The organism is Chryseobacterium sp. ON_d1, from assembly GCF_006829085.1.
GTDB lineage: Bacteria > Bacteroidota > Bacteroidia > Flavobacteriales > Weeksellaceae > Chryseobacterium.
Map to the genome: position 1 here is coordinate 14,232 of NZ_BJTC01000012.1, position 57,671 is coordinate 71,902.

At 37.7% G+C, this 57,671-nt stretch carries 44 protein-coding genes and 1 tRNA gene (1 of these 45 only partly in view); 12 read left to right on the forward strand and 33 right to left on the reverse strand.

Going from position 1 to position 57,671, the window contains the following annotated elements:
- Positions 1-52 precede the first annotated feature (52 nt).
- The 13 genes from CRS_RS18300 to lpxB form a co-directional block, all read right to left on the reverse strand.
- Positions 53-4,729: a GEVED domain-containing protein gene (locus CRS_RS18300; protein WP_142725417.1), complete on the reverse strand. Its 4,677-nt coding sequence runs from the start codon at positions 4,727-4,729 to the stop codon at positions 53-55.
- A gap of 222 nt (positions 4,730-4,951) precedes the next feature.
- A complete protein-coding gene (locus CRS_RS18305) occupies positions 4,952-9,382 on the reverse strand; it encodes a GEVED domain-containing protein (RefSeq protein WP_142725418.1) in 4,431 nt (1,476 codons plus the stop codon).
- Positions 9,383-9,548: 166 nt separating this feature from the next.
- Entirely contained in the window at positions 9,549-12,566 is a 3,018-nt protein-coding gene (locus tag CRS_RS18310) for a reprolysin-like metallopeptidase (RefSeq protein ID WP_142725419.1), read from the reverse strand.
- Between the two features lie 180 nt (positions 12,567-12,746).
- Positions 12,747-13,412 (reverse strand): DUF6048 family protein, encoded by a 666-nt coding sequence (locus CRS_RS18315; protein WP_142725420.1) that lies wholly within the window; start codon positions 13,410-13,412, stop codon positions 12,747-12,749.
- Positions 13,378-13,854, reverse strand: coding sequence for a DUF6452 family protein (locus tag CRS_RS18320; protein ID WP_142725421.1), 477 nt, complete (start codon positions 13,852-13,854; stop codon positions 13,378-13,380). The genes CRS_RS18315 and CRS_RS18320 overlap by 35 nt, the downstream gene beginning before the upstream one ends.
- Positions 13,855-13,885: 31 nt before the next feature.
- Entirely contained in the window at positions 13,886-15,298 is a 1,413-nt protein-coding gene (rlmD, locus tag CRS_RS18325) for a 23S rRNA (uracil(1939)-C(5))-methyltransferase RlmD (protein ID WP_142725422.1), read from the reverse strand.
- Between the two features lie 108 nt (positions 15,299-15,406).
- Positions 15,407-16,948, reverse strand: a complete 1,542-nt coding sequence (locus CRS_RS18330) for a TlpA disulfide reductase family protein (protein ID WP_142725423.1) — start codon at positions 16,946-16,948, stop codon at positions 15,407-15,409.
- A 297-nt stretch (positions 16,949-17,245) separates the two neighbouring features.
- Positions 17,246-18,013 (reverse strand): succinate dehydrogenase/fumarate reductase iron-sulfur subunit, encoded by a 768-nt coding sequence (locus CRS_RS18335; RefSeq protein WP_142725424.1) that lies wholly within the window; start codon positions 18,011-18,013, stop codon positions 17,246-17,248.
- A 24-nt stretch (positions 18,014-18,037) separates the two neighbouring features.
- Positions 18,038-20,050, reverse strand: coding sequence for a fumarate reductase/succinate dehydrogenase flavoprotein subunit (locus CRS_RS18340; protein ID WP_142725425.1), 2,013 nt, complete (start codon positions 20,048-20,050; stop codon positions 18,038-18,040).
- Positions 20,051-20,065: 15 nt separating this feature from the next.
- Entirely contained in the window at positions 20,066-20,728 is a 663-nt protein-coding gene (locus tag CRS_RS18345) for a succinate dehydrogenase cytochrome b subunit (RefSeq protein WP_089689576.1), read from the reverse strand.
- A gap of 144 nt (positions 20,729-20,872) precedes the next feature.
- Entirely contained in the window at positions 20,873-22,645 is a 1,773-nt protein-coding gene (locus tag CRS_RS18350; RefSeq protein WP_228451293.1) for a ComEC/Rec2 family competence protein, read from the reverse strand.
- 142 nt (positions 22,646-22,787) lie between these two features.
- The gene (locus tag CRS_RS18355) at positions 22,788-23,879 is read right to left on the reverse strand and encodes a glycoside hydrolase family 99 protein (RefSeq protein WP_142725427.1); all 1,092 of its coding nucleotides are present in this window, start codon (positions 23,877-23,879) and stop codon (positions 22,788-22,790) included.
- 41 nt (positions 23,880-23,920) lie between these two features.
- Entirely contained in the window at positions 23,921-25,024 is a 1,104-nt protein-coding gene (gene lpxB / locus CRS_RS18360) for a lipid-A-disaccharide synthase (RefSeq protein ID WP_142725428.1), read from the reverse strand.
- 78 nt (positions 25,025-25,102) lie between these two features.
- On the opposite strand from lpxB, the gene CRS_RS18365 reads away from it, so the two are divergent.
- Together CRS_RS18365 and CRS_RS18370 are read left to right on the forward strand one after the other, a co-directional pair.
- Positions 25,103-25,612: a DUF2480 family protein gene (locus tag CRS_RS18365; RefSeq protein ID WP_142725429.1), complete on the forward strand. Its 510-nt coding sequence runs from the start codon at positions 25,103-25,105 to the stop codon at positions 25,610-25,612.
- Between the two features lie 108 nt (positions 25,613-25,720).
- A complete protein-coding gene (locus CRS_RS18370; protein ID WP_142725430.1) occupies positions 25,721-26,377 on the forward strand; it encodes a DUF937 domain-containing protein in 657 nt (218 codons plus the stop codon).
- Positions 26,378-26,433: 56 nt separating this feature from the next.
- Here the strand turns inward: CRS_RS18370 and CRS_RS18375 are convergent, their stop codons facing one another.
- Together CRS_RS18375 and CRS_RS18380 are read right to left on the reverse strand one after the other, a co-directional pair.
- Entirely contained in the window at positions 26,434-26,553 is a 120-nt protein-coding gene (locus CRS_RS18375) for a 30S ribosomal protein THX (RefSeq protein WP_142725431.1), read from the reverse strand.
- Positions 26,554-26,781: 228 nt separating this feature from the next.
- Positions 26,782-28,176, reverse strand: a complete 1,395-nt coding sequence (locus CRS_RS18380; protein WP_142725432.1) for an MATE family efflux transporter — start codon at positions 28,174-28,176, stop codon at positions 26,782-26,784.
- Positions 28,177-28,288: 112 nt separating this feature from the next.
- On the opposite strand from CRS_RS18380, the gene CRS_RS18385 reads away from it, so the two are divergent.
- The 4 genes from CRS_RS18385 (at position 28,289) to CRS_RS18400 (ending at position 33,071) form a co-directional block, all read left to right on the forward strand.
- Positions 28,289-28,651 (forward strand): ankyrin repeat domain-containing protein, encoded by a 363-nt coding sequence (locus tag CRS_RS18385; RefSeq protein ID WP_142725433.1) that lies wholly within the window; start codon positions 28,289-28,291, stop codon positions 28,649-28,651.
- A gap of 137 nt (positions 28,652-28,788) precedes the next feature.
- Complete coding sequence (gene aspS, locus CRS_RS18390) at positions 28,789-30,543, forward strand: aspartate--tRNA ligase (RefSeq protein ID WP_142725434.1); 1,755 nt, start codon at positions 28,789-28,791, stop codon at positions 30,541-30,543.
- Positions 30,544-30,949: 406 nt separating this feature from the next.
- Positions 30,950-32,281: a M12 family metallopeptidase gene (locus tag CRS_RS18395; RefSeq protein WP_142725435.1), complete on the forward strand. Its 1,332-nt coding sequence runs from the start codon at positions 30,950-30,952 to the stop codon at positions 32,279-32,281.
- 193 nt (positions 32,282-32,474) lie between these two features.
- A complete protein-coding gene (locus CRS_RS18400) occupies positions 32,475-33,071 on the forward strand; it encodes a hypothetical protein (RefSeq protein WP_142725436.1) in 597 nt (198 codons plus the stop codon).
- Between the two features lie 47 nt (positions 33,072-33,118).
- On the opposite strand, the gene CRS_RS18405 is transcribed toward CRS_RS18400, so the two are convergent.
- Both CRS_RS18405 and CRS_RS18410 read right to left on the reverse strand, forming a co-directional pair.
- Positions 33,119-34,390 carry an adenylosuccinate synthase gene (locus CRS_RS18405; protein WP_142725437.1) on the reverse strand — a complete coding sequence of 424 codons (1,272 nt, stop codon included), beginning with the start codon at positions 34,388-34,390 and terminating at the stop codon, positions 33,119-33,121.
- 161 nt (positions 34,391-34,551) lie between these two features.
- Positions 34,552-35,121, reverse strand: a complete 570-nt coding sequence (locus tag CRS_RS18410; RefSeq protein ID WP_142725438.1) for a Crp/Fnr family transcriptional regulator — start codon at positions 35,119-35,121, stop codon at positions 34,552-34,554.
- A gap of 144 nt (positions 35,122-35,265) precedes the next feature.
- On the opposite strand from CRS_RS18410, the gene CRS_RS18415 reads away from it, so the two are divergent.
- From CRS_RS18415 to CRS_RS18430, 4 genes are all read left to right on the forward strand, one after another.
- Positions 35,266-36,051 (forward strand): Ku protein, encoded by a 786-nt coding sequence (locus CRS_RS18415; protein ID WP_142725439.1) that lies wholly within the window; start codon positions 35,266-35,268, stop codon positions 36,049-36,051.
- Entirely contained in the window at positions 36,051-36,656 is a 606-nt protein-coding gene (locus tag CRS_RS18420) for a DNA polymerase ligase N-terminal domain-containing protein (protein ID WP_142725440.1), read from the forward strand. The genes CRS_RS18415 and CRS_RS18420 overlap by 1 nt, the downstream gene beginning before the upstream one ends.
- A gap of 71 nt (positions 36,657-36,727) precedes the next feature.
- Positions 36,728-38,599 (forward strand): DNA ligase D, encoded by a 1,872-nt coding sequence (ligD, locus tag CRS_RS18425; RefSeq protein ID WP_142725441.1) that lies wholly within the window; start codon positions 36,728-36,730, stop codon positions 38,597-38,599.
- A 29-nt stretch (positions 38,600-38,628) separates the two neighbouring features.
- On the forward strand, positions 38,629-39,162 hold the full coding sequence (locus CRS_RS18430) for a hypothetical protein (protein WP_142725442.1): 534 nt from the start codon (positions 38,629-38,631) through the stop codon (positions 39,160-39,162).
- A 71-nt stretch (positions 39,163-39,233) separates the two neighbouring features.
- Here the strand turns inward: CRS_RS18430 and CRS_RS18435 are convergent, their stop codons facing one another.
- The 5 genes from CRS_RS18435 to CRS_RS18455 form a co-directional block, all read right to left on the reverse strand.
- On the reverse strand, positions 39,234-40,079 hold the full coding sequence (locus CRS_RS18435; RefSeq protein ID WP_142725443.1) for a mechanosensitive ion channel family protein: 846 nt from the start codon (positions 40,077-40,079) through the stop codon (positions 39,234-39,236).
- A 273-nt stretch (positions 40,080-40,352) separates the two neighbouring features.
- Positions 40,353-41,087, reverse strand: a complete 735-nt coding sequence (locus CRS_RS18440) for an SDR family NAD(P)-dependent oxidoreductase (protein WP_142725444.1) — start codon at positions 41,085-41,087, stop codon at positions 40,353-40,355.
- Positions 41,088-41,254: 167 nt separating this feature from the next.
- Positions 41,255-41,614 (reverse strand): preprotein translocase subunit YajC, encoded by a 360-nt coding sequence (yajC, locus tag CRS_RS18445; RefSeq protein ID WP_002976292.1) that lies wholly within the window; start codon positions 41,612-41,614, stop codon positions 41,255-41,257.
- 10 nt (positions 41,615-41,624) lie between these two features.
- Positions 41,625-42,131 carry a DUF1573 domain-containing protein gene (locus CRS_RS18450; RefSeq protein WP_142725445.1) on the reverse strand — a complete coding sequence of 169 codons (507 nt, stop codon included), beginning with the start codon at positions 42,129-42,131 and terminating at the stop codon, positions 41,625-41,627.
- Between the two features lies 1 nt (position 42,132).
- Positions 42,133-43,038, reverse strand: a complete 906-nt coding sequence (locus tag CRS_RS18455) for a transcription antitermination protein NusB (RefSeq protein WP_002976290.1) — start codon at positions 43,036-43,038, stop codon at positions 42,133-42,135.
- A 91-nt stretch (positions 43,039-43,129) separates the two neighbouring features.
- On the opposite strand from CRS_RS18455, the gene CRS_RS18460 reads away from it, so the two are divergent.
- Positions 43,130-44,791, forward strand: a complete 1,662-nt coding sequence (locus CRS_RS18460; protein ID WP_142725446.1) for an ABC transporter ATP-binding protein — start codon at positions 43,130-43,132, stop codon at positions 44,789-44,791.
- 99 nt (positions 44,792-44,890) lie between these two features.
- On the forward strand, positions 44,891-45,226 hold the full coding sequence (locus CRS_RS18465; RefSeq protein ID WP_002976288.1) for a DUF3276 family protein: 336 nt from the start codon (positions 44,891-44,893) through the stop codon (positions 45,224-45,226).
- A 113-nt stretch (positions 45,227-45,339) separates the two neighbouring features.
- On the opposite strand, the gene CRS_RS18470 is transcribed toward CRS_RS18465, so the two are convergent.
- The 11 genes from CRS_RS18470 to CRS_RS18520 all read right to left on the reverse strand — a co-directional run.
- Positions 45,340-50,388 (reverse strand): DUF4132 domain-containing protein, encoded by a 5,049-nt coding sequence (locus CRS_RS18470; protein WP_142725447.1) that lies wholly within the window; start codon positions 50,386-50,388, stop codon positions 45,340-45,342.
- Between the two features lie 30 nt (positions 50,389-50,418).
- Entirely contained in the window at positions 50,419-50,853 is a 435-nt protein-coding gene (locus CRS_RS18475; protein ID WP_142725448.1) for a hypothetical protein, read from the reverse strand.
- 335 nt (positions 50,854-51,188) lie between these two features.
- Positions 51,189-51,265: transfer RNA gene (locus CRS_RS18480), tRNA-His, on the reverse strand.
- Between the two features lie 37 nt (positions 51,266-51,302).
- Entirely contained in the window at positions 51,303-52,022 is a 720-nt protein-coding gene (gene bshB1 / locus CRS_RS18485) for a bacillithiol biosynthesis deacetylase BshB1 (protein ID WP_142725449.1), read from the reverse strand.
- An 82-nt stretch (positions 52,023-52,104) separates the two neighbouring features.
- Entirely contained in the window at positions 52,105-53,757 is a 1,653-nt protein-coding gene (locus CRS_RS18490; RefSeq protein ID WP_142725450.1) for a hypothetical protein, read from the reverse strand.
- Between the two features lie 91 nt (positions 53,758-53,848).
- Positions 53,849-54,721 (reverse strand): PstS family phosphate ABC transporter substrate-binding protein, encoded by an 873-nt coding sequence (locus CRS_RS18495; protein ID WP_142725451.1) that lies wholly within the window; start codon positions 54,719-54,721, stop codon positions 53,849-53,851.
- Entirely contained in the window at positions 54,711-54,908 is a 198-nt protein-coding gene (locus CRS_RS18500) for a DUF308 domain-containing protein (RefSeq protein ID WP_172617109.1), read from the reverse strand. Before CRS_RS18500 ends, CRS_RS18495 begins: the two co-directional genes overlap by 11 nt.
- Positions 54,909-54,983: 75 nt before the next feature.
- Positions 54,984-55,826 (reverse strand): energy transducer TonB, encoded by an 843-nt coding sequence (locus tag CRS_RS18505; RefSeq protein WP_142725452.1) that lies wholly within the window; start codon positions 55,824-55,826, stop codon positions 54,984-54,986.
- 29 nt (positions 55,827-55,855) lie between these two features.
- Positions 55,856-56,425 carry a biopolymer transporter ExbD gene (locus CRS_RS18510; protein ID WP_142725453.1) on the reverse strand — a complete coding sequence of 190 codons (570 nt, stop codon included), beginning with the start codon at positions 56,423-56,425 and terminating at the stop codon, positions 55,856-55,858.
- Positions 56,426-56,436: 11 nt separating this feature from the next.
- Positions 56,437-57,045, reverse strand: coding sequence for a biopolymer transporter ExbD (locus tag CRS_RS18515; RefSeq protein ID WP_142725454.1), 609 nt, complete (start codon positions 57,043-57,045; stop codon positions 56,437-56,439).
- Between the two features lie 61 nt (positions 57,046-57,106).
- A protein-coding gene (locus CRS_RS18520) for a MotA/TolQ/ExbB proton channel family protein (protein WP_002976280.1) crosses the window boundary here: on the reverse strand, positions 57,107-57,671 show its 3' portion. 299 nt of this gene lie beyond the right edge of the window; only the last 565 of its 864 coding nucleotides appear in the window; its start codon lies beyond the right edge, outside the window; the stop codon is at positions 57,107-57,109.

Here is a 57,671-nt window from a genome sequence, read left to right on the forward strand (position 1 = left end):
AAAAAATAAGCCTCCATTCCTGGAGGCTTATTCTATCTGAAATTTAGGTTATCTATTCTTTGATAAATTTCTTCTGAACCGTTTTACCGTTATCATCGATATCTATCACATAAACTCCGTTGATCAGTCTGCTGACATTGATCTGGTTGTTTAACAGGATGCCATCTGCAATTACCTGTCCTGCCGCATTGTAGATCTTATACTTAGCTCTCTTGCTAACGTTTTTGACAAACAATACTGAGCTGACAGGGTTTGGATAAATCATAACACTTGTCTGATCTATAGGATTCGCTACGACAGGTTTAGAGATTCTTACCGTGTAGTCCTCCACTTCTCCGTTATTGAAGTCGGTACAGTTTACCGGGATACCATCTCGGGACATTGCCACTCTCATCACTACATACTTATAGTCTGTCATGCTTACAAATGCATCAGATGGTACATTGAACTTACCGGATACAGGGCTGTTTGAATTAGGTGAAGATGTGAATACCCTTTCGTTGATATCAAACTCACCATTTCTGTTAAAGTCAATCCATACCGCAATTCCTTCGTTGTATGTTGTTCCCGTCCATTTCTTCTCAATGATGATCTCATTATCTGTTGATCCCTGGATCATTTCAATGAAAGTCTTAGGTACTCCTGTATAATCTGTATACGTAGATGCTCCGGATTCATTCTCCATCGTTTTCTTACCTGTAGGCTTCACAGTAACTTTGGAAATATACTCTCCCGTAGAATTTCCAGCCTTCATCTTACAGTAGATTACAGTAGGGGTTGTAAAATAGTATGGAGGTGTATAATTTCCTGGAGTACCGTTACAGATATTCACTACCTGCATTTCATACTTCGTCAATTCTGTAAGACCTGTCAGTACAAGATTGTTAACCAATGACGGTACTTCTGTCCAGCTCGGAATACCCACTTTTCTATAACGAAGAACATATGTTGCTCCCGGGAAAGGATCCCACTTAACTTCCGCTGATGTTGGAAGCAGTTGGGTAATGGTCAATCCAGGTGGAGGAATCTGGCAAATTCTTTCCGTTGTAAATACTTTAGGGTTTGAATATGGATTCAGTGTTGATTCTCCGTTACACTGATTAGCGATCTGTACTTCATACGTAGTATATGGCTCTAAAGCAGTAGCACTTCCTAATACATAAGTATTTGCTGGTGGCGCAGGTAAACTGATGATATTCCATGTTGTAGTACCTACTTTTCTCCATCTCATGGTATAAGTAGAGCTTGCCGCTAATGGAGCCCACGTAATCAATGCTGTTGTTGGAGTGATATTACTTATGGTTACATTAGGAGGAGTCGGATCACATCTTGTTGTGAAGGTCTTGATCGGGGTAGCCGTTCCCACAACATCTCCACATATTGAAGCTACTTCTACTTCATAAGTAGTAGCAGGCGTTAAGTTACTGATAACTAAAGGAAGGTTTCCTAGAAGCGTGGAGGCATACACCAGTGTCCAGGTAGTTGTTCCCTGAACACGGTATCTCACCACATAGCTTACTCCAGGGCCGGTAATGGTAACAGTAGCGGTTGTATGGGTTGTGGTAAATGTCGGAGCATTAGGGGTTGCATTGCTACAAGGTCTTATTCTTACCCTGTAATCTTCAACTTCTCCATCTATCGCATTCTGACACATTACAGGGGCACTCGTACGTCTCAATACTACGCGCATTGTTGTAGTCAGTGGTCCTGTATAAGCGGTAGAAGGAACTGCAAATGTCGCAGTAACCGGGGTTGTTGTATTGGCTGGTGAAATTAAAATTCGCTCAGCATCGGTAAACTGACCGTTTCTGTCAAAGTCGATCCACGCTGTTACAGCATCATTGCCCGTAGCTCCGGTCCAGCCTTTTGCTACAGAGATTTTATTGTTCTGAGAATTCACATCTAAAGTAATAAGAGTCTCAGGACTTGTATAGCTGGTATAGTTGGTCTGTACTGATGTATTATTCATCGGTGGAACCCCAAGGTTCGAAGAGGTAACAGTTACATTCGAAATATGGTCATTGGTTCCTGTTCCTATCATCTGACAGTAAGATAACGGTGGCGTTGTAAAGGTTACTGATCCTGAATAAGATCCTGTAGATCCATTACAGGTGGTAGAAACCTGAACTTCATACTGGGTCTGCTCTGTAAGACCGGTAATCCCGTAGAAGTTCTGACCTGCAGTAACTGTAGCCGTTTGCCAGACACCTCCAAGTGTTCTCCATCTGATGTTATAAGTAGCACCTGCAGTAGCAACCCATGATACGGTTGCTGTAGTGGCAGTAAGGTTATTCACCGTAATATTTGTCGGAGGTGCTGTTGTACAGGTTTGAGGATCTACAAATTTCACTGCATAATCTTCCACTTCTCCCTGAAAAAATGTTCCACAAGGGTTGTTGGTACTACTTGTACTCATCACAATACGCATACGGGTTGGCTGAGTTCCTGTATATACATTACCGCTGGCAGCAGTAGGCACTGCAAAAGTAGATGTTACAGGAGTAGCTGTGCTTGCTGTAGTATTAAGAATTCTCTCACTTGTTTCAAATACCCCGTTTCTGTTAAAGTCTACCCACGCTGAAACTCCATAAGAACTGCTGGAGCCTGGCCAGTATTTGTTAACAGAAATTTTATTATTTGCTGATCCTCTTTCAAAAATAACAACTCTTGTTGCGTCTGCTGTATAATCTTTATAGCCATCCGAATCTGAATTACTTACCATAATAGGTGTATTCGTAGGAGTCACCGTAACGTTATTAATATATCCGCTGGTAGATGTATTACCAGTAGGATTAGCTGTACAATAAGTAAGAGCCGGAGTTGTAAATGTCACACTTGGTGAGAACGCCCCTGTAGTCCCTCCGCAAATAGTAGCCATCTGAACTTCGTATTGAGTCTGATCTGCCAAGTTAGTAAGCAGCTGGTTACTGGTAAGTGGAGTCGTGATATTAATTGTTGTCCACGTCACATCTGTCACCTTTTTATATCGTAATGTATAAGTTGCTCCAATAGCAGGAATCCAGTTTACAAGAGCTGTACTTGCAGTAAGGTTTGAAACTGTAATATTACCCGGAGGCGCAGCTGAACACGGCTGTAAAGCAATAACACTTAACGTAAAGTCCACGTAGTTACCATAAGCAGCAGGTCCGCATGAATTAAGGTTGCCTAACCATGATGTTGCCATCCTTACTCTGTAATTCCCAGGAGCCTGCCCTGCAGCTATTGGAATAGTTCCTGTAGCTGTCGCAGTATAACTGGTAGTAGCAATGATCGTTTCACCGGGACCGTTAAAGTTCATATCGTTATTCCAGTCAACCCAGATATAATAGTAATAAGTACTGCTTCCTGCAGCTGCTAAATTTACTGTTACAGAGGTACTGGGAATAGCAGAAAATATGGTTGCTGAGTTATTCACATATGCTGTGTAACTGTTTGCTGAATAATTCAAATTTGAGATACCTCCTGTTGTTGTAATATTATTCAGGTAATATGTTGTACTTGAAGTACCTCCTGTAGGCACACAATATCCTGTATAGAAAGAAAGAGGTCCTTTCCATGCACTTTGATCAGTTGCACTACACCTTGCTCTTACCCAGGCATAATACGTCGTATTAGGACTTAATGGAGAAAGTGTAGTTGTTGTCGTTGTTCCAGAAACATTTTGTGATGGTACAGTTGCCCCTGTGGGAGCAGTGTTACTCGTGCTGTAATAAATATCATATCCTCCTGCCGGTACATATGAAAAAGCAGTCCAGTTCAATACTGCACTGGTTGGCGTTACCGTACCAACAGAAAGAGTTCCGCTTGCAGGCATAGGCGGGCATGTAGGAGGTGTCGTGAAACTTATTGGCCCTGACCATGTACTTTGGTCCGTAGCACTACATTTTGCCCTTACCCAGGCATAATACGTTGTGTTTGGCACTAATGGAGAAAGTGTTGCAGTCGTGCCGGAAGGAACATTTTGTGATGGAGGTGTTGCAGCAGTTGGTGCAGTGTTACTTGTACTGTAATAAATATCGTATCCCCCTGCCGGTACATATGAAAAAGCAGTCCAGTTTAATACTGCACTGGTGGTATTTACCGTTCCCATAGATAAAGTTCCTCCTGGAGGCATTGATAAACATGTAGGTGGTGCACCAAAAGTTAATTGTACATTAGGTCTGTTGGCAGTCACATTACCATTACCTGTCGGAGCTGAGCCATCAGCCTCGAAATACATATGGCTTGCAGCAGCATTGCTATATTTAAAGCCTGCTCCAGCAGTTCCGGATCCCCCTCCGGATCCTCCATAATTGGTTTCTACTAAAACCATAAGATTATCAGTTCCATTATAACTGTAAGGAAGCTGTAATTGAAGGGTATTCCAACCAACCGCAAGGCTGGTTACGTTCGCACTATATACCAGAGTAGCTCCGGTAGTTACTGTATTCCAGGTTTGAGCCGTGATGGCTGTAGTAGTGGAAGGTACAGATTTTAAATAAACCTTAACCGGGAAAGTAATATTCATGGTGGCAGTAGCTTCCCATCCTACGGATAAGATGCTTCCTCCTCCCGGAGTGTTTATTTCTGCAGCAGTATAGAGCGATGCAGACCTTTGATACCCATAATAGGGAGTCAAAGGATATCTTTGTGTACTGGTTCCTGTTCCGATAGTGACCGTTTGAGCATGTAATGATAGCCCAAAGATCAACCCAAGAAACAGAATTAAAGAGGTAAAGAGTTTCTTCATAATGTTTTGGTTAGAATTCTATGTTAATCTTACAAAATTAATCATATTTTTATCAATAACCAATTAGATTACTCAAATCATTAACATATATAAACAAAAAGATTATCAAATTTAAAAAACCCAATAATATAAAGAAAAAATAAGCATAGACCTTCATACAGATCTTCGCAAAAAAATAAGCCTCCATTCCTGGAGGCTTATTCTATCTGAAATTTAGGTTATCTATTCTTTGATAAATTTCTTCTGAACCGTTTTACCGTTATCATCGATATCTATCACATAAACTCCGTTGATCAGTCTGCTGACATTGATCTGGTTGTTTAACAGGATGCCATCTGCAATTACCTGTCCTGCCGCATTGTAGATCTTATACTTAGCTCTCTTGCTAACGTTTTTGACAAACAATACTGAGCTGACAGGGTTTGGATAAATCATAACACTTGTCTGATCTATAGGATTCGCTACGACAGGTTTAGAGATTCTTACCGTGTAGTCCTCCACTTCTCCGTTATTGAAGTCGGTACAGTTTACCGGGATACCATCTCGGGACATTGCCACTCTCATCACTACATACTTATAGTCCGTCATGCTTACAAATGCATCGGATGGTACATTGAACTTACCGGATACAGGGCTGTTTGAATTAGGTGAAGATGTGAATACCCTTTCGTTGATATCAAACTCACCGTTTCTGTTGAAGTCAATCCATACCGCAATTCCTTCGTTGTATGTTGTTCCCGTCCATTTCTTCTCAATGATGATCTCATTATCTGTTGATCCCTGGATCATTTCAATGAAAGTCTTAGGTACTCCTGTATAATCTGTATACGTAGATGCTCCGGATTCATTCTCCATCGTTTTCTTACCTGTAGGCTTCACAGTAACTTTGGAAATATACTCTCCCGTAGAATTTCCAGCCTTCATCTTACAGTAGATTACAGTAGGGGTTGTAAAATAGTATGGAGGTGTATAATTTCCTGGAGTACCGTTACAGATATTCACTACCTGCATTTCATACTTCGTCAATTCTGTAAGACCTGTCAGTACAAGATTGTTAACCAATGACGGTACTTCTGTCCAGCTCGGAATACCCACTTTTCTATAACGAAGAACATATGTTGCTCCCGGGAAAGGATCCCACTTAACTTCCGCTGATGTTGGAAGCAGTTGGGTAATGGTCAATCCAGGTGGAGGAATCTGGCAAATTCTTTCCGTTGTAAATACTTTAGGGTTTGAATATGGATTCAGTGTTGATTCTCCGTTACACTGATTAGCGATCTGTACTTCATACGTAGTATATGGCTCTAAAGCAGTAGCACTTCCTAATACATAAGTATTTGCTGGTGGCGCAGGTAAACTGATGATATTCCATGTTGTAGTACCTACTTTTCTCCATCTCATGGTATAAGTAGAGCTTGCCGCTAATGGAGCCCACGTAATCAATGCTGTTGTTGGAGTGATATTACTTATGGTTACATTAGGAGGAGTCGGATCACATCTTGTTGTGAAGGTCTTGATCGGGGTAGCCGTTCCCACAACATCTCCACATATTGAAGCTACTTCTACTTCATAAGTAGTAGCAGGCGTTAAGTTACTGATAACTAAAGGAAGGTTTCCTAGAAGCGTGGAGGCATACACCTGCGTCCAGGTAGTTGTTCCCTGAACACGGTATCTTACCACATAGCTTACTCCAGGACCGGTAATGGTAACAGTAGCGGTTGTATGGGTTGTGGTAAATGTCGGAGCATTAGGGGTTGCATTGCTACAAGGTCTTATTCTTACCCTGTAATCTTCAACTTCTCCATCTATCGCATTCTGACACATTACAGGGGCACTCGTACGTCTCAATACTACGCGCATTGTTGTAGTCAGTGGTCCTGTATAAGCGGTAGAAGGAACTGCAAATGTCGCAGTAACCGGGGTTGTTGTATTGGCTGGTGAAATTAAAATTCGCTCAGCATCGGTAAACTGACCGTTTCTGTCAAAGTCGATCCACGCTGTTACAGCATCATTCCCGGTAGCTCCGGTCCAGCCTTTTGCTACAGAGATTTTATTGTTCTGAGAATTCACATCTAAAGTAATAAGAGTCTCAGGACTTGTATAGCTGGTATAGTTGGTCTGTACTGATGTATTATTCATCGGGGGAACCCCAAGGTTCGAAGAGGTAACGGTTACATTCGAAATATGGTCATTGGTTCCTGTTCCTGTCATCTGACAGTAAGATAACGGTGGAGTTGTAAAGGTTACTGATCCTGAATAAGATCCTGTAGATCCATTACAGGTGGTAGAAACCTGAACTTCATAATTAGTCTGTTCTGTAAGACCGGTAATCCCGTAGAAGTTCTGACCTGCAGTAACTGTAGCCGTCTGCCAGACACCTCCAGGAGTAGTTCTCCATCTGATATTATAGGTAGCTCCTGCCGTAGCAACCCATGATACAGTTGCAGTTGTTGCACCAATATTGTTTACTGTAATATTTGTCGGAGGTGCTGTTGTACAGGTTTGAGGATCTACAAATTTCACTGCATAATCTTCCACTTCTCCCTGAGAAAATGTTCCACAAGGATTAGCATTATCAAAATATCTCATCACTACACGCATGCGGGTAGGAAGGGTTCCTGTATAAACATTACCACTGGCAACAGTAGGCACTGCAAAAGTAGATGTTACAGGAGTGGTTGTATTATAAGTGGTATTAAGAATTCTCTCACTTGTTTCAAATACCCCGTTTCTGTTAAAGTCTACCCACGCTGAAACTCCATAAGATGTAGGAGAGCCCGGCCAGTATTTGTTAACAGAAATTTTATTATTTGCTGAACCTCTTTCAAAAATAACAACTCTTGTTGCGTCTGTTGTATAATCCTTATAATTATCAGATACGGAATTACTTACCATAATAGGTGTATTCGTAGGAGTCACCGTAACGTTATTAATATATCCGCTTGTTGCCGTGTTACTGGTAGGACCCGCTGTACAATAAGTAAGAGCCGGAGTTGTAAATGTCACACTTGGTGAGAACGCACCTGTAGTCCCTCCGCAAACAGTCGCTACCTGAACTTCATAGGTAGTCTGTTCCAGTAATCCAGAAAGTAACTGGTTACTTATTAAAGGAGTATTTACAGTAATCTGCTGCCATGCTCCGGAAGGAGAAACTCTGTATCTTACTATATAAGTAGCTCCTGTAGTTGATGTCCATGTAACATTAGCTGAAGAAGGAGTTACATTATTTACGATAATATTTGAAGGTGGATCTGTAGTACATGGTGATAAATCTATAAGTTTTACCGCATAATCTTCTGTTTCACCATAAGAATAGGTTCCACAGGCATTAATAGGGCTGTATTCATTCAATACAACACGCATTCTTGTAGTCAGATTTCCTGTGTAAGCACCACCCGCTGCGGTAGGCACTGTAAATGTAGCTGTTACAGGAGTTGTTGTATTACTTGGTGAAGTAAGAACTCTTTCACTGGCTTCAAAAATACCATTACGGTTAAAGTCAATCCAAACTCCTGTCAAGAAACTGTATTGATAATCCGGCCATGTTTTTGAAACAGAAACAGTAGCAGTACCACCTCTTACCAAAGTAACCAATCGTGTAGGGTCTGTACTATAATCTGTATAACCACTTTGAGCAGAGTTGCTGACCATAGAAGGTGCCCCCTGACCATTCACAGCCACCTGGCTGATATAACCATCAATGAAAGTACTTGTAGCTCCTGAAGCACAGTAACTCAATGCCGGAGTTGTAAAGTTTACACTAGCAGAGAATGCTCCCTGAGTACCTCCGCAGACGGTAGCAACCTGAACTTCATACTGGGTCTGCTCTGTTAGCCCCGAAATGGTAGCACTTCCTGAAAGAGGAGTAGTAACGTTAATCTGCTGCCATGTACCTGACGGTAAACTTCTGTATCTTACTACATAAGTAGAACCTATAGCTGTATACCAGTTAACAACAGCTGACACTGTGGTTATGTTGCTCACACTGATATTCGTTGGTGGTGCAGTAGTACACGGAGTTAACTGATGGCTTACCAGCTGTACTCTAGGAATATCAGAATACCTGCCTGATGCTGAAGGAGGAGAAGCAGGATTTGGGTTTGTTGTATCTTCATAATAAAGAATACCTCTATTAGCCCCTGCATTATAAGTTCCCCAAGCTGTACCTGGAGAAGATGAATACCCCGGTGTTTTCTCATTGACAGCAATCACGAGATTGTCTGTTCCGTTCCAGATAAATGGAGTATTAAGCTGAAGAGTAACCCAGTTTCCATTCGTTATGGTAGGTAAATCTCCTGCAAATACCTGAGTTAAGGAACCTAAGGGAATCCAGTTTGTATTGGACGTAAAGCTATTCTGGGTGGTATTCCCCATGTAAACTACCCAATCCTTATAGGAATCCTGAGAATTTGAAACGGTGTCTACATAAAACTTTATGGCCGTGATATAGGTCGACGTACCGATGGCAGCCGAAACTTCCGCAGCAGTATAAATCTGCTGGGAATAGCTATATCCATAGTAGGAACGTATGGGGAGATACACTGAGGTACCCGTTCCTGTCCCGATCTGGCCTGCCTGAGCTGAGACTTTGGATACAAAGCCTGTACATATCAAACAGAGAAACAGAATTAAAGAGGTAAAGAGTTTCTTCATAATGTTTTCATTATAATATTATTCATACAAATCTAATCATTTTTATTATTAATTTACAGCTACATATAGCTTTTTTTTGAAAAAAAACAACGATATAACAACTTATGCCTTAAATAAAGAAATCCCCGGATAAGTCCGGGGATTTACTGATATTTAAAGGTTATCTTTATTTTTTGATGAATTTGGATTTGAATTGCTCAATTCCTTTATCATCTATTGTAATTATATAACCACCTTTAACTAGACTGGAAACATTCACTTTTCCATTATTGATATTTCCTTTATCCACTAATTGTCCAGCAGCACTATAAATTTTATAAGTAGCTCTGTCTGAAACCTTAGTAACATTTAGAACATCAACTACCGGATTCGGATAAATCTGGATACCATCATTCTTAACAGCTGTTTCAGAAGTAGCAAGGTTTCCTGTAATAACTACGTTATAGTCTTCAACTTCTCCATATTGGAAATTGATACCACAAAGGTAGCTTGAAGGTAAATAAAACCCAGCATTATTTGCTCCCACATAAAAGCCAGCAACTCTCATTCTTAGAGGTGAACCTTCTATTGCATCATTTGGAATTGTAAATGAAGCAGTAGCTGTATTGTTAGCAAAAGTATTACAAGGGAGGTCCATAACAGCTTCAGTGTCATCAAAGAATCCATCCTTATTAAAATCTATATAAGCAACGATTGCACTTACTAAAGACGATGAATTTGCTACTTTAACCGTGATAGGATATGTATTTCCTTTTGTCAGATTAACCTGAAGAGCCGTATTGTTTGTAAAATTGGTGTAACCAGTAGCTGCTGCAGTAGTATTATTAATATTTGCCAATGTTACATTTGAGATATACACTGGGCTACCAGTATTTCCTGCTGCTGAACAATATGCAACAGCCGGGGTACTGAAGTTAACTGATGTAGAATAAGTACCTACAGTAGCATTACAAACTAAGGCAACCTGTACCTCATATGTTGTAGCATCTATCAGGTTATCTAAATTAACAGAAGGAACTGTTGTATCAATTTCAGTCCAAACACTTCCACTTGTCTTTTTGTAGCGTACCTTATAAGTAGCACCAGTGTAAGACATCCAAGAAACACTTGCCGTGCTAAATGTGATATTGCTTACAACTACATTAGTTGGAGCAGCACTGCTACATGCAGATAGCGGCGCAATACTAACAGGACCTACAGCATAGAAAACGTTACCTATTGAAGAAATTCTTACTTTAATAGTCTGACCGTTTAATGAAGATGGGAAGGTAAAGTTTTCAGTTCCATCATTAGGGGTTGATGCAGATAATACCGTCCATGTTGTACCGTTATCTGTAGTATAATCGATCTTTACATTAGCAACATTATAAGGAGCAGTGTTAGTGTTGGCAACAATCCACTGAATTGGAGTAGGTGTATTCACATCAGCATATTGATTAGCTAATCTGAAAGGCCCATTATCACCTACAATAATTGTCTGAACAGCATGCTTAGTTTGCTGCTGTTGCACGTTTGCGTTATTATCTCTTACTGTAACCGCAAAATTTGTAGTTCTAGGAACCATTGAAACAGATTCCCAAGTATTATTCGCATTATTTAACACTCCATTCATTACAGATGTAAAACTAGGAAAGTATCTTGTTGGATTTGTTCCTGTAGCCTTAGATCTGAATGACGCACCAGTTTTAGTTGACCCTAAGTTAAATTTATTAATCGGAGCTATAGCATCATCATATTCTTCCCAAGCATATGTAAGAGGATCATTTTCAGGATCTGTAGCAGAAGCCGTGAGTACAAATGCAGTACCTTTAGGAATATTATAAGTTGGTAAAGCTGCAATTACAGGTGGATTATTTGTAATTGGAGTTTCTACATCACATGTTTTATCAATTAAATTCTCTTGAATCTGCTCGATACTTGCAACGTGAAAATACGCATCTGAATTCGCCTGAACATCAGTATTAGCCCCTGTTATACCAGCATATCCCATAATAGTAGATCCCGAACCAGGTTCCATGTTTACACCACTACCCTCAATATTGTGAGAGAATGTATGGTTACCTCCTAACTGGTGCCCCATCTCGTGTGCAACATAGTCGATATCAAAACTATCACCTGATGGAATTCCATTTGCCGGAGAAGTAAATCCTGAACCTTTTCCTTTAGGAACTTGAGTAGTTGGATTAACACATACACATCCGATACATCCTGCATTTCCTCCACCACCTGATTTACCGAATAAATGTCCGATATCGTAGTTGGCATCTCCTACACCATTTGATAAGGCAGTTTGCAGCTGTTGATTCCATGTACCTCCTGCTCCAGTTGTAGCATCATCGTACGGGTCATTACTCGGATCAATATAAATTACATTTGGAAAATTCTGTAAATTCAAATGTAATGCAAAATCTTTTTCAAAAACTCCGTTTACTCTGGTAAGAGTATTGTTGATGGCAACCAATGCAGGAGCTCTTTTCTGATCATCCGTAGCGGTAGCAGGTACACCGGCAAGCGTCATAAAGTACTGAGTATACTCACCCGTAACAGACATCGCTAACCTCATTGTTCTGTATTTCTTATCAGAATTTTTAGCAAAATTAGTTGGCTGGTTTGCAAAAGATTTTCCTTTTTGCAATAAAGCCTGGATCTGCTTTTTAGCCTGTGGACTTTCATTTGTTGAGCAAACAAATCCATCTCCATTCTTCATTGTTTTAGGATGTACTGCATATACGGATTTATCAGCATTAGCAGGTTCAATGAACTCATAATTACCTCCCTGAATAATCATAGACTGAAAATCATTAGGAGCAACACTAAATCTTAAATATTTAGTAGGATCATCGACACTTGTTCCAACATAAGAGCCTAATTCATACTTATCTGCCAGTTCTTTTACAACCACTGGAAAACTATATACATTAAACCTTTCAATTTTTCCATCCAGGGTAGGAAGAGAAATAATAACAGGAGCAACATTAGGCCCCATCTCTTTAGCATTCTTCAATTGAGATCTTAGTAAATCTAAGTCCAATTTATAATAGCCGTCAGGCTTTACATTAGATTTCTCTACTGTAAAAGTTCCTCTTTTCTTACTGTCTACTTTACTGAATGAAGTTGGCGTCCATTGACCGAACGCTGCCCCACCAATAAAAGTACACACTAAAGCAGTAAATACTCTTTTCATAAATTAAAACACAATTATAATTTTTGCCAAATATAGCTAATTTATAACTCACACAAACAAAATAAGTCCATATTTTTCAATACCATATATCTAATAAACATATTTATTAAAAAAAATACAAACTATAGAATATCCTACAGTTTGTATTTTATATATTTTTAAAGTTAAGATTTAATATTTCTAAAATTTATAAGCAATATTCCATGCAAATCCCATATTAAACTTTGAAGAACTTTTTCCAAAGCCGGGAACAATCATTGGAGAAATATCGTCCTGCTTGGAAGTATACACCATGTATCTTGGTTGAAGATTCACATCAATATAGAAGTTGGAACTGAATAACTGTACCCTTCCTCCTATAGTTCCCTCGAGCCAAAAAGAAGACTGTGATGATGAGGGAAAGGCTTCAGAGGAGCTACTGCCCCCGAATCCGCGAACGGGTACCGCCATATATTCCTGATTATAGAATGACCCGGCAACTTTCCCGCCTGCATAGAATCCGTTGAATTCATTTTCTGCATCTTTGGCAAGCATATAGAATGCTCCCAGCTTAACGAAGGGACCGCTTGCTTTAGCATCATACCCATTTTTCTGGTATATATTCTTTTCAAAACCTGCTTCTGCAATGGCATGTACATTTCCTCTGATCTTAGAAGAAATAAATCCCTGATACAGTTTTCTATCCGAAAAAAATCCGACTCCCGTATTCAATGCATCAAGGCCAACCATAAAATTGGGCTCATATTTTTCATGAACCTTCTTCTCTGCTTCCTTTTTTTTGTCCTGCGCCCAGCTTATTATTCCAAATAAACTAAAAAGAAAGGTAAAGATTAGTCTTGTCTTCATTTTCTATCTGATTTTGTCCAACATCCACTTTCTGAACAGGATTCGGAGTTATTAATTCTGAACTTAAATTCTCATAGTACTTTTTGATCCCACATCCCGGAGATACGTAGGTAGACTTTGTACTGTAGCTGACTCTCACATGAGACTCCGGACCTTTGAATCTGGTTTTGAAATAAACATCTGTATAAGGCGAGTTGTCCACACGTAAAGGAATTAATCTGGAATCAATATTTGCAAGTTTCCCCAGATCCACTTTTCCTGCACCATAGTCTACTGATACATACAAGGTATCTATGGTTGTATCTTTTCCGCTTGCCAATGTCCTGAAACCTACTTTCATTCTGGGAGTCCCTTCTCCGCTTTCACAGATATCATCCTCTCCTCCACAGGAAAAAATTATTCCTAAGAAGCAGAATGCAATGAGAAATTTAAAGTATTTCATATTAAGATTTGAAATTCAAATTTAAATAAATTTATTTTTTAAGCAGTAATGCAATATTTTCAACATGGTGTGTCTGTGGGAACATATCTACCGGCAGAATCTTCATTAAAGTATAGTGATCCTTCATCAAAGCAAGATCCCTTGCCTGGGTTGCAGAATTACAGCTTACATAAACTACTTTTTTCGGTGAAAGTTTTAAAATCTGCTCTACAACCTTTTGATGCATTCCATCTCTGGGCGGGTCTGTGATCAGTACATCTGCTTTAGGATGGTTCGCCATGAATTCATCATTGAAAATATCTTTCATATCTCCGCAATAGAACGTCGTATTGGTAAGTCCGTTCAATGCAGCGTGTTCTATAGCAGCATCAATCGCTTCCTGTACAGATTCTATTCCGATCACCTGTTTGGCATTTCTTGCCACATACTGCGCAATGGTTCCTGTTCCTGTATAAAGATCATATACTACTTCATCTCCCTTCAGGTCAGCAAACTCCAGGGTTTTTCTGTATAGTTCCAAAGCCTGTTTGTAATTGGTCTGGAAGAATGACTTTGGTCCTATCTTGAACTGCAGCCCATCCATCTCTTCCATGAGGTACCCTTCACCAAAATACACATTAATATCTAAATCATAAATAGAATCATTCTGTTTAGAATTGATTGCATATACCAGTGTTTTAATCTGTGGGAATTTCTCCAGTAAGAATTCAAAAAGTTTTTCTCTGTTTTCTTTTTCTTCTCTGTAAAGCTGGAAAAGAACCATCCACTCTCCTTTGGAGTTCTGTCTCATCATTAAGGTTCTTAAGAATCCTTCCTGATTTCTCACATCAAAGAAGTCCAGACCGTTGTTTACTCCATATTCTTTTACGGCCAGTCTAATTGCATTGGAAGGGTCTTCCTGAAGGAAACACTCTTTCAGATCAAGAATTTTGCTCCACATTCCCGGAATGTGGAAACCTAGAGCATCTTTACTTCCGAAATTCTCCTCAGAACTGATTTCATACTGGGTAAGCCATCTTGCATTGGAGAAAGAAAACTCCATTTTATTTCTGTAAAAATACTGTTCTTCAGAACCCAGAATTGTTACGGTTTCAAAATCATCAATTCCGCCGATTCTTTTAATATTATTGTAAACTTCTTCCTGTTTGAAATCAAGCTGTTTTTCATAGCTCATATTCTGCCATTTGCACCCTCCGCAGGTACCAAAATGAACACATTTGGGCTCTACTCTGTAAGGTGATTTTTCAAGAACTTCTACAGCCTCGCCTTCATAATATTTCGACTTTGCTTTTTTTACTCTTACATTAACAATATCACCTGGAATTGCACCTGAGACCATTACGGCCTTACCTTCATCTGTCCTTCCAATTGCCACGCCCTTTGCACCGGCAGTTAACAGCTTTATATTTTCAAGAACTATATCTCTTTTTTTCTTCCTGCTCATTCTAAAATTTTCTATTTTCCTAATTGAAACCTTTACGTTTCAGTTTGCAAAAATACAATAAAAAAAACCTTATCCGAAGATAAGGCTTCTATACTGTGTTAAAGTTTATTATTTTGTTGGAGCCGGCTGTGGATTTGCTGGCTGTGGAGCTTGCTGCATTGCAGAAGGGTCTAGCTGTAATTGCGGCTGCATTTGAGCATTCGGATCCACTTTCGGAGCTGAAAGACCTGTTTGTTTATCCAGAATAGTTACTAATTCCTGCTCGCCAAGGTTCACAAACGATCTGCTGGCAATTTTACCATCTTTATCAATGATAACAAAGCAAGGTAATTTAAATCCATATACACCATATTTCTTAGCAATATCAGAGTTCAAACCTCCTTCTCCGTAAACATTTACCCCCTGAATTCCTTTTAACAGAGAATTGCTTGTCTTAACGAACTGATCTTTTGTATCATCAACGTTTACAAATACAAAATTCATTTTAGACTTATAGAAGTTCACCACTTCTTTTAATACAGGTACTGTAGCTTCGCTGATATAAGGATTCCATGAAGCATAGAAGAATAACATATAAGGTTTTCCTTTGTTTTCAGAAAGTTTATAAGCCTTCCCGTCCTGTTTTACCAAAGCCGCTTCAGGAGCTGCTTCTCCGATTTTAAGACCTGTAATAGCTACTTGCATCTTTAAAAGATCGCTTTTAATCGTAGCATCTTTAATATCTGAATCGATAATTTTTTTAATCTTATCAATGTTTGCAGCCGGAGTTGTAGGATGAATATCAGCCTGAGCCATTACAAATGCTAAAAGGTAATCTTTTGCAGTCTGAGATAAGTCTTTCTTGGTCTTTAAATACTGAGCGAACATTTCAGAAGTCGTGATGCCTGTTTTTCCTTTACTATTTGCTTCAGCATATTTCTGGAAATCAGGAGTCATCTTAACAAGAAGATATTGTCTGTAAAGAGGGATAGTTTTTACCATCGCATCTTTATCAGTTTCCAACTGAGTCTCATAATCTTTGAAAGCCTTAGAAGCCTTGTAAGAAGGATTTCCAGACATTGGTCCGTGAGACATTTCATAATTGGCAAGCAAATTAAGAATGGTTACTTTCACATCATTTTTCTTCCACTCTAAAAGCCCCTTACTTGGGTTATTCTTTTTTGCAAGGTCATCTACGTTTTTATTAATATCATTTTCAACTTTGTGCATTCCTTTCAAGAATGCGGCTTCGTCTCCACTCATTAATGCCTGTAAATTAACTTTGCTGCCATAATCTGCCAAGAACTTCATACTTGCTGTAAGGAAATCATTATTCTTTTTAGCATCTCCTGTAATTACATATTCACTTGGGAAAGTAGCTCCGTTTCCTGAGATATTTACTTTTTGACCTCTCTCAAGATAGATCAGGTTCTGTCTTCCTGCATAGTTGATCACGTACATACCATCTTTAGGAGCCTCAAAGCTCCCAGAAAAGTTTCCGTCTTTATCTAAACCTATATTAATTAAAGGCAGGGTACCTACCCCTGAAGCTTCTACGAATTCAATTCTCTCTAATGATGAGCCTCCAGTAATTTTTCCTTTTACTTCTACTTTTTTTGAACAAGACATCACAAAAAATGTGATGATAAACAATAAAAGATATTTTTTCATTTCAATTTTTAATATTACACAAAAATACGCTTTTTAGGGCTTGCTAATTCACACTGATTATTTTTTTTAAAAATTTTATTATTATCGCTCAAAAGGATATCTCAACAATCTCTTTTTGAATGACAAAGGTTATTGAAAGTTATCAGAAAACAACTCAACTTCTCTTCAAATATATACTTATTAAATAAGGAATCCTTATAATCTACCAATAAGTTAACAAACTTTAACAGATCATTCTTTTCACAAAAAAATCGCCTCCAAAAATGAAGGCGATTTTTTTATGTATTTGAATCAATTCTATCCTTGATCTACAAGAGCAGCCATGTATTCTCTGTTCATTCTTGCGATGTTTTCAAGAGAAATTCCTTTAGGACATTCCACTTCACATGCTCCGGTGTTTGAACAGTTTCCGAATCCTTCTTCGTCCATAGCTTTCACCATGTTCAGAACTCTTCTCTTAGCTTCTATTCTACCTTGTGGAAGTAATGCATACTGAGAAACTTTAGCTCCTACGAACAGCATTGCAGATCCGTTTTTACATGTAGCTACACACGCTCCGCATCCGATACACGCAGCAGCATCCATTGCTCTGTCTGCATCTTCTTTTGGAACCGGGATTGCATTAGCATCCAGTGTATTACCTGACGTATTCACAGAAATGAATCCCCCTGCAGCCATTACTCTGTCAAAAGCGCTTCTGTCTACCATCAAGTCTTTGATAACAGGGAAAGCAGCACTTCTCCAAGGTTCAATAACAATAGTTTCGCCATCTTTAAACATTCTCATGTGAAGCTGGCAGGTAGTAATCCCTGTATCCGGTCCGTGAGCTCTGCCATTGATGTAAAGGGAACACATCCCGCAGATTCCCTCACGACAGTCGTGATCGAAAGCGATAGGTTCTTTACCTTCGTTAATTAAATTTTCGTTCAGGATATCCAGCATCTCCAGGAATGAAGAATCTGTAGATACGTCTGATATTTTATAGGTCTCAAACTGACCTTTAGTTTTAGTATTTTTTTGTCTCCAAATTTTCAGCGTAAGATGTAAGCCTTTTTTTGCACTCATAATGTTATATTTATAGGTTGGAGATTATTTATAACTTCTAGTTTTAACCTCGATGTTGTCATATATCAGTTCTTCTTTATGCAACACTTCCGCGTTGATATCTGCTCCCTGATATTCCCAAGCTCCGACGTATTTGTAGTTTACGTCATCTCTTTCCGCTTCTCCATCCGGAGTTGAATGGTCTTCACGGAAATGTCCACCACAAGATTCGTTTCTGTGCAGTGCATCGATAGCCATTAATTGTCCAAGTTCCAGAAAGTCTGCCACTCTGAATGCTTTTTCAAGCTCAGTGTTCATTCCTTCTCCTTCACCAGGTACTTTTACGTTTTTCCAGAAGTCGTTTCTTACTTCTTCAATTTCCTTAATCGCTTCTCTAAGTCCTTCAGGAGTTCTGCCCATACCTACTTTGTTCCACATTATGTGTCCCAGTTTTTTATGGAAGTGATCTACTGAATGAGTTCCTTTATTATTTAGGAAGAAATCAATTTTATCTTTAATTCCTTTTTCAGCCTCGTCAAATGATCCTGAGTTTGTAGGAATAGCCCCCGTTCTGATATCTGCAGAAAGATAATCTGCAATAGTATAAGGAAGCACAAAATATCCGTCAGCAAGACCCTGCATCAATGCCGAAGCACCAAGTCTGTTTGCACCGTGATCTGAGAAGTTAGCCTCACCGATTACGAAACATCCCGGGATTGTAGACTGAAGGTTATAATCAACCCATACACCACCCATTGTATAGTGAACTGCAGGATAGATCTTCATTGGAGTTTTGTAAGGGTCATCAGCAGTAATTTTCTCGTACATTACGAATAAGTTACCGTATTTCTCCTCGACCCAACTCTTACCAAGATCATAGATCTGCTGATCTGTTGGATTATGAATATGTTTTTCGATAGCAGCTTCTTTACCTTTTTTCATGATCTCTGTAGAGAAATCAAGGTAAACGCCTTCTTTAGTATCATTATTTTCAATTCCGAACCCGGCATCACATCTTTCCTTAGCTGCTCTTGAAGCAACGTCTCTAGGTACAAGGTTACCGAAGGCAGGATATCTCCTTTCCAAATAATAATCTCTATCTTCTTCTTTAATATTTTCAGGTCTTAATTTACCTTCTCTGATAGCTACTGAATCTTCAATCTTTTTAGGAACCCAGATTCTTCCTGAGTTTCTTAATGATTCAGACATCAAAGTCAGTTTAGACTGCTGTGTTCCGTGAACCGGAATACAAGTCGGGTGGATCTGTACATAGCAAGGGTTTGCGAAGTAAGCTCCTTTCTTGTGAATTTTCCATGCTGCAGAGACGTTTGATCCCATTGCGTTGGTAGAAAGGAAATATACGTTTCCATATCCTCCGGAAGCAATTACAACTGCGTGAGCAGAATGTCTTTCAATTTCACCTGTCACAAGGTTTCTTGCAATAATTCCTCTTGCTTTCCCGTCAACAATTACAAGGTCCATCATTTCATGACGGTTGTACATTTTGATTCTACCTTTACCAATCTGACGGCTCATTGCAGAATAAGCACCTAATAATAACTGCTGTCCGGTTTGTCCTTTTGCGTAGAAAGTTCTTTTTACCTGAACCCCACCAAAAGAACGGTTATCTAACTGACCTCCGTAATCTCTTCCGAAAGGAACCCCCTGAGAAACACATTGGTCAATAATATTAGCAGAAACTTCAGCTAATCTGTAAACATTGGCCTCTCTTGCTCTATAGTCCCCCCCTTTGATGGTATCATAGAATAATCTGTAAGTAGAGTCACCGTCTCCCTGGTAATTCTTAGCTGCATTGATTCCCCCCTGAGCTGCAATAGAGTGCGCTCTTCTCGGAGAATCCTGGTAGCAGAATGCTTTTACGTTATATCCCTGCTCAGCCAGTGTAGCTGCAGCAGAACCTCCTGCCAAACCTGTACCTACAACAATAATATCAATCTTATCTCTGTTGTTGGGTGCAACAAGGTTCATATGATCTTTATGATTTTTCCATTTATCCTTTAAAGGACCCGCTGGAATTTTTGAATCTAATTTACTCATATTAGTATATTGATATTATTGAGTTACAAAATGAAAAATTGCGATAAAAATAAACCCTGCAGGAATAAGGATAGAATACCATTTTCCGAAAGCTTTGATTACCGGTGTATATTTTGGATGTCTTGCTCCGATAGACTGGAATGAAGACTGGAATCCGTGAGCTAAGTGCAATCCTAATAAAACAAAAGCAATTACATATAAAGCCACTCTCCACATATCAGCAAACTTCTCATGAAGTTCCGGCCAGAAACGTTCTGCATCAGGAGTCAGTCCTTCTACATACTTATAATTAATTTCATGTAACCAGAAATCATAAAAGTGAAGTACTAAGAAAGCCAAAACCACAGCCCCTGAAATAATCATATTTCTGGACATCCATGAAGAGTTCACAGAAGGGTTGTTTGATGCGTACTTGATCGGACGCGCTTTATTATTCTTGATCTCCAATACAAATCCCATGATGAAATGGAAAATCACTGCAAAACCAAGAATAGGCTGCATTAAGAACTGCACAAAAGGATTATAGCCCATAAAATCTGATGCTGTATTGAATGCATCACGATTCAGAACTGATAACAAATTGGTCGTCAAATGCAGTATAAGAAAAATCAGCAAAAATAGAGCTGATAATGCCATAGCATATTTTCTACCTATCGTAGAACTCGTTAAACCTGCCATATAAGTTTAAATTTGAATTTCCACAAAATTAAGAAAGTTTAACAATATCAAAAAGTGAGAAATCTCACAATTAGACAGTTTGTAATCTTTCTAAATAAGAATTCATCCATTATAAATACAGGAAAACACCTAAATTAAAAACCATTATTTCAATTCATAAATTTTATCTCTGAAAACAACTTTTTGAACAGAGGGTGGCAAGCTTTTTATCTCAAAATGATCTATTCTTCTGGCAGCACAATAAGGATGCACTATATACCGTAAAATGGTGGTCTTATTTTCTGTATTTTGAATCCAGAAACAGACTCTGTTACCAGTTTTTATCGAAAAAATCTTGTTTTTGCCAAAGGTATGAACCAATATTTCTTCTTTACGGTTTTCAAAAGCTGTACTCCCCGATCTTATCATCAGAAATACTAAAGCGGCCATTATCAATGCCATTGAATTTTTAAAATTAAATTTCAATATCAAAGGTCTTAGTAAAAAAATAACAACCGATACAGAAATTACTTCTATCCCATTCATCGGAATATTTTCAAAGAACAATACATCTACCTCAGCAAACCAATGGATCATCTTGAGTAAAATCTGAATCACAAAATCATATAACCTGTTTATCAATTCAAAATCAGCGCTGGCAGAAATGAGCGCAGTCATTAAGAATGAAAACACAATGATGATTTCAGAAAAAGGAACTATAACAAAGTTGGCAATGATTGAGATCAATGAAAACTGATGAAAATAATACAGAACGAGAGGAAATGTAGCCAGTTGCGCAGATAAAGATATTGTTATGGTATTAAACATTATCTTTTTCACATAATTATCCTGTTTAGGGAAATAGGTAAGAAGAGGCTGATTCAGCCAGTAAATTCCTAAAACAGCCAAAAAACTAAGTTGAAATCCAACATCAAAAAGCTGCTGCGTATCACCCATTAAAATAAAAAATGCAGATAACGCCAAAGCATGAAGCAAATCAGGTTTCCGCTGGAGCAATACAAAAATAAAATAAATGCTCAGCATAATACACGACCGCAAAACTGAATTTCCAAATCCGATAAAAGCAGCAAAGAGCCAGATAAAAACTAAGCTCAAAATAATAGCATATTTTCGGAACCTTAAGGGAATAAAACGAATCAGCAAAAAATAAAACATTCCAAAAATAACAACGATATGAGTCCCTGAAATAGCCAGAAAATGAACCAACCCGGATTTGTTAAAATCCTGTACAGTACCTGCATCTATTTCTGTACGATCTGCCAGAATAATACCCTTTAAAAATTCTCTGGTTTTCCCACTCATTCCGGTTTTGTCAATTCTCCTGAGAATCATGAACCTATATTGCCGCAGCTTATCTGAAACTGTCAAATCATTCCTTTCCGCAGATTGTATTTCTTTTGAAATATAAATCTGATAATCAATATTCCTTCTTTTCAGGTATCTGGCGTAATCAAACTGGAAATCATATTGAGGAGCCTTAGGTCGTGTAATGTAGGCCTCAGCTTTATAATAGTGAATAAAATCAAGATCTTCACCCCCTTTCGGAATATAAAAGACTGAATTTAAATTTATCCTGCCTGCCTGAGCGGTACCCTCAAATTTTCTATATTTTTCAGTCGTATTTAATTTCTGAGAAATCTTAAAAGTAATGGTTTGTTTTTTCTTTACCAGCAAATGATCATCTGATGAAAAAGTATGATAAAAGTGAAGAATAACTCCTGCCCAAAAGAACAAAATCCCTAACAGAACAGCTCTGATTTTGTGCAGAAAGTAAGAATGAAAACCAATTAAAACCAGCAGAGCTAGACAAATTGCAACCAGCCAATGAACAACGGACTGACTCAGCAATATCTTTTCCTGAAAAAGAATCCCAAGAATAAAACATACAGCGAGAATAAGAAGAGGTTGTTTTTGCAATATCAATTAATTATCCTGATAAAATAGGTAATTAATTAATCACAAATCATCCCTTGAATAACCAAATAAGCACTCCCTCTTCTTCAAATGAATTTAACAGAGCACTTAATTTTTTACTAAAAAAAAATTATTTAAAAGTAAGTTATTTCTTTTTCAGAAATTTATCCGTCAAACGCTTTGTTTCTTTGATATAAAATAACGGATCTTTCCCATAATCTTCATATTTGAAATCCCCCGCTTTTTTAGGAATGGCGGGTTCTATCTGTGTCCCTTCATGCCATTCATTAAATGATGTGATTCCAATAAAATCAGGATTTACTTTGATCGCGGCATCAAACATGCTTTCGTAATACTTTCCACTGTCTCTGCTTTTGAAATTCGCTTCATTCCATGGACGTATTCTTGTATCTGAATAACCGGGGCCTACACAAGGGATAAAAATCAGATGATGATCTTTGGCGTAGTGGGCCATAAAGTCCCAATTAGCCGTTGTGCTTCCATATACAAAGCCTTCGCTGGCAAAATAGGTATAGAAACCGTCAAAGCCTGCTGAGTCAAAAAATTTTGCATCATCCTTTTCAACCCACAATCCAATGTAAAGCGCATCCAATTCTGTATTTCTAACGGTTTTCTCTCCGTTTCCGGACAGCAGTTTAGCCCATTCTTCTTTAGGAATCTTATAACTGTCATAGATATAAAAAAGCGGTTTACCCTCTTTTTTATAAAAAGCATGATGATGAGAATAGGTTTTTACGAGATAAGACAGCTGGTCTTTTAATTCTGAAGTATTTTTATAAAACGGCTCTATGTGAAATGCAATTTTTAGATCAAAACGGTCTGCAATATCCAGATATTTGATAAGACTTTTATCGGTGAACGAATCTTTTCCAAGCCAGCTTACCACAACGACTCCTACTCCGGACTCTTTAATCATTTTCATATGTTTTTCAATGATCTTCGGGTCATTGGAGCTATAATTTCCAAGGGCCGGATAAAAATTAGCACCAATATCATCTCCCCCCTGATGATGTCCCAGGTTGTTCCACTTCGGGTTGCTCCAGTGAGGAAGGATATCATGATTCCAGTGCTGATAACTTCCATCCGTTTCCGGATTTCCATACCAGCCATAATAAAAAATCTGAACTCTGTCTCTTCCATTGTTCTGCTGGGCAGAACCGTTTGAGAAAAATAATGTAAACGTCAGTAATAGCAGAAGACGGGAAAAATAATTCATAATTAAAAAGTAGATTAATTTCTCAAAAAGCTGCGGTTAAACTATACTTTTAATATTACCTCAGCAGCATGTTCACTGGCTCCTTTTCCTCCCAGCTTCTCTCTCAAAAGGCTATAGTCATTCAAAACCTGTTCTCTTTTCTCCCCCGCCAGAATTTTATGGAGTTCTTCTACCAGGTTTTTAGTATTCAGATCATTTTGAATCAGTTCTTTTACCACTTCTCTGTCCATAATCAGATTGACCAGGGAGATATAATTGATATTTTTAACCAGCCTTTTAGCAATAGCATAAGAAACCTTGCTGCCACGATAGCACACTACCTCAGGAATATTCAGTAAAGCAGTTTCCAGCGTAGCCGTTCCGGACGTAACAAGTGCGGCTTTGGAACATCGCAGCAGGTCATATGTTTTATTGGAAACAAAATGAACATTATCATCCACATATTTCTGATAAAATTCTTTAGGAAGACTCGGTGCTCCGGCGATGACAAACTGGAAGTTTTGAAAATTTGGTCTTACAGAAAGCATAATTTCGAGCATCTTTTCCACTTCCTGTTTTCTGGAACCCGGCAATAATGCAATGATTTCCTTTCCGTTCAATCCATTTTCGGATTTGAATTTTTCAATACTGATTTCCTGCAGATCCGAAATAGCATCCAGCAAAGGATGGCCAACAAAATGGGAATGTACGCCATGTTTTCTGTAAAAATCTTCTTCAAAAGGAAGAATAACCATCATTTCATCCACATATTTTTTGATGATCTCTACACGGCCTTCTTTCCACGCCCAAAGTTGTGGGGAAATATAATAAATAACTTTGATTCCGAGTTCTTTTGCAAATCTGGCAATTCTCAGATTGAAGCCCGGATAATCAACCAGAATCAGAACATCAGGTCTGTTCTTCTGAATATCCTCTTTACAGAATTTAATATTATTCAGAATTGTCCTGAGATTCATCACAACTTCCAGGAATCCCATAAAAGCAAGGTCACGATAATGTTTTACCAATGTACCGCCCTGAGCTTTCATCAGATCACCGCCCCAAAATCTGAACTCTGCATTCGGATCCTTGAGCTTTAAGGCTTTCATCAGGTTACTTCCATGCAAATCACCGGAAGCTTCTCCTGCAATAATATAATACTTCATTTCTATAGTAAGGATAGAGAACAAATTAAAATAGATATGATCTTAATTCGTAAATTTGTTCAAAGATAATGATAAAAAATGTCAGAAGAATTTGAAATCCGGAATAAAGTTGCTGAAAGCGGCCTTATCAATTTTGACCTTACCACTTTACTGCCAAAAGGGGAAAGAAAGGGTATTGACCTTAAAGATTTCCTTTTTCAGGAAATGATCCTGAAAGAAAAAGATTTCCGTGAAAAGGTTGATGCTATCGATACTGAACAGTATAAAGACGCTTATATATACATTTATAATTCTGTAGACACTATTATTCCGCTTTGGGCTTATTTTGTTTTAACCGCAAAACTTACGGATGCGGCAAAAAAAATAGTTTTTGGAAGCCGTGAAGATCTTGAGGTTATTTTAATGCACAATGCTATCCAGACTCATGATTTTGAGGAAATGAGAGGAAAAAGAGTCCTGGTAAAAGGCTGCTCAGATAAAGAGATCCCGGAAAATGCCTATATAGAATTGGTAGAACAGCTAAAACCTGTTGTAAAATCGCTGATGTTCGGTGAAGCCTGCTCTAATGTTCCTATTATTAAAAATTAAAGCCCACTGAAATACTCCTTTAAACTTTAACAATAATTATGAAGGACGGTGATTTTGTGAGGCATATTTTTTGATAACTTTGGTTACTTAACATTAATAAACACAAAAATGAGTTTAATTGACCTACTTACAGGGAATACGGGCAACCAGCTTGCTGAACAGGCTGAAAACAAATTCGGAATCAGTAAAAATCAGGTAATTGCTTTATTAGCGGTAGCTGCTCCTCTTATTATTTCTTACCTTAGAAACAAATCTCAGGATTCTAAAGAAGCGGAAGCTTTAAATAATGCTTTAGATAAAGATCATAACGGAAGCATCCTAAACGACGCTTCACAAATTGAATCAAGACAGGCTGAAGGCGGATCTATTCTTGATCATATCTTTGGAGGACAAAAAAGTACTGTTGAAAACCAGCTGTCACAAAACACTGGAATTTCAATAGACAAAATAGGTCCTATTCTTGCTATGCTGGCACCAGTTGTAATGGGATACATCGGACAGCAAAAACAGCAAAATAATGTAAGTGCAGGTGGCTTGGGTGATCTTTTGGGAGGAATCCTTGGAAATGCATCCAATCAGGCGCAGGCCCAGCAGTCCAATCCTTTGAATGACATTCTTGGAAGTGTTCTTGGAGGTGGCGGACAATCCCAGTCATCCGGAAATCCCCTGAACGATATACTTGGAAGTGTATTGGGTGGCGGAAACCAACAGCAAGGTGGCGGAGGCCTAGGCAGTATCCTCGGCAATATTTTAGGAGGTAAATAATTAATTTAATTTTCATAAAAAAGACCGGAGATCTGATCTTCGGTCTTTTTATTTGATTACTTTTTTGTTTTTTCTGCAGAAGCTGCAAATGATTTCGAGGCCTTTCTCGGTCTTCTTTTACCATAGCTGCCGGAATGAATTTTTCCTCTTCTTGATTTTTTATCTCCTTTTCCCATAGTAATATGTATTGGTTATCATACGAATTTAGAAAATACCTTGTTAAAATCCAATTAATGAAGCTGTTAAAATTTTATAAATTAAAAAGGGAAGCCGTAAGAGGGAGGCTGGAAGTTGCTATCAGTTCACTATCTTTATTATTGATCTTTAAATCAATTATTCTTAAAAACAATTTGTGTATTTAGTACTTGAGTACTTCCTTATTCCATCTTCCAGCACTCAGCTTCTTAAACTTTTATCGTTTTCCACTTTCCCTTCTTAAACAGAATAAATGCGACTACTGTAATCAAAGTTTCTGCGGCCGGAATTGAAATAAAAACTCCTTTGGGGCCCATGCCAAGGTGCTTAGAAAGAAAATAGGCCAGAGGGATCTGAAACAGCCAGAACCCGAAAAGATTCACCCAGGTAGGAGTCCAGGTGTCCCCTGCTCCATTGAATGCATTGATCATTACCATTCCGATTCCATAAAAAATAAATCCGGTACTCATAATCTGAAGCGCATTTTTGGCAAAATCCTTGATAGCCATTTCCTGAGTAAAAAAACCGACTAAAAAATTCCCCATAAAAATAAATATAAGGCTCACCACCAGCATAAAGATAACATTATATTTCACTGTTTTCATTACTGACTGTTCCGCTCTCGTCATTTCATTCGCTCCCATATTCTGCCCTACCAGAGTGGAAGCAGCGTTACTCAGTCCCCAAGCCGGAAGCATAAAAAACATCATCAGCCTTAAAGCGGTCTGATAACCGGCTGAAGCATTCTCTCCTCCTGTAGTGGCCACAAGTTCTGCAAGGAAGATCCAGCTGCATGAGGCGATAACAAACTGAAAAATTCCGGGGGTTGCTATTTTGACAATGGATTTGATTAATTCATAATTCGGTTTAAAATAATGAATCCTGATACGAATCTGAGTATCTGCAATCAAAAGATGATACAACTGATATATGACTCCAATACTGCGTCCTATGGTGGTTGCCAGAGCCGCTCCCATCAATCCCAAAGCAGGAACAGGACCAAGACCTTTTATCAGAACCGGACAGAGAATAATATTGGCAATATTTGCGATCCATAAGCTTTTCATTGCAATCATCGCATTCCCGGCGCCTCTGAAAATACCATTGATTAAAAATAAAAGCATAATAACCGTACTGCTTCCCATCATAATTCTGGTGAAATTTTTTCCATATACCGCAGCTTCAGGTTTAGAACCCATCAGAATCAGAATTTCTTCTGCATAGATGACTCCCAATAAACTTAAAACAAAAGTAATAGCGAATGAAACCAGCAATACCTGCGCCGCACTTCTGGAAGCCTGTTCAGGGTTTTTCTCACCAATTCTTCTTGCTACCAAAGCCGTTGCTGCCATACTCATCCCAATCGCAATAGAATACATAACAGAAAGTACAGATTCGGTAAGCCCTACAGTTTGAATTGCAAAACCACTTTCTTTCAGATGACCGACAAAATACAGATCAACAAGTGCAAATACAGATTCCATAGCCATCTCCAGCATCATGGGAATCGCTAAAAGCAATACAGCACTTCTGATATTCACTTTTGTAAAATCAGTTTCTTCGCCGCTGAAGGCTTTTTTCAAAAACTCAACATATTTTGTCATTTCGCAATTAATAATTTATATAATCCCAAAAATACAAATCCAATTATTAGCAAAACTTAGCAATTGGTAATAAAATTTAATTTAGATTTGTATATTCTTAAAAATTATTCTTATGAAAAAAATAATCTCTACTACCTTTCTATTGGGAATGCTACTCACTGCGGGTATGCTTTCTGCTCAGGAACTGACTCAGGAAAAGATGAAAGCCATTTATTCTGATGATGTAGCAACATTCAAAAAGCAGTTTACACCAGGAGATTACAACAAATGCTTCACCATTGGAAATCAATCGTATTCACCCCTTGGTTTCAGTATAACTTCTGATAGAAGAAACATTATCCGATTCCTTTTGGACAATAAAGCCAATGTTAATAAAAAATGTCAGAACAGAACACCACTGGAAGTAGCTGATGACACCAAAGGTAGTGAAGAAGTAAAGAAAATTCTGATCGAAAGAGGTGGTAATAGAAATTAAAAAATCTATAAACAATATATGAAACTTCCGAAAGGGAGTTTTTTTTATTTATAAAACCTGCAAAAATCTTATCTTTGCCAACGAAAAATTCAAGGTTCGGAATTGGACCTTAAACATTGAACTTTAAACAAATAATTATGTTTCGATCACACACCAACGGAGAGCTATCTCTGAAAAATCTGAATGAAGAAGTTACACTATCAGGATGGGTACAGACCATCCGTGATAAAGGATTTATGATTTGGGTAGATCTTCGAGATCGTTACGGAATTACCCAGCTGGTTTTTGACCAGGAGCGTTCTTCAGCACAGTTGATGGAAGAGGCTAAAAAACTGGGCCGTGAATTTGTGATTCAGGCTACCGGAAGAGTTATTGAGAGAGTAAGCAAAAATCCTAATATTCCAACAGGAGAAATTGAAATTCTGGTAGAAAAACTGACAATCCTGAATGATTCTCAGCTGCCTCCTTTTACCATTGAAGATGAAACTGACGGTGGTGAAGAATTAAGAATGAAATACCGTTATCTGGATATCAGAAGGAATCCGGTAAAAGATAAACTGATCTTCCGTCACAATATGGCACAGAAAGTAAGAAATTATTTGTCTGACGAAGGTTTCATTGAAGTAGAAACTCCTGTTCTGATCAAATCTACTCCGGAAGGGGCAAGAGACTTCGTGGTACCAAGCAGAATGAATCCGGGACAGTTTTATGCATTGCCACAGTCTCCACAAACATTCAAACAGCTTTTGATGGTAGGTGGAATGGATAAATATTTCCAGATTGTAAAATGCTTCCGTGATGAGGATTTAAGAGCCGACAGACAGCCGGAGTTTACACAGATCGACTGTGAGATGGCTTTTGTAGAGCAGGAAGATGTTATGAATGTATTCGAAGGAATGACCAAAACTCTTTTAAAAGATATTACAGGTCAGGAATTCGGGGATTTCCCAAGAATGACATTCGCAGATGCGATGAGAAAATATGGGAATGACAAACCTGATATCCGTTTCGGAATGGAGTTCGTAGAACTGAATGAGCTGGTAAAAGGAAAAGAGTTTAAAATATTTGATGATGCTGAACTGGTTGTCGGAATCAATGTAGAAGGATGTGCAGACTATACAAGAAAACAGATCGATGAACTTGTTGACTGGGTAAAACGTCCTCAGATCGGTGCTTCAGGAATGGTTTGGGTAAAATTCCAGAATGATGGAGTAAAGACCTCATCAGTGAACAAATTCTATAATGAGGAAGATTTAACAAAAATCATCGAAAAATTCGGAGCAAAAGAAGGAGACTTAATGCTGATTCTTTCCGGCAATGAAAATAAAGTAAGAGCCCAGCTTTCAGCCTTGAGAATGGAGCTTGGAAACCGTTTGGGATTAAGAAAAGGAAATGAGTTTGCACCACTGTGGGTAGTTGATTTCCCTCTATTGGAGTGGGATGAAGATACAGAAAGATACCACGCCATGCACCACCCATTCACGTCTCCAAAGCCAGAAGATATCCATTTACTGGAAACTGACCCTGGAAAAGCAAGAGCCAATGCTTACGATATGGTTCTGAACGGAAACGAAATCGGAGGAGGTTCTATCAGAATTTTTGATAAAGATCTTCAGTCTAAAATGTTTGATTTATTAGGATTTACCAGAGAAGAAGCTGAAGCGCAGTTCGGATTCCTTATGAATGCCTTCAAATACGGAGCGCCACCGCATGGAGGTCTGGCATTCGGGTTTGACCGTTTGGTAGCTATTCTTGACGGAAACGAAGTCATCAGAGATTATATCGCTTTCCCTAAGAACAATTCAGGACGAGATGTAATGATCGATGCGCCTGCTTCGATTGCTGATGCACAGCTCGACGAATTAGAATTACAATTGAATTTAAAAGCATAAATATAAAGCGGGGTATTTGCCTCGCTTTTTTTATATACTAAATTTCACCACACTTCATTAATTTGTTAATAGAATAAACTTTTATGCTGGTATAAAGTAAGGTTTTGGCCAGCATATCAAATACCGGTGAAATAACTTAGTTTAAAATCTGATAGTAAAAATTAATACAAAAACAGGAAATCACCGAAATTAATACATGTTTAAAATAAAAACACAATAAAACAATCATTATATTATGTTATACACAAGCATAATATTTTATTAATATATTTACGGCATACAGCTGAATTATAATGAAGACTTAATCAAAACTTAGGAATTGGTTTATTTTTATAATCTTTTGCGTAGGGTAATAATATAGCTGTTCATATTTTACAACCTGATCACCAAACCAAAATTAAATAATATGAAAAGCAAACTATTTCTATTATCAGGATGCCTTGTTTTGGCCCTGAACTCGTGCAGGTCGGACATTGAAAATACGCAAACAGATTCAATGGAGCCAACAGCACAGAATTTAGCCAATGCAAAAATTCACAAATTATTAATCGACGGAAAATACACGTACATTAATGAAGTAAATGGAGAATATTTTTATGCAGAAGATATTACGATCAGCCCCGAACAGTTTAACACATTAAAGGTGAAGGCTGATCCTGGAGCATCAACAGCTCAGAAAAGCACCATTGTAAGCTCCTTTATTAAGACATGGCCTGACGCAACAGTCTATTATACGCTACCCAGCCAGGGCAGTATGAGCACTCAGAATTATAATACGTTCCTTACCAATATCAACAAAGCGTTTGATTTGATTTCTTCTCAAACCAGTGTTCAGTTTGTAGAACGCACCAATCAAACAGAATACATTACCTTTACGTATACAACGAGCAACAGTTCTCCACTTGGATGGCAAAAGAACAGAGTCAATGGTATTAAAATTTATAATATTACTTATCCCGCAATTATTGCTCACGAAATAATGCATTCTATGGGAATCATGCATGAGCAATGCCGCCCAGATAGAGATCAGTACATTATTGTAGATGTTAACAAAGCTGTAGAAGGAAGCCGTCACAACTTCAATCTTTATAATGATTACGCAGGATATGGTGCATTTGATTTCGGTTCAGTCATGATGTATCAGTCTACGGATTTTGCCATTGACCCAAGTCAGCCTGTAATGACTAAGCTGGATGGATCCACTTTTACCAAGCAACGAACAGGTCTGTCTGCCGGTGATTATGCAGGAATAAATCATTTGTATGGACCTGTGAATGCCACTTCTGCAATCAACGGAACTTATACAATCAAAACAGCTTTAGCGAATGATAAAAATGTAGATATTTCCGGAAGTTCCACTACAGATGGCACCAGTATCATTCTGTATTCAGCTTCTACAGGGAATAACCAGAGATTTACTTTCAGCAAATCAGACCATGGATACTATATCATCAAATCTATATTAGATCCAACAAAAGTATTAACCGTAAAAAGTAACGGGACAACGAATGGAACAGCAGTTGAATTAAGAACCAATTCTAGTACGGATGCACAGAAATGGTTATTATTCAATCTAGGAAATAATGGATTTGGATTCGCTCCCAAGAATGCGCCAGCACTGAGATTAGAGGTAAAAAATGGATCAACAACCAATCTCACCCCTATTGTCATTGGCACTACAGACCAAACGGTTCAGCCTTCCACAAAACAACGCTTTATCCTTACAAAAGTTAACTAAACTTTTTTATACCAATAAAGAGATTAGAAAACAAACTTTCCAAGAATAATTCAGAACGAGATGTAATGATTGACGCGCCTGCTTCTATTGAGGATGCACAGTTTGCTGAAATGGAATTACAATTGAATTTAAAAGCATAAATTTAAAGCGGGGTACTTTCCTCGCTTTAAATATTTAAACGAAAATTCGACAGATGAATAAATCAGAGGAAAAAACGAGTAATCCGATCCCGAAAAACAAAAAATGGACGCCATGGACCATTGCAATCACCATCATTGGATTGGTTGGCCTTTTTTCCTTATTTCACGGGATCGGCTATTCAAAATATAAAGATAGTTTAGATTTTAAAGCAGGTTATTTTGTAATCGGAATTCTTATTCTTGCTCCTGTTTATTATTATATTCATACTATTATAGAAAGTGAAAAAGGATTTCCACTAGAAAATTTCAATAAAGATCTGATCATTCAGGATATAAAACGGTACAAAATCTGTGGTCATGTAGATTTGAGAAATGCTATGATAGAAAATTTTGTTTTTGGTGTAGGGAAAGATCAAAATGATTATGTTAATATTTCTTACAACAAAACAGACATTGAATTTATAAAAACCAAAATCACTGTAGAATACACTGAAGAAAACTCTATCCGCCGTTTACTTACAGCATATACCAATGTTGATAAAATAACTTTAAAAGAAATTTTTAAGAATCAGTACTCTTCAACAACCGTATACTTTGACAAATATATTCCCGGACATTATTATCTTGATCTGGAGTTCCTGCAAAACTGAAAAAAATAAAAGCGGAAACTCAATCCCGCTTTCTTATCTGTAAAAAATTATTTCATTTTTAGCATCTGCTGCCTTCCAGGACCAGTCGAAAGATAAGCCACCGGAATCTCTAATTCTGCTTCCAGAAATGATAGAAAATCATTCACTTCTTTTGGCAGCTCTGAAGGACTTTTCATAACTGAGAAATCAGCATTCCAGCCAGCCATCTTTTTCAATACAGGCTTAGCATTTTCAGGCAGTGTTGAAGCACTCGTTTCGACAGTCCCATCTTCCAATTCATAATGGGTGCAAACCGCCACTGATTTCAAGCCACTCAAAACATCTGCTTTAGTCAGAACCAGCTGAGTAACCCCATTGATCATTACCGCATACCTTAAGGCAGGCAGATCAAGCCATCCTATTCTTCTTGGCCGGCCTGTGTTGGAACCAAATTCATTCCCTTTCATTCTGAGATCATCTCCAAATTCATCTAAAAGTTCCGTTGGAAAAGCACCATTTCCCACACGGGTACAATACGCTTTCGCTATTCCGTAAATATCACCGATCTTTTTCGGTGACACACCTAAACCACTACTCGCCCCTGATGCTGTTGTTGAGGATGACGTTACATACGGGTAAGTACCGTGATCAATATCCAACATCGCTGCCTGAGATCCTTCTGCCAATACTTTTTTACCTTCGGATAAAGCTTTGTTAAGATAAATTTCAGTTTCTGTACACTTGAATTTTTTAAGGAATTCCACCGCATCAAAAAATTCTTTACTGATCTCTTCTAAGGCAGGCAAAACAATCATACCTTCTTCTTTCAGCATTTTGTACTCTCTATCAAGAATCTGCTGCGCCCTGCTTTGAAAATCTGATGAAAATATATCCCCTACTCTCAGGTTCTGTCTTAATATTTTGTTTGAATACGCCTGGGCAATTCCATTTTTTGTAGTTCCGATCGTAGTATACTCAGGACTTTGTTCCATAAAAATATCCAAGAGCTTATGCGTTGGCATTACCAGGTGCGATTTTTTGGAAATAATAATATTGTTTTCCGGCCGAATGGTTTCGTCAAATACCTGAAGATTCAGAATTTCTTTTTTAAAACTTACAGGATCAATCACCGTTCCTGTTCCGATCACATTCTGTACCTCTTCCATAAAGATTCCTGAAGGAATCATTTTAAGGGTTATTTTCCGCCCTTTTCTCTCTATACTATGCCCAGCGTTAGCTCCGCCATTAAAACGGGCTGTAATGTCATAATTTTCACTGATCAGATCAATAAACTTTCCTTTACCTTCATCTCCCCATTGTAATCCTAATACAATATCCATATTCGTACTTTAATTTTTATAGGACAAAGCTATGACAGTCAATAAGAAAGACCATTGTCATTTGGCAAAAAGAAAATTCTGTTGTACAATGTATTGACTAAGATTGGAAAATTTGCCTGGAAGCGCTCAAACACATCACCTTATCACTCTCTAACTTATACCTAAACTATATTTCTTCTGATGCGGCTGAGAGACGAAGGAGTAACGCCCAAATAGGACGCCAGCATAGACTGTGGAACCCTGTTGGCAAGGCCCGGATAATGATTTAAAAAATGAATATAACGGGATTTAGCATCCTGGTTCAGCATGATACTTGCCACCTTCAGTTTATTCTCTACAACAAAGGCGTGGATCCTTGCAAACAAAACCGGCCATACCGCGATTTTCTCTTCCAGAATTTTAAAATGATTAAGATCGATCACCAATAGTACTGCATCGGTAATCGCTTCAATATCTTCATGGGCAGGAAGCTGATCGGTAAAACCTTGAAAGTCTCCTATAAACCTCCCTTCATAGATGAAATACCGGGTAAAATCATCTCCCTGTTTGTTATAATATAAAGAACGAAAGACTCCCTCTTTCACAAAAGCAATTCTTTGACTTACCTTCCCGGCTTCTACAAAAGGTTCCCCTTTCTTTACTGTGATTTCCTGAATTCCTTCAGCAATCAGAAGTTCATCCTGAGGATTAAGTATTCCGAATTTTTTGATATAAGTAAAAAGCTCTTCCATATTTTATAACCGCAGATTACGGAAATATAAAGGTATAAAAGTCGCTGGTAAAAACAATTGTCTTTTGGTAACAAAAGTTTATAAAAGGTACCACATAAGTTTCCGGCGGCATATTAATTGCTTGATTTTTAAAAACGTAAGACAATGAAAGCAATTTGGAACGGCGCCATTGGCTTCGGTTTAGTCAACATTCCCGTTAAAATTTACTCTGCAACAGAAACCACAAAACTGGATCTCGATATGCTCGATAAATCAGACTTTTCCAATATCCGGTTCAAAAGAGTCAATGAAAATACAGGAAAAGAAGTAAAATGGGAAAACATCGTTAAAGGTTACCTCATGGACGACAAATATATCGTTCTTGATGAGGAAGATTATGAAGCGGCAAGCCCTGAAAAGACAAAAATACTTTCTATTGACCAGTTCGTCAAAGAAGAGGAAGTAGACAGTGTTTATTTTGAAACCCCTTATTATCTGGAACCCCAGAAAAATGGAGAAAACGCTTACAGGCTTTTATTGAAGGCTCTTGAAAAAACAGGTATGGTAGGCATCGGAACATTTGTACTTCGTGACAGCGAAGCTATCGGAATGATACGTCCATACAACGATGAGATTCTGGTCCTGAACCGCTTAAGATTTGACCAGGAAATAAGAAATTACACAGACTTAAAAATCCCTGCTCAAAAAGCCCCGAAACCTGCAGAGCTCAAAATGGCAGTAAACCTGATAGAACAGCTTTCCCAGGAGTTTGATCCCGCTATGTATAAAGATACCTATTCTGATGAACTGATGAAGATCATCAGGCAGAAGGCAAAAGGCAAAAACATAAAAGCGAAAAAAGCCCAGCCTGCACACGAAGGTAAAGTGATTGACCTCATGGCACAGTTAAAGGCCAGTCTGAACAGTTCCAAATCCAAATCCGCATCATAATGGCACTTAAAGATTATCATAAAAAACGAAAGTTCGATGAGACCAGCGAACCTAAAGGAAAAACAAAGAAAAGTAAGGATAAGCTTATTTTTGTGATTCAGAGGCATGCCGCCAGCAGACTTCATTATGACTTCCGCCTTGAAATGGAAGGGGTACTGAAAAGCTGGGCCGTTCCGAAGGGACCATCATTAGACCCAAAAGACAAACGTCTGGCGATGATGGTAGAAGATCATCCCTATGATTACAAAGATTTTGAAGGAAATATTCCCGAAGGAAATTATGGTGCAGGACAGGTAGAAATCTGGGATAGCGGAACATATGAGCCCTTGGAAGAAAATTCTAAACTTTCTGATGACAAAGAGCTGCTGAAAGAATTGCATGCAGGTTCCTTAAAATTCATCCTGCATGGTAAAAAACTGAAAGGAGAATTTGCCCTGGTCAAAATGAAAAATACCGATGAGAATTCATGGCTGCTTATCAAACATAAAGATGAATTTGCAGAAAGCCCTTATGACGCTGAAGAGAATACCTCTCCAAAATCTCTGGTCACTCAATTTTTAGAGGAAAAAAAAAGCCTAAAAATAAAGGAAAAAAAGAAGTCATAACGACTGAGAAACCTTTCAGAAGTTTTAACTCTTTAACAAACGAAAAAAAGCTTAAGGCTTATATCAAACCGATGCTGGCCAAACTTTCGGACGAAGCCTTCAATGATAAAGACTGGATCTTCGAAATAAAATGGGACGGCTACAGAGCTATTGCAGATCTCACTCATGAAGCTCCACTATTCTATTCCCGGAACGGAATTCCATTTTTATCAAAATTCAATAAAATCAGCCAGGATTTTGATAAGCAGAAATATCAAATGATTCTGGATGGCGAAGTTGTCGCCTATGACGAACAGGGAAAGCCCGATTTTCAACTTTTACAACAAATCGGAGACAACCCCGCAGCAGCCCTTGTTTACCAGGTTTTTGACCTCCTCTGGCTGAACGGTCATTCTACTGAAGAACTTCCGCTCATTCAGCGAAAGGAACTTTTAAAAGAAGCTTTAATTGAAACTGATACGATTAAATATTGTGACCATATTCCTGAAAAAGGGATTGAGTTTTTTGCACAGATGAAAAAAATGCAGCTGGAAGGTATGATTGCAAAGCGGGCGGACAGTTTATATATTGAAAACCACAGAACCAGTGACTGGCTTAAAATAAAATTTTCAAATACTGAAGAAGTAATTATTTGTGGTTTTACAGAACCGAGAGGATCCCGTGAAAGTTTCGGGGCATTGATACTGGGGAGATATATTAATCAAAAGCTTACGTATTGCGGCCATACAGGTACAGGATTTAATAAAACGTCTTTGAAAGAGCTTTATCAAAGACTTGAGAAATTAATTGTACAATCCTCCCCTTTCGAAAAAACCCCTAAAACCAATATGCCTGTAACCTGGATCAAGCCGGAACTGGTATGCGAAATCAAATATTCTGAGATTACCCGGGACGGAATATTCAGACATCCTGTTTTTATAACCGTCAGAGAGGATAAAGGACCAGAAGATATTAAGGAATCATCCTTCACCGAAAAACCTAAAGAAATGAAGACAAAAACATCATCTAAAAAAACTGAAAATTCTGAAAAAGAAAAGGAGATCACATTAGATAAGCATAAAGTTAAACTGACCAATCAGGACAAGATCTATTTTCCTAAAGAAGATATTACGAAGGGAGATGTTATTGACTATTACCAGTCTGTGGCGACTTATATTTTACCTTATCTAAAGAACCGTCCTCTTTCTCTGAACCGTTTTCCGAACGGAATTGAGAAACAGGGATTCTATCAGAAGGATGCAGGGGACACCATACCGGATTGGATAAAAACCACGCAGGTATATTCTGAATCGAATGACAAATACATTGATTATATTTACTGTAATGATAAAGCAAGTTTGGCCTATCTGAATAATTTAGGATGTATTGATATGAATCCATGGAACAGTTCACTTCCTGACCTTGAACATCCTGATTATCTTGTTTTGGATCTTGATCCATCAAAGAAGAATACATTTGATGATGTCATTGAAACTGCTCTTCAGGTGAATGAAGTTTTACAAGCTATCAAAATAAAAGGCTACTGTAAAACTTCCGGAAGCACCGGTATTCATATTTATATTCCGATGGGTGGTAAATATGATTTTGACCAGGTAAAAGACTTCGCTCATATCCTGATGAAACAGGTGAATGAAAGACTTCCTAAACTCACTACTTTAGAACGAAGTCTTCAGAAAAGAGATACCCAAAAAATCTATCTCGATTATCTGCAGAACAGAACAGGTCAAACTCTGGCAAGCGCCTACAGCTTAAGACCCAAGCAGGGAGCCTCAGTCTCTATGCCTTTGGATTGGGATGAACTGAAACCTGGGCTGAAACCTGCAGATTTTAATATTAATAATGCTCTGGACAGAATCAAAGAAAAAGGCGATTTGTTCAAACCAGTCTTGGGTAAGGGAATTGATATGATAAAAGCTTTGGAGTTGCTGCAGAATATTGAATAATTTATATACTTTTGCTGGAAATTATAATCATGGAAAACACATTGAATGTTCCGGTAACTTTTAATGAAAATATTGTACGTAACCAATTGTGGAAATATTTTTATTATTCATGGAAAAAGAAACTCCCCACTATTTTTAGAAATTTATGTTACACTCTTCTTGCTCTTTTTGTTTTTGATAGTCTTATCGGTAATAAAAGCAGGTATGATTTTTTACGATTTGCATTTATATTTTCCGGGGTAATCTGCATTTTCTATGTTATCTACTTTTTTTATCAGAAGGCTAATTATTCCATTAAACTAGATAAACATATTGATGAGTTGAAAGGTTACCATGCTATAACAGAATTATATTTTGATGAAGACAGCATTCTTATCAAAAGTGAACAGTTTGATGTAAGAAGTATCTGGAAAAAAGTCACCTATGAAGTTTCGAATAAAATCATATTCATCCATATTGAATTAGGTTCAGTCTTCACTTACCTTGTCAGTAAAGAAGAAACCAATCAATATGAGGAAATTCTTGATTTTTTAAAAAGTAAAGCAAGACCAAAAGGTAAATAATTTCCATTTGAATTGTAAAGAATAAAAAAACACCTGCATTAAACAATACAGGTGTTTTTTATATCAATGAATTACTTATTGTAAATATGTACATCTCTTTGCGGAAAAGGAATTCCGATTCCTGCTTTATCGAGAGCTTCTTTACAATCAATAATCAATTCTTCGTTCATCAACCAGAAATTTTCTGTGGAAGTACTCACTCTTACGGATAAATTGACAGCACTTTCTCCAAGTTCTGTTACCATTACCTGTGGCGCAGGAGTTGAGAGCGCATATTGATTCTTTTTAATGACTTGCATCAGAATTTCCTTGGTCTGTTTTAAATCCGCATCATAGGCAACTCCGATATCCAATGATGTTCTCCTTGTTCCCAGCTGAGTAAAATTGGTAATGCTATTATTTGACACTACTCCGTTAGGAATAACAATCAGCTGATTTTGTGGTGTAATCAGTTTTGTATGAAAAATATCGATTGCCTGTACCGTTCCTGAAACTCCGGAACTGGTAGAAATGAAATCTCCGATCTTAAAAGGCTTTAATAATAAAATTAAAATTCCACCGGCAAAATTCGTCAGGGATCCCTGTAACGCCAAACCTACAGCCAAACCGGCAGCACCAATCATGGCAACAAATGCAGAAGTCTGTACTCCCAGCTGCGTTACAACAACAATGAACAACAGAATATTCAGTCCCCAATTGATTATATTTAAAAGAAAATGCTGAAGAGAATCTTCCATATTTCGTTTTTTGAAAGCTTTTTCAATCAGCTTTTTAATCATTCTGATCATCCATGATCCAATAAGGTAGATCAATAATGCAGAAATAATTGCAGTAAAAACTCTAGGTGCCCATGAAATGGCTGAAGAGATTAATGTATCCCAATGCTGTTGAATCTTGTTCAGTTCTAAATCGTTCATTTTTGTATTGCGTATGTGTTTTATAATGTATATCAATAAACTATTGACATCTTTTACAAGACTATATAAGAGTTTTACCTTTCCCTACTTAAGCAAAAGTAAATCCTATTGATTCTTAAAATAGATTGGAAGCAGAACGGAATGTTCAGCTTTACTCAATAATTATTCAGAAATTGAATCTTGCAGGAAGAAATAATTTTCGGGTCATAGAATTACAAAAACGGTACCGAAGTGTGGCAACTTCAAAGAAAACCACAATCAATCCAATATCGCTTAAGGTAATTTTGCTGCCAGACTTTCTGGTAAAAGCCTAAGAATATGGTAAATAAGTTTCCATTTAAAGTTTGGAACAATGGTAAAAGAGTTTCCTGCATTGACAATAAATTTTGCCACATAATCAGGCTCCATAATCAATGATTCATTCAACTCCAGCCCTTCATTGATTTTGGTTCTGATATAACCGATGACCAAAGCATTTACAATGATTTTACGGGCAGCCAGTTCCTGTCTTAGTCCGGCCAGGAACTGCGTAAATGCGGCTTTTGTGCTTCCATAGACAAAATTACTCTTTCTTCCTCTTACTCCGGATAATGAAGAAAGTCCAATAATTCTTTCCAGATTCTTATTACTGTTATCCATTGCAATAATACTCAGAATGGACACTCCACCCATATAATTGACCTCCATCATTTGTCTGGCGCCCTTAAAGTCTGCTAAAGCTTTTTGATTATCAACTAAAAAGCCTGCTGCATACACCACAATATGAGGTTTTACTGCAAGATCAGAATAGAATTTCTGATGAGAATCAAAATCTGCAGCATCAAAATACAGAACAGAAACTCTTGACTGATCCAGATTATTTGAGCTGATAAAATTTTCCAGTGAGGTAGTATTTCTGGAAGCAGCAATCACTGAAAATCCTTTTTCAAGGTATTGTTTTATGCATTGTTTAGCAACATCTGAATTAGCACCAAGTATAAGAACTGTTTTGTTTGTGTTTTGACTCATAGAACAAAGATAATTTTTTTATTAAACACTAATCCTATTAATTGATTCCACAAATAGGCACAAAAGGCCACCAAGAAAATATGATTTATGAGATCAAACCTTATACAAAAAAAGCTGCGGCGGGTGAACTTTGTTCACCCGCCGCAGCAAAATATCTTCAGACTGAATTATTTCTTTTCTTCAGTGGCTGTTTCTTTTTTATCGTCTGCTTTATCCGCAGATTTTGCTCCAAAACGAGCTTCAGTCATTTCTCTTGAAACCGCAGCTTTTTCGAATTTCAGCTTTCCGGATAAAGTTTCAATGACAAAACCGTCATCCTGCACCTGAGCAATTCTTCCATGAAGACCTGATGTAAGGACTACTCTTGTTCCTACTTTAAGGTTTTCCTGAAAATTCTTTTCCTGCTTCTGTTTTCTCATCTGAGGTCTTATCATCAGGAAGTAAAACCCTACAAACATCACACCCATCATGATCAGCATCATTGATGAAGATCCTTGTGGCTGTGCCTGTAAAAATAATGTCAGCATATCTTAATTGTTAAGGTTGAATGTTCGCAGTGAACGTTAATCTGATTGGAGATTTTTCTACGTTTGCAAAAACATCAGCATATTTCTGAACATTTCCGTCAAAGCTTGAAGAATCAAAATGCAATGTCACTTTACCTTTTTTACCAGGCATAATCGGTTCTTTTGTAAAGTCCGGAGCTGTACATCCGCAACCTGGCTTCACTTCAGAAATAATCAAGGGGTTTTTCCCGGTATTGGTAATTTCATATACGTGCTCTACTTTATCTCCTTTTTTGATTTTTCCGAAATCAAAGCTGTTTTCAGATAAAGCAACAGATGTAGATGGTTCGTTAGAAACCGGAGCCGCTGCTTCACCTGTTACAGGTGCTGCTGCAGAATCAGTAGTTAGAGGAGCCGCAACAGCTGCAGAATCAGTAGTTGCAGTTTCAGTACCTTGAGTTTCCTTGTTTTCTTTTTTACATGAAACTAACCCAAAGCCTATAATTGACAAGGCGATAATTGATAACGTCTTTTTCATTTTATATTCTATTTTGATCTTTACAATATTTATCTAAAATACCATTGATGAAAATATTGGAACGGTCTGTAGCAAATACTTTTGCAATTTCAATATATTCATTAATGATGACTCTTGAAGGCGTGAAAGCAAAGTTATCAAGTTCAGCAATCGCCGTAGACAAAATTACTTTATCCATTAAAGAAACTCTTTCCAGATCCCAGTTTTCAAGTCTTTCTTCCAGTTTCTTCTCGTTGTTTTCCCAGTTGTTCAGTGTATCTTTCAACAGTTTTGCAGCAAAAGTTTTATCATCCTCATCTTTAATCATTTTGATTAAAGTTCTGCTTTCTTCATCCTCTCTCAGGAAACCAATAGTCTTCTGCACCATTGAGTTGGCAATGTGGATATCATCATACCATGAAAGTTCCTTATCCCCCAGATAATCATGAAAATCCTCATTTTCAGCGATATATCTTAAAAATAATTTACCGATAAATTTCTGATCTTCTTCAAAGGAGTATCCTTCTTCTTTCATGAAATCCTGATAACGTTTCCCTGCAGTAATTCTTTGGAAAGTTTTGACCAATAAATCATCATGCATATCCCATTTCAACTGCTTATGCTGGCCTGTAAAAAATAATCTTTCAGGATTCTCTTCCAGTTTAAGCAATACCTGGTTGTTGATGAATTTTTGGTTAGGATTGATATCAGCATCAGTCTTAAGAAACTTATTCTTACCAATTTCGATCTGATGTTCTGCCAATTCTTTCAGAGCTACCAAAAAATTGAGCTGGTAGATGTACAGATAATAGATTTTCTCTATCCCGGCAAACATGTTTTTCTCTAAAACATCAAATTTTACAGGATTCTGGTAGTATGAATACACGGTCTGTACTACTTTTTCACGGATTTGTCGTCTTCCTAACATTCAAAGAGCTTTTTTATGGGTGCAAAGATACAAAATTTAAAATTGATGAAATTCGTAGTGTGATGACATTTTTGTAATTTTGTCAAACTATATGAAAGCGCTAAAAACCTTAAACCCTTATTTTTGGAAACACAAAATACTATTGTTTTGGGGGGTACTATTTATCATTGCCAGTAATTTCTTTAATATATATAAGGTTCAGTTTGTAGGGAAATCCGTTGATGAGCTTACAAAAAGTGGTAATCTTGGCTTCAATCAGCAGGTTTTAATTTATGTTGGGATTATTGTAGGATGTTCTCTTCTTACCGGATTCTTCACCTTTATGATGAGACAGACCATTATTGTTGCTTCCCGAAGGATAGAATACGAGCTTAAAAATAAAATTTACAGACATTATCAGGATCTGTCGTTAACAGATTATAAGCAGACCACCATCGGAGACTTAATGAACAGACTGAGTGAAGATGTTGTTGCTGTAAGAATGTATCTGGGGCCGGGAGTGATGTATGTAGCCAACCTGATCGTTCTTGTGCTGATCACGGCAATTTACATGGTAAAGACAGATGCCTCCATGACGATGTGGACTTTACTGCCACTTCCGATTTTATCTTATGCGATTTACAAAGTAAGTTCGATCATTAATAAAAAGTCGAAGATCATGCAGAAAAGCCAGTCTGCAATTTCCACTTTTGTTCAGGACAGCTTTTCCGGAATCCGTGTCGTAAAGTTCTTTGCAAGAGAAAAATATATTGAAAAAAATTACGGAATCAAAGTTACTGATTATCAGAACAAGGCTTTGGATCTTGCCAAAACAGAAGCATATTTCTTCACCATTATTCTTTTTGTCATCGGATTGCTGAACGTTGCCGTTATCTTGATAGGTGGTACAAAATACATTGCCGGAGAATTAAGCATTGGTAAAATTGCTGATTTCTTTATGTATATCAACACTCTTATTTTCCCATTCTCCATGGTAGGGTGGGTTACTTCCGTAAATCAGAGGGCTGAGGCATCTATGCAGAGAATCAATGAATTTATGGATAAAAAATCCGAGATCATCAATACTAATTTTGAAAATTATCCTATTAAAGGAGATATTGAGTTCAGGAACGTTTCTTATGTATATCCGAATACGGGAATCAAAGCCCTTGATAACTTAAGCTTTAAAGTAAAAGCAGGGGAATCTTTAGCAATTATGGGTAAAACCGGGAGCGGAAAGTCGACAATCGCATTGCTTTTATGCAGATTAATTGATCCTAGCGAAGGAGAGATTCTGATTGACGGTAAAAACCTGAAAGACCATAATCTGACCAACTACAGAAATTTTATCGGGTACATACCGCAGGAGAGCTATTTATTTTCCGATTCTATTGAAAACAATATTGGCTTTGCCATTGATAATCCATCTCACGAGAAAGTGGTAGAGTATGCCAATATTGCAGATGTTCATAAAAATATTGTAGAGTTTAAAGACCAATATAAAACACTTGTGGGTGAACGGGGGGTTATGCTTTCGGGAGGTCAGAAACAAAGGATTTGCATCGCCAGAGCCTTAATTAAAGATCCTAATATCATTATTTTTGACGATTCCCTGTCTGCTTTAGACACCGAAACAGAGCAGAATATTCTGGAAAATATTGACCGGAAAATAAGCAACGCGACTTCTATAATTATCACACACAGAGAGTCTAGCGCCCAAAAAGCTCACCAAATTATTAACCTGACTGAAATTACCAATTCTGTAACCGCATAGCCATTTCGTTCTCAATTGTTAAATAAATCATAAAAAAAATTTTGTGATTAAAAGAATTCTTTTATATTTGTTCTTAACAAGATTAAAAAATATCTAACAATGAGTGAATACAAGGAACGCCATGAAAATGAGATTTTCACGAAGGTGTTAAAAGCAGGGAGAAGAACTTATTTCTTTGATGTGCGCGAGACGAAAGCAGGAGATTATTATCTTACCATCACTGAGAGTAAGAAGAATTTCGGAGAGAATGGGGAAGCTACATTCGAGAAGCATAAAATTTACCTTTACAAGGAAGATTTTAAGAGTTTCCAGGAGATGTTTAATGAGTCCACAGATTTCATCATTAATGAAAAGGGTGAGGATGTAATTTCAGAAAAACATGACAAAGACTTCAAGAGCAGATCTTACACAATAGATTCTGACGACGAGGTTTAAAAAAAGAATATCTAAAAACACAAGCATCTGAAAAAGATGCTTTTTTTATGCATAGCAGACTTATTATAAAAGAAAAAAGGTACACTATTGAAAGTGCACCTTTTTCTGTTTATTTACACATATTCACGTTTGATCTGTGATAATATAGCGGGATCCTGTATTTCATTATCTTTTGCCAGTAATAATACTTTGGACAGTACTTCTGCCGACTTTGGATCATCATCGGCAAAAGGAAGGAATAATCTTCCTCTCTGCTGTGAATGCACAGGAAGAATCGACAGATACTTGCCCGGAACCTGGTGGACTACAGCACTTCCTAAATGCACACTATATTCTGCCATCCTACCTTTTACCAGAACATGGGAACCTTCAATCCTAATATTTTCGAGTTTAAATAATCTGGCAGTCTCTTTCATCAGTACTGCCCTCATCTCAATGGATGAATGACTGGCCTCTGGATCCACTCCCCCTACATGGGCAACAGATACTACAAGGTCTATATCACGCATCACCTCTGAGAATAACCTCGGATCAATATCTTCAAAAGGAATATTTTTATAGTCCTTTAAGGAATGGAATTCTATTGTTTCGAGGGTAGGACTTTCTATGTCAGCAGGTGAAAACCAGTCAGCCAATGCATACAGCTTAACCTGGAAGCCTTCTTTGTGATATACCTTCTGAAGTCCTTCTTCATAATCTACCTTCCATCCTCTTGTTTTAAGCAATGCTAAAGTTTGCTTAGGCTGAATCTGATGTCCGGCATAGCGGCGCGATATGGATTTCTCCTTCAATTCGTCCGACGTAGGAATATATAATTCACGGAAAATTTGTTTAAACGGCTGAACAAGTTTTTCTTTAAAGCAATAATGCTGATAATCTGCCCATACTGAAGATTGGTGTAAATCCACACAATGTGCAATGCGTAACGTATGTTCATCATTGAGTTCCTGAATTTCCCCATGAGCATTCACAAGCTTCCCATCATGAAAAAATCCTATTGTATGATCATTGGAAATAAATACCAGCTTCTGAAGATGCTTTACAATAACAGGATGTTCAAAAAGGGTTGTCATTTCCTTCAAAAGAAACTGATCTCCTCTTATCATCGCTTCTTCCAGTCCCTTTCTCGAACGGTTCCATTGCTCACGCATAATCTTGCGGTAATTTCCTAATTCAATGACCGCCTTATCCTTTTTGATTTTTGGGGGAATAGATTTCAGCTGTTTATGATCTCTGAAGACTACAAGTTCTGCTTTTCCGCTATCTTCTATAATCAGTCCTACTGTAACTCCATCAATTGTCACCTGCATTTCCCTGGATAACAGTCCCTGAATCTGTTTGGTTTCCATAGCCCAGGTAAGTCTTACCGGATCTGGATATCCTGCATTTCGGGCAAGATTTTCCAATGCCACCCTAATGGCCAAAGCCTCACTTGCCTGCTTCATTGACCCAAACTCCTTACTTTCTTTTTTAAACTGCTGGATATATTCATACCGGCTCAATACATCTTTTTCAGGATTTGCCTTGCTCAAAGGCACCAGCCCATAGACACGCAGGTAATCCTGATCTCTCTTCTCTTTTACTTTTGCTGTTACTTCTTTTATTTTTAAACTTCCGGTCAGCGTATCAGAATAAAGTCTTGCCCTACGGTGTCCGTTGCCGTCAGAAATATATTTTGCGGATTCATACAACATTTCCCAGCGGTTTTTGCCTAATTCTTTATAGGCCTTGGTAAACCAATCTTTATCTACAGCCCCGTCTTTAAATTCCTGAACATCTACCGAAGAATATTTAGCAACCTCACTTTCCAGTTTTGCATTCTGAGCTTCGTAGGCGCTTGTTTTGGTATGGGCATGCATCCACCATATTGCAGAGTCCAGTCCTTTCCACCCCAGATAAGTACTGATCATTTTCTGCCATTGCGGTGCATAGACAGCAGCCTGTATCAGGCGGAGCTCAGTAATCTTCTCCTTCTTTACCATTTCATTGAATGATTCCTGGGTGTCAGTTGCTAAAGGATAACTATTGGAGATAAGCATGGAAAATAACTTTTGCCTGGTCATATTTTCATTTCCATAGCTGTATATATAATTAGCATACAGCCCTGATTTACCAAGACCTTTTAAAATCTGAATGAATCTATGGGTTCCATAAATGGCTTGAAACTGCTGTACAAAATGGGAAACCGGAGTATTGGCATCGCCACGAACCAGCTCTACATCAAGGAATTTATTCTGAATCTCATCAATCATAGGCTTCAGAAAAGGAAATAGCTCGGTATATTTTTCATTATTCGGATGAAATTTTATTGCTGTAAGGTCTCTGATTGCCGAATCTGCAGTGAGAATTCCCTCGTAAAGTTCCTCTTTAGTGATAGCTTTTAATTCATAGGCTTTGCAAAATAAATAAAATGGAGGAACGGCAAACTTTCTGTTTTCTTCCAAACCGTTATATTGCATCCAACGGTATAAATTCCATAGCTTGATATATTGCTCATCTTTGAGATTTCTTAATGGGACTGCCATTAAAAATACATTGAAAAAACCTAATTCCTGCCAGCCATTCCCTCTGTTATAGCTGTAATAATGTTCATTTTCATCTTTTCCTTTATAGTTGACAATATCTTCCGGAAGATTAGCAAACAAGGTACTGCAGGCATCTATCAGGAAGTCTGTTTTTTCTTTAAACACAAATGTATGCTGTAAAGAATGGAGAATAAAATTGATGGGATTATTCCAGTAATAGCCTCCTTTCATAGGATTAGGCAGTATTTCCTTATGATAAAAGACATAATCCTGTAAAAAATCTCTGAACTTTTTCCGGTCACAGTTTTCAGCAAATGTTATTAAAAACAAATCTCTCGGCTGTAATCCTGATTCTATATACCATTGCTTCCATACTTCATGCAGTGGGTAGTTGGCGGCGAGCTGTTCCAGAGTAAAACCTTCGGTATTTCTTTTGATCTGGCGGAATTCATTCCCCAATAAAACTGTAGTTACAGCGCCATCCCAGTTTTCGGATTCGTACTCATAGTTTCTGTTTTGCAGATATAAATCATTGAGCTTTTTAAGGTGTTCTTTGATATGATCAACAGATTGTGTGAATCCATATCGGTCTTTTTCAGTTGCCTGTGCATATATTGAGTCTTTTTCAACCTTTGGCAAAGCATATTCTGATATTTCTACAGGATTATAAAATCCAAATCCATTTTCCGGAGAAAGGATTTTTTTATCTGAAGAAGGATTAAGCTGCTCAAGTAAGCTCTGTTCTCTTTCCGATATTTTTGATCTCTCGCTGTACTCTTGCACCCATCGGCTCATCTGAGCTACTGCTCTTTTAGATTTTTGAAGCTGAATCATGATGTCAAGCGATGCGGTTCTCTGTTCTACATCTCCTTTTGCAAGAAGCTCATTTACCAACGGGATTATTACTTCGTCATCCTGTTCTACAACAAGCTCTATAAGTTTTTTGCGGAGTGTTCCTCCTTTTCTTTTAAACATCTCGAAGAAAGTCATAATCTCTTTTTTGCTTAAAGGATTTTGCAGCAATACATTAATTCCTGAAGCAATCAAAGATTCTCCTCTGTCTCTGATAATCTTAAAGGCAAATTCTTTTTGAAACGCCGTAACTTTTTTACTTTTCTTCGTGAGTCCATATGAAAGAGAGTAACAGTAGAATTCACCCAATATATTTCTCGTTAAAAGCTCACGCAATGAAAGATCAAACTGATCAAAATATGAAAGTACAATGTCCAGCTTTTCATGATCCTCTCCTACCAGATAGAACATGGATGCATAAAGATCACTTTTTCTGAAAGTAGCATTAAGCCATGAGAATATTTTCCCCTCAAATTTCTTCTCTTTGATCTCTATTTGCTGCGTAAGGGTATGCAGCTTTTCAAAGAACGCAGGATAATCGGGATTGTTGATAAAAAACTTTGATTCTGTATTGACGCTGAGCAGCCCTGACATTGAACTGGCTGCAAAAGCCAAAACCTGCACATCACCATTGGTCACAGCTTTATAGTACAGAGGCATCTGGATATAAGGATCATGAGTCTCTACAGCAAATTTTATTGCCAGACACTTTTTTTCTATGTTTCCATTATCAAAAAGTTCGTGAAGATAAGGTGTTGTTTTTTCTACATCCCATACTGACTGAACCCAAAGTGCCATATAGGCTTCATTATTATTCTTACTTTTCACAGCACCAGGAATCAGCTCCGGATTTTTGAAGTAAGTTTGAGCCAGTGAAATAATATTTTTAACAACGGTTTCTTTTTCAGCGTCCCAACCGAGACCTGTCCATGTATCTATAGAACGTACAACAGAGGAAAAGCGGGTTAGTTTATGCTCAATGATAACATTAATCATATATTCTAAAGCACCCACACTTGTTTCATCCAGAGCCTCCAGGATAGTCTGCCTTAAGCCTTCCTGTCTCTGGGCTGCCAGTAAAAGTTTTTCCACCAGCTCCCAACAGCGCTTCTGTTCACTGTTTAAAAGGGCTTTTATGATATTTCTTGAAACTTTACCCTCAGGATGTTTGTTGAAAATAATGTCCTCAATCAATTGGTAAACAGACGTATTTCCGGTATCAATTGCAGCCGACCAAATGTAAAACTGACTTGAGTTATTCGTCAATGCATGATCATATATAATCTGCTCTTCCAGTGTAAGATCAAAATAATGATCTCCTTCATCATAGGAATATGTGTGAGGAAGCTGTAACAGCTCTCTTATCAGATTGACCTGATTGATCTGAATGTATTTTTGATTGTGAGGAGCCCGGAAAGAGCGGCGATAATAACCTGTCTGGTACATTTTATAAGGCATTCTGTCCCATGCGTATTTTACCAATGCTGCATTTTCACCAAAGAAATATATCAAAAGATTGTAATACGCCTTATTTTCCCAGATATCAGGTTTGATTAATTCCTGAAATTGTAAAGATTCCTTTGACCCCAGTGTCATTGCCTGAAAATAGTTGGTTTTACCTTTGAAGAGAATTCCAAGCTCAGCAACTTCTTTTTTAATGATGGGTTTATCAGGAAAAATATCCGATGAAGTTCCTTTTTCCGCGCGCTCCAATAAGTCTTTCCTTAGTTTTTCGTGATAATTTTTAGCCAGTTTTTTCGATTCTAATTTTTTTGTGATTTCCATGTGCTGTATTATGTTATATCATATGATTAATTACCAGTAACTTCCTGCAAGAAATGTAAGCCTGATAAAGGTGAATGAATGCCCCAGACTGAGATCTATACTCTGATTAAGATTTTCAAGCTGTTCATCATGATAAAATACGGCGAATATTCCATCTTCAAATGCCTGAACAGCATTTTCCTGCGCTTTTTGCAAGTCTGCTTTTTTGAGATTATAAATGCTTTCAAAACCTATTTTTCCTGTATCTGTAAGAATATTAAGATAGCTTTCATGAGGAATTTTGGAGTAATCGTCTTCTTCCAGCTCAAAGGATTTATCATTAAATACTTCTACCTGCTGCTGAACAATTAATTTTAATAGATTTTCAAGTGAGATTTGATTTCCGTCGTATGCAATTTCAATTTTTTGTTCCGAAAGAACAGGATGCTTTTTTCCCAATTGCTTTACTGTGACCTTTATTTCCATATTTGAACTTAGTGTGGACTAAAGATAATAAAATTTCCAGCTGCTATTGTATCAACCTGAGAGTTTATGACGAAAATCAAGAAAACAAAATTTGAAAAAGAAACAGAAGTTTAAGTACAGGGTTGTGTAATTATCATTCACGCAACCTATTGTTGAGGAAGTTGAAAATAAAAGTATCTATTTTTCATACGAATTATGCAGATGCCTGCCGCGATAATATACTTTTTCCTAAACTGGTATAAAAAAATAAGATGTCAAAAAGTACTATTTGAATATATTGGGATTCTTTTGATATAAAATAAAAAAGCACATTTTCAATAGAAAATGTGCTAATTTGGGGTGAATGATGGGTCTCGAACCCACGACCTTCGGAACCACAATCCGACGCTCTAACCAACTGAGCTACAATCACCGTTTTTCTGAGTGCAAATATAGGACATTTTCCTCAACTACCAAACAATTCCGTCAAAATTTTTCAAAGAAATTAATTTTTCTGACGTAAATCCCTCAGCATAAGTGACTCCCGATAATCGCCCTAAATCCTGTGCCCGGTACGTTAAGCTTTCATAAAAGTCTTTTGTTGTAATCGGAGTCTCAGGTTCTTTAGATGTTGGATCATAAAACTGGGTTTTATAGGCCATACATGCATCGATCTTTTTGTCAAGAAATTCAGAAATATCAATAACAAACTCCGGCTGGATATTTTTCCATTGGATGTAATGAAAAACATGCTTCGGTCTCCACACTTCCTGAGTTTCTCCTTCCAATACTGTTTCAATTTTCCTCAGCCCGGACAAAAAGCACGCATCTGATACTAATTTCGCTCCTTTTGCATGATCCGGATGCCTATCATCAATAGCATTAGCCAAGACGATTTCTGGCCTGTATTTGCGGATCATTTTTACAATCCTCATCTGGTATTCTTCAGAATTTACCAAAAAACCATCTTTCATCCCCAGATTCTCTCTTGCCGAAAGCCCTAATATTTTTGCAGCATCTGCCGCTTCTGTTTTTCTGGTTTCGTCTGTACCTCTTGTTCCGAGCTCGCCTCTTGTAAGATCAACAACAACACATTTTTTTCCTTCAGAAACCATTTTGGCAATAGTTCCGCCACACCCAAGTTCTACATCGTCCGGATGTGCACCAAAAGCAAGTATATCAGTTTTCATAAATTCAAAGATAGGATTTAAAATAAAAACTTCCCAAACATTACGAATGGGAAGTTTTTATATCTATAATTTAAATTTTAAATTACTTATTGATTTCTGCATTTAATTTTACAGCATCCTGATAAGTCGGATCTAACTGTAAAGATTTAGCTACATAATCTTTAGCTTTAGCAATATCAGAATCTTTGCTCATATAAGCTACCGCAAAGTAAGCATAGGCAAGAGTCTGCTTATTCGCTTCCTGATCAGCCGGTTTTACGGTGCTGATAAATTTCTCATAAGCTAATTTTGCAGCCTCATTATTTCCAGCCTGCTGGTAAGAATACCCCTGGCTGTAATAAGCCGGAGCCCAGTCTGGAAGCAGTGCAGACATTTTCTGCCATGTAAGGATTGCTCCGTTCCAGTTTTTTACGTCCTGATAAGCTGTTGCCAACTTGAATAATGCATCAGAATCCTGGCTATTAGCAGCAACCTGCTTTTTCAACGCTTCAATGGTAGGGTTAGTAGGTCCTTTGTCAGCTTCTGCCTGAGAAGCACCTCCACCACCTGCAATGTTGGCCAATTCAAGATCCCACTTCATGGTTTCATCCTTAGCAGCTTTTGCAATACCCACTTTTTGCTGAGCTTCAGCCATTAGAGCAGATTTTTTAGCAGCATCTTTTTCATCTTTTGCTAAACCGGCAGCAATAAGTCCCTGTAAACCTTGGTCAGCAGGCAATACTCTTGTCTTCTCAGCCTGAGAAACGAAAGTATCCATATTTTGTTTAGCATCTGCATAGTTTCTGTCTGCATATGCGTTATAAGCTCTTAATTTGAACTTAATAGGATCATCAATTTTATCGAAAATCTTGTCCAATACCATTTTAGAGTTTGCATAATCTTCGTTTGTGAAATATAATTTTGCAATTTCTAACTGAGTATACGGATCTTCATCAGCATATTTTGTATAATTGATAAGGTCTTGTGTAGCTTTTGCATTCTGTTGGTATCTAATATCATAACCAGCCAATGCTTTATATGCAGGAGCGTAAGTAGCATCTACACCAATAGCTTTATCAATGTTTTGCTTAGCTTGCTGCCATTGTTGTGCAGCCATCCATAAAGTTGCCATTCTTGTATAAACAGAAGCTTTATTTTTAGCAGTAGGTAACGCTTTGTCATAAGCAGACATAGCCTCTCCAGGCATTCTCTTTAATCTGTAAGCATCTCCTAAGGTATAATAATAGTGTGCAGGAACACCTTTTTTCTCGGCTTTCTCAATAGCTTTAGTCAAAAACTGGATTGCTAGATCTGGTGAACTGTTTTTCTCGAATAAAGTTAAAGCTTCTGCTGCTCTGAAAAGAACTTCAGCATCTTTTTCTTTTGAATCAGTAACTACTTTCTGAATTTCAGCAACAGCATTTTTATCACCTTTACCTAATTTAACAGCAGCTAAACCGATTTTATTCAAATAGCTTTTACCGTCAGCAGCTAATCCTTTGTTAAAGTTTTCAGTTGCCTTTGCGTAATCTGGCTCTCCTTGTCTTAAGAAAGTATTTCCCAAATAGAAGTAGTTTTCAGCTGTAGGCTCTTTAGCGATCATTTCAGTGAAATTTGTTTTTGCCTGCGCAAATTTATCACTGTCTATACTGTTAATACCATCCTGCAATGTCTGTGCAGAGGCAAAACCGGTAAAAAATACCACGGCTGCTCCAAAAGCAATCTTCTTTACATTCATATTCATTATATCTTTCATTTTATATTTTCTAATAATTGAGTTTTATTGTACACAACTTTCAGACCAAATCAAAATTTTTAATAAGGATAAATTGTGAATTTAATATTTTTTAACGCATCTGAACTTCTCTCTTATAAAGATTGTAAGGTTGCAGCCCTTCTTTCTGTACAATTTTCTGTCCTAAATGGGTACATGAAAATCTTATAAAACCATTGGCAATATTAAAGTTACCTTCGTTAATCAGGAAATAAAGTACTCTGGTAAACGGATATTCCATTGTACGAAGTCCATCAAAATCGGGAGTGTATGATTTTCCTTTATCTGTCACAGGAAGCACTTTTACCATTTCTCTGAGCTTTTCTGAAGTTTTATCATAAGGACGGCTGAAAGTATTCAATCCAATAACGCCTATTTTATCGGGATATTTTCCCAATTCCTCTATAATCTTCTGATTCCCCGGAATAATGGAAAATTTAAGGTCTTTTGGCTGTTTTTTTAGTTTCTCAGCCACAAAGTTCAGATTACTGGAGTTGGTTCCGTCAAAAATAAATTCTTTTTTATCAGACATCAGACCGCTGCTGATTTCTTCTATTGAAATACTTTCTTTTGGGGAATCTTTAGGTACAACAAAAACCACTGCATCAGCAGCAAATTTAGCAGGAAGAAACTTTAAATCTGTTCTTTCCTCGTAGGTTTTTATTTCTTCAGGATTAAGATTTCTGGACATTACTACCACTTTAGCACTTCCTTTCAAAAGATCAAGAAGTCCTAAATCTTCTTTCTTGGTTTCTACTTTAATGTGTGTTTCAGGATAGTTGATCATATAGCCTTCCGCTAATGCTTCTGTAACGCTTTGAAAGGACTCATCTGTAAAAATTGTAAGATCACCCTTATGGTAGGAAGGAGTATTTTGATCCTTCTTGCAGCTTGCCAGCATCATGCCCAAAACAAGAACTACTGCAAGCTTAAAACTATTCTTCATTTCTCGATTTTTTAATTCTTGAGATTGCCCTGTAAATTCTGAAAATACCATAAATAACCAGCACCACCCCTAATGCATAGGCAACAGCCGGCTCCAAAATAGTAAAGAAGAATTTGTAGACAATCACTACAATTCCTAAAACGATATAAAACAATCCCGTAACCAGGGATAACCAATTGAACATCATGTAACAAAAATACCAAAAAAAATAAAAAGAGAAGCATATGCTTCTCTTTTTATTTATATTTTGAATAAATAAGTCTTATTCAAAGTTCATAGTAAATGGTACGCTATAGTAAGATCTAACGCTCTCCCCGTTTCTCTTCGCAGGAGTCCATTTTTTAAGTTTCTTAACTACACGCATAGCTTCATTGTTGAAGTCGCCATTTGGAGATTTCTCTTCAATAGTAACATTCGAAACAGTTCCATCTTTTTCTACAACGAACTTAAGCTTCGCTTTAAGCGTTCCTTCACCTCCTTCCATCAAAGATGTATCGAAGTTATCTCCCAAGAACTTTCTCAATGCTCCCATACCTCCAGGATATTCTGCAGATTGGTCAACATCTTTATAGATCTCGTTAGGGTTGTTCGCTTTTACTTCTACTGTACTAGCTTTAGTACCTGTAGATGGTGGTGGCGGTGGTGGCGTATAAGCCGGAGCTTTTACCCCCTCCTGATTCTGTAAACCAGTTGTAGTTTCCAACTGTTTAGAGATTGGTGGCGGTGGAGTTTCAATTTTCGGAGCTTTTACAGGCTCAGGAACCACGTTCTGAATTACCTCAATTTTCTCCTCTTCTTTTGGAGGTGGAGGTGGTGGAGGTGGTTCTTCTTCTTTAGGCTGCTCAATAATCGGATCTTCTTCGATAATATCTACCAAATCTGCCTTCACTTCCTGTTTAGGCGGAGCTGTAAGATTTTTAATCGTAAGATAGATGAACGGAGACAAAGCTGCCAAAAGGAATAAAGCTGTTCCGATGATAAAAGACTTTGTTAAAAGTCTCGGATACTGATGTCTAAGATCATAGGCACCATATTCCTTGTTTCTATTTTCAAATACGATCTCATCTAAAGTAAGATTCTGACCGTATACATTTTCATCTGCCATAGATTAGATATAACAATTTTATGGTTAAATTACTTTGTAGCAGCAGCCGGTGCAGCAGCACCTCCTACTTTCTTCTCATAAACAGCTTTCTCCCAAGGCTTCACATCCGTAACTCCGTACTGCTCACTTTTGGTAATTGCCATTTCGTCAAGAATATCAACAAAGTTCTTATATACAGCATCGTCAGTCGGCTTAATGATCACGGTAAATTTAGTCGGATCTGCAGCTCTAGATTTTGCCTGCTGAATTACTTTTCTGATTCCCTCTCTATCAAGAGTAGTTTCCATAAGAGTCTGGTCATTCAGGGATGTAGCATCCTGCTGGTGCCAGAAAACTCTGTTATTTTTTCCTAATAGTATAGAGATAGAGTTAGAAAGTTTAATTTCTGTTGGAGGAGGTTTCGGCTGATCTTTTTTAGGTTTAGCCGGAAGACCCAAATCCATAACATTCGGTTTACTGAATGTAGTTGTGAACATAAAGAAGGTAATCAATAGAAAACCCAAGTCCACCATCGGAGTCATATCGACCCTGGTACTTTGCTTCTTGGAACGGACCTTGCCGCCCTTGCCGCCTTTCTCTTGTACTTGTACTTCTGCCATTTCTATCGATATTATTCGTTAGGTTTACCTTCTTGTGATGTAATCAACCAAAATTTAAGAAAATCAATATCTCTTAAACCTTCAAATAGACCTTTAACTTTAGGGTACTGAGTTGTCACGTCACCTTTAATTGCTAACTTATAGTCAGGGTTAACGCTCAAACTTTCTTTTACCCAGTCAACTAACTGTTTATTTGTACTGTCCATAGGAATACCTGTAGGACTCTTATAATTTTTCTGCTCATCTGCAGGCATGTCCAAGTACCCTTTAAGTTGGTTCATTGGAACTCCAATTGCCTGAACTTTCTGGAAAGCAGCTTTTTGGTTGTTGTCAAAAGTAATTCCATACTTTTGTCCCATTTTTTCCAAAAGAGCAACTCTTTCTGATGCGTTTTCTACTGGCTGGAAATAGAATTTCCCATCCGGAGTAGCGTTGATAGTCATTAAACTAGCATCAGGAAGCAGTTTTTCCGAAATTGAAGATGGCGGTTTAATCTGCTCCACATCAGGTTTTTTAAACTGAGTGGTCAAGATAAAGAACGTAAGAAGTAGGAACGCAACGTCACACATTGCGGTCATGTCCGTCACTACTCCATGTCTTTTAGGTTTGACTCTCGCCATTATTATAAAATATTATTAATTAAACTTCTTTTAATTGCTAATGCAAATATCTTGCTAATTCTTAGTTGAATTCAGCGAAAGATTGTTGGATACTCATAGAGATCTCATCGATCTTGTAAGTTAATCCGTCAATTTTAGAAGTAAAGAAGTTGTAAAGGATAATAGCGATCGCTGAAGTACCAATACCTAATGCCGTGTTGATCAAGGCTTCAGAGATACCGGTAGATAGAGCAGCAGCATCCGGAGTACCACCTCCTGAACCTAATGCAAAGAATGCCTTGATCATCCCGATTACCGTTCCAAGTAGTGCTACTAACGTTGCAACTGTACCTAAAGTAGAAAGGATCATCATGTTTTTCTCAAGCATTGGCATCTCAAGAGTTGTAGCTTCTTCGATAGCTTTGTTAAGAGCTACCATTTTCTGCTCTTTATTTAATGTAGTATCGTGAGCAAGTGCTTTATAAGTAGTAAGACCTTCTTTTACTACGTTACCAACAGAACCTTGTTGTCTGTCACACTCTTCGATAGCTTCGTCGATTTTGTTTTGGTTTAGCAAGCTTCTTACCTGAACAACAAAGTTGTCTAAGTTTCCTTTTCCAGCTGCTTTACCAAGAACGAAATATCTT

Bases quoted from the DNA above. Each gene is read 5' to 3' on its own strand.
- CRS_RS18300 (WP_142725417.1), bottom strand. From the start codon at position 4,729: ATGAAGAAACTCTTTACCTCTTTAATTCTGTTTCTTGGGTTGATCTTT.
- CRS_RS18305 (WP_142725418.1), bottom strand. From the start codon at position 9,382: ATGAAGAAACTCTTTACCTCTTTAATTCTGTTTCTCTGTTTGATATGT.
- CRS_RS18310 (WP_142725419.1), bottom strand. From the start codon at position 12,566: ATGAAAAGAGTATTTACTGCTTTAGTGTGTACTTTTATTGGTGGGGCA.
- CRS_RS18315 (WP_142725420.1), bottom strand. From the start codon at position 13,412: ATGAAGACAAGACTAATCTTTACCTTTCTTTTTAGTTTATTTGGAATA.
- CRS_RS18320 (WP_142725421.1), bottom strand. From the start codon at position 13,854: ATGAAATACTTTAAATTTCTCATTGCATTCTGCTTCTTAGGAATAATT.
- rlmD (WP_142725422.1), bottom strand. From the start codon at position 15,298: ATGAGCAGGAAGAAAAAAAGAGATATAGTTCTTGAAAATATAAAGCTG.
- CRS_RS18330 (WP_142725423.1), bottom strand. From the start codon at position 16,948: ATGAAAAAATATCTTTTATTGTTTATCATCACATTTTTTGTGATGTCT.
- CRS_RS18335 (WP_142725424.1), bottom strand. From the start codon at position 18,013: ATGAGTGCAAAAAAAGGCTTACATCTTACGCTGAAAATTTGGAGACAA.
- CRS_RS18340 (WP_142725425.1), bottom strand. From the start codon at position 20,050: ATGAGTAAATTAGATTCAAAAATTCCAGCGGGTCCTTTAAAGGATAAA.
- CRS_RS18345 (WP_089689576.1), bottom strand. From the start codon at position 20,728: ATGGCAGGTTTAACGAGTTCTACGATAGGTAGAAAATATGCTATGGCA.
- CRS_RS18355 (WP_142725427.1), bottom strand. From the start codon at position 23,879: ATGAATTATTTTTCCCGTCTTCTGCTATTACTGACGTTTACATTATTT.
- lpxB (WP_142725428.1), bottom strand. From the start codon at position 25,024: ATGAAGTATTATATTATTGCAGGAGAAGCTTCCGGTGATTTGCATGGA.
- CRS_RS18365 (WP_142725429.1), top strand. From the start codon at position 25,103: ATGTCAGAAGAATTTGAAATCCGGAATAAAGTTGCTGAAAGCGGCCTT.
- CRS_RS18370 (WP_142725430.1), top strand. From the start codon at position 25,721: ATGAGTTTAATTGACCTACTTACAGGGAATACGGGCAACCAGCTTGCT.
- CRS_RS18375 (WP_142725431.1), bottom strand. From the start codon at position 26,553: ATGGGAAAAGGAGATAAAAAATCAAGAAGAGGAAAAATTCATTCCGGC.
- CRS_RS18380 (WP_142725432.1), bottom strand. From the start codon at position 28,176: ATGACAAAATATGTTGAGTTTTTGAAAAAAGCCTTCAGCGGCGAAGAA.
- CRS_RS18385 (WP_142725433.1), top strand. From the start codon at position 28,289: ATGAAAAAAATAATCTCTACTACCTTTCTATTGGGAATGCTACTCACT.
- aspS (WP_142725434.1), top strand. From the start codon at position 28,789: ATGTTTCGATCACACACCAACGGAGAGCTATCTCTGAAAAATCTGAAT.
- CRS_RS18395 (WP_142725435.1), top strand. From the start codon at position 30,950: ATGAAAAGCAAACTATTTCTATTATCAGGATGCCTTGTTTTGGCCCTG.
- CRS_RS18400 (WP_142725436.1), top strand. From the start codon at position 32,475: ATGAATAAATCAGAGGAAAAAACGAGTAATCCGATCCCGAAAAACAAA.
- CRS_RS18405 (WP_142725437.1), bottom strand. From the start codon at position 34,390: ATGGATATTGTATTAGGATTACAATGGGGAGATGAAGGTAAAGGAAAG.
- CRS_RS18410 (WP_142725438.1), bottom strand. From the start codon at position 35,121: ATGGAAGAGCTTTTTACTTATATCAAAAAATTCGGAATACTTAATCCT.
- CRS_RS18415 (WP_142725439.1), top strand. From the start codon at position 35,266: ATGAAAGCAATTTGGAACGGCGCCATTGGCTTCGGTTTAGTCAACATT.
- CRS_RS18420 (WP_142725440.1), top strand. From the start codon at position 36,051: ATGGCACTTAAAGATTATCATAAAAAACGAAAGTTCGATGAGACCAGC.
- ligD (WP_142725441.1), top strand. From the start codon at position 36,728: ATGCTGGCCAAACTTTCGGACGAAGCCTTCAATGATAAAGACTGGATC.
- CRS_RS18430 (WP_142725442.1), top strand. From the start codon at position 38,629: ATGGAAAACACATTGAATGTTCCGGTAACTTTTAATGAAAATATTGTA.
- CRS_RS18435 (WP_142725443.1), bottom strand. From the start codon at position 40,079: ATGAACGATTTAGAACTGAACAAGATTCAACAGCATTGGGATACATTA.
- CRS_RS18440 (WP_142725444.1), bottom strand. From the start codon at position 41,087: ATGAGTCAAAACACAAACAAAACAGTTCTTATACTTGGTGCTAATTCA.
- yajC (WP_002976292.1), bottom strand. From the start codon at position 41,614: ATGCTGACATTATTTTTACAGGCACAGCCACAAGGATCTTCATCAATG.
- CRS_RS18450 (WP_142725445.1), bottom strand. From the start codon at position 42,131: ATGAAAAAGACGTTATCAATTATCGCCTTGTCAATTATAGGCTTTGGG.
- CRS_RS18455 (WP_002976290.1), bottom strand. From the start codon at position 43,038: ATGTTAGGAAGACGACAAATCCGTGAAAAAGTAGTACAGACCGTGTAT.
- CRS_RS18460 (WP_142725446.1), top strand. From the start codon at position 43,130: ATGAAAGCGCTAAAAACCTTAAACCCTTATTTTTGGAAACACAAAATA.
- CRS_RS18465 (WP_002976288.1), top strand. From the start codon at position 44,891: ATGAGTGAATACAAGGAACGCCATGAAAATGAGATTTTCACGAAGGTG.
- CRS_RS18470 (WP_142725447.1), bottom strand. From the start codon at position 50,388: ATGGAAATCACAAAAAAATTAGAATCGAAAAAACTGGCTAAAAATTAT.
- CRS_RS18475 (WP_142725448.1), bottom strand. From the start codon at position 50,853: ATGGAAATAAAGGTCACAGTAAAGCAATTGGGAAAAAAGCATCCTGTT.
- bshB1 (WP_142725449.1), bottom strand. From the start codon at position 52,022: ATGAAAACTGATATACTTGCTTTTGGTGCACATCCGGACGATGTAGAA.
- CRS_RS18490 (WP_142725450.1), bottom strand. From the start codon at position 53,757: ATGAAAGATATAATGAATATGAATGTAAAGAAGATTGCTTTTGGAGCA.
- CRS_RS18495 (WP_142725451.1), bottom strand. From the start codon at position 54,721: ATGAAGAATAGTTTTAAGCTTGCAGTAGTTCTTGTTTTGGGCATGATG.
- CRS_RS18500 (WP_172617109.1), bottom strand. From the start codon at position 54,908: ATGATGTTCAATTGGTTATCCCTGGTTACGGGATTGTTTTATATCGTT.
- CRS_RS18505 (WP_142725452.1), bottom strand. From the start codon at position 55,826: ATGGCAGATGAAAATGTATACGGTCAGAATCTTACTTTAGATGAGATC.
- CRS_RS18510 (WP_142725453.1), bottom strand. From the start codon at position 56,425: ATGGCAGAAGTACAAGTACAAGAGAAAGGCGGCAAGGGCGGCAAGGTC.
- CRS_RS18515 (WP_142725454.1), bottom strand. From the start codon at position 57,045: ATGGCGAGAGTCAAACCTAAAAGACATGGAGTAGTGACGGACATGACC.